Annotated in this window: 55 protein-coding genes and 3 pseudogenes (1 of these 58 running past the window's edge); 44 read left to right on the top strand and 14 right to left on the bottom strand. The window is 66.5% G+C overall.

The window, feature by feature from the left end:
- Positions 1-424, bottom strand: partial view of an LCP family protein gene (locus MHEC_RS18525; RefSeq protein ID WP_099869163.1) — the start only. It extends 1,064 nt beyond the left edge of the window; only the first 424 of its 1,488 coding nucleotides appear in the window; the start codon lies at positions 422-424; the stop codon falls past the left edge of the window.
- A gap of 66 nt (positions 425-490) precedes the next feature.
- On the opposite strand from MHEC_RS18525, the gene rfbD reads away from it, so the two are divergent.
- The 3 genes from rfbD (at position 491) to manB (ending at position 3,442) form a co-directional block, all read left to right on the top strand.
- Positions 491-1,348, top strand: coding sequence for a dTDP-4-dehydrorhamnose reductase (rfbD, locus tag MHEC_RS18520; RefSeq protein ID WP_048892922.1), 858 nt, complete (start codon positions 491-493; stop codon positions 1,346-1,348).
- Between the two features lie 130 nt (positions 1,349-1,478).
- Entirely contained in the window at positions 1,479-2,372 is an 894-nt protein-coding gene (locus MHEC_RS18510; protein ID WP_048892921.1) for a glycosyltransferase family 2 protein, read from the top strand.
- On the top strand, positions 2,369-3,442 hold the full coding sequence (gene manB / locus MHEC_RS18505) for a mannose-1-phosphate guanylyltransferase (RefSeq protein ID WP_048892920.1): 1,074 nt from the start codon (positions 2,369-2,371) through the stop codon (positions 3,440-3,442). The genes MHEC_RS18510 and manB overlap by 4 nt, the downstream gene beginning before the upstream one ends.
- A 23-nt stretch (positions 3,443-3,465) precedes the next feature.
- On the opposite strand, the gene MHEC_RS18500 is transcribed toward manB, so the two are convergent.
- Genes MHEC_RS18500 through cofD form a run of 3 tightly spaced genes read right to left on the bottom strand, consistent with a single transcriptional unit; the run spans position 3,466 to position 6,376 of the window.
- Positions 3,466-4,041 carry an NUDIX hydrolase gene (locus MHEC_RS18500; protein WP_048892919.1) on the bottom strand — a complete coding sequence of 192 codons (576 nt, stop codon included), beginning with the start codon at positions 4,039-4,041 and terminating at the stop codon, positions 3,466-3,468.
- Positions 4,038-5,390 carry a coenzyme F420-0:L-glutamate ligase gene (locus MHEC_RS18495; RefSeq protein ID WP_048892918.1) on the bottom strand — a complete coding sequence of 451 codons (1,353 nt, stop codon included), beginning with the start codon at positions 5,388-5,390 and terminating at the stop codon, positions 4,038-4,040. The genes MHEC_RS18500 and MHEC_RS18495 overlap by 4 nt, the downstream gene beginning before the upstream one ends.
- On the bottom strand, positions 5,387-6,376 hold the full coding sequence (gene cofD, locus MHEC_RS18490) for a 2-phospho-L-lactate transferase (RefSeq protein ID WP_048892937.1): 990 nt from the start codon (positions 6,374-6,376) through the stop codon (positions 5,387-5,389). Before cofD ends, MHEC_RS18495 begins: the two co-directional genes overlap by 4 nt.
- Positions 6,377-6,859: 483 nt before the next feature.
- Between cofD and MHEC_RS18485 the strand changes: the two genes are divergently transcribed.
- Positions 6,860-7,219 (top strand): WhiB family transcriptional regulator, encoded by a 360-nt coding sequence (locus tag MHEC_RS18485; protein WP_048892917.1) that lies wholly within the window; start codon positions 6,860-6,862, stop codon positions 7,217-7,219.
- Positions 7,220-7,243: 24 nt separating this feature from the next.
- Here MHEC_RS18485 and MHEC_RS18480 read toward each other — a convergent pair whose 3' ends face one another.
- Positions 7,244-7,666, bottom strand: a complete 423-nt coding sequence (locus tag MHEC_RS18480; RefSeq protein ID WP_048892916.1) for a metallopeptidase family protein — start codon at positions 7,664-7,666, stop codon at positions 7,244-7,246.
- Positions 7,667-7,827: 161 nt separating this feature from the next.
- Here MHEC_RS18480 and MHEC_RS18475 point away from each other — a divergent pair, with 161 nt between their 5' ends.
- The 5 genes from MHEC_RS18475 to MHEC_RS18455 all read left to right on the top strand — a co-directional run bounded on the left by MHEC_RS18475 (position 7,828) and on the right by MHEC_RS18455 (position 12,988).
- Positions 7,828-8,274 (top strand): DUF3499 domain-containing protein, encoded by a 447-nt coding sequence (locus MHEC_RS18475; protein ID WP_200902205.1) that lies wholly within the window; start codon positions 7,828-7,830, stop codon positions 8,272-8,274.
- Between the two features lie 89 nt (positions 8,275-8,363).
- A complete protein-coding gene (locus tag MHEC_RS18470) occupies positions 8,364-9,770 on the top strand; it encodes a phosphomannomutase/phosphoglucomutase (RefSeq protein ID WP_048892914.1) in 1,407 nt (468 codons plus the stop codon).
- Complete coding sequence (locus tag MHEC_RS18465) at positions 9,767-10,837, top strand: hypothetical protein (RefSeq protein ID WP_048892913.1); 1,071 nt, start codon at positions 9,767-9,769, stop codon at positions 10,835-10,837. Before MHEC_RS18470 ends, MHEC_RS18465 begins: the two co-directional genes overlap by 4 nt.
- Positions 10,838-10,844: 7 nt before the next feature.
- A complete protein-coding gene (gene manA, locus MHEC_RS18460; RefSeq protein WP_071700341.1) occupies positions 10,845-12,071 on the top strand; it encodes a mannose-6-phosphate isomerase, class I in 1,227 nt (408 codons plus the stop codon).
- Entirely contained in the window at positions 12,068-12,988 is a 921-nt protein-coding gene (locus MHEC_RS18455) for a cation diffusion facilitator family transporter (RefSeq protein ID WP_048892911.1), read from the top strand. Before manA ends, MHEC_RS18455 begins: the two co-directional genes overlap by 4 nt.
- Here the strand turns inward: MHEC_RS18455 and MHEC_RS18450 are convergent.
- On the bottom strand, positions 12,949-14,352 hold the full coding sequence (locus tag MHEC_RS18450; RefSeq protein WP_048892910.1) for an FAD-dependent oxidoreductase: 1,404 nt from the start codon (positions 14,350-14,352) through the stop codon (positions 12,949-12,951). The two genes, MHEC_RS18455 and MHEC_RS18450, sit on opposite strands and share 40 nt — an antisense overlap.
- Positions 14,353-14,383: 31 nt before the next feature.
- Here MHEC_RS18450 and MHEC_RS18445 point away from each other — a divergent pair, with 31 nt between their 5' ends.
- The 6 genes and pseudogenes from MHEC_RS18445 to ahcY all read left to right on the top strand — a co-directional run bounded on the left by MHEC_RS18445 (position 14,384) and on the right by ahcY (position 19,845).
- A complete protein-coding gene (locus MHEC_RS18445; RefSeq protein WP_048892909.1) occupies positions 14,384-15,892 on the top strand; it encodes an APC family permease in 1,509 nt (502 codons plus the stop codon).
- A gap of 94 nt (positions 15,893-15,986) precedes the next feature.
- Complete coding sequence (locus MHEC_RS18440; RefSeq protein ID WP_048892936.1) at positions 15,987-17,210, top strand: alkane 1-monooxygenase; 1,224 nt, start codon at positions 15,987-15,989, stop codon at positions 17,208-17,210.
- Positions 17,210-17,386: a rubredoxin gene (locus MHEC_RS18435; protein ID WP_048892935.1), complete on the top strand. Its 177-nt coding sequence runs from the start codon at positions 17,210-17,212 to the stop codon at positions 17,384-17,386. Before MHEC_RS18440 ends, MHEC_RS18435 begins: the two co-directional genes overlap by 1 nt.
- Positions 17,379-17,561, top strand: coding sequence for a rubredoxin (locus MHEC_RS18430; RefSeq protein WP_048892908.1), 183 nt, complete (start codon positions 17,379-17,381; stop codon positions 17,559-17,561). The genes MHEC_RS18435 and MHEC_RS18430 overlap by 8 nt, the downstream gene beginning before the upstream one ends.
- A gap of 65 nt (positions 17,562-17,626) precedes the next feature.
- Positions 17,627-18,289, top strand: coding sequence for a TetR family transcriptional regulator AlkX (gene alkX / locus MHEC_RS18425; protein ID WP_048892907.1), 663 nt, complete (start codon positions 17,627-17,629; stop codon positions 18,287-18,289).
- 81 nt (positions 18,290-18,370) lie between these two features.
- Positions 18,371-19,845, top strand: a pseudogene (gene ahcY / locus MHEC_RS18420) (adenosylhomocysteinase).
- A gap of 40 nt (positions 19,846-19,885) precedes the next feature.
- Here the strand turns inward: ahcY and sigC are convergent.
- Entirely contained in the window at positions 19,886-20,440 is a 555-nt protein-coding gene (gene sigC / locus MHEC_RS18415; RefSeq protein WP_048892934.1) for an RNA polymerase sigma factor SigC, read from the bottom strand.
- A gap of 57 nt (positions 20,441-20,497) precedes the next feature.
- Positions 20,498-21,238: a DUF2275 domain-containing protein gene (locus MHEC_RS18410; protein WP_142358662.1), complete on the bottom strand. Its 741-nt coding sequence runs from the start codon at positions 21,236-21,238 to the stop codon at positions 20,498-20,500.
- Positions 21,239-21,380: 142 nt separating this feature from the next.
- Between MHEC_RS18410 and MHEC_RS18405 the strand changes: the two genes are divergently transcribed.
- The 21 genes and pseudogenes from MHEC_RS18405 to MHEC_RS18305 all read left to right on the top strand — a co-directional run bounded on the left by MHEC_RS18405 (position 21,381) and on the right by MHEC_RS18305 (position 44,967).
- Entirely contained in the window at positions 21,381-22,964 is a 1,584-nt protein-coding gene (locus MHEC_RS18405; protein ID WP_048892904.1) for a PPE family protein, read from the top strand.
- A 22-nt stretch (positions 22,965-22,986) separates the two neighbouring features.
- Complete coding sequence (locus MHEC_RS18400) at positions 22,987-23,619, top strand: dTMP kinase (protein WP_048892903.1); 633 nt, start codon at positions 22,987-22,989, stop codon at positions 23,617-23,619.
- 56 nt (positions 23,620-23,675) lie between these two features.
- Positions 23,676-24,362, top strand: a complete 687-nt coding sequence (gene mtrA, locus MHEC_RS18395) for a two-component system response regulator MtrA (protein WP_039889815.1) — start codon at positions 23,676-23,678, stop codon at positions 24,360-24,362.
- 43 nt (positions 24,363-24,405) lie between these two features.
- Entirely contained in the window at positions 24,406-26,055 is a 1,650-nt protein-coding gene (gene mtrB / locus MHEC_RS18390; RefSeq protein ID WP_048892902.1) for an MtrAB system histidine kinase MtrB, read from the top strand.
- A complete protein-coding gene (lpqB, locus tag MHEC_RS18385) occupies positions 26,055-27,812 on the top strand; it encodes an MtrAB system accessory lipoprotein LpqB (protein WP_099869161.1) in 1,758 nt (585 codons plus the stop codon). Before mtrB ends, lpqB begins: the two co-directional genes overlap by 1 nt.
- Before the next feature lie 36 nt (positions 27,813-27,848).
- Positions 27,849-28,160: a WXG100 family type VII secretion target gene (locus tag MHEC_RS18380; protein WP_071700337.1), complete on the top strand. Its 312-nt coding sequence runs from the start codon at positions 27,849-27,851 to the stop codon at positions 28,158-28,160.
- Positions 28,153-28,444, top strand: a pseudogene (locus tag MHEC_RS18375) (WXG100 family type VII secretion target). Before MHEC_RS18380 ends, MHEC_RS18375 begins: the two are co-directional and overlap by 8 nt.
- A 4-nt stretch (positions 28,445-28,448) precedes the next feature.
- Entirely contained in the window at positions 28,449-31,139 is a 2,691-nt protein-coding gene (locus MHEC_RS18370) for a glycohydrolase toxin TNT-related protein (RefSeq protein ID WP_099869159.1), read from the top strand.
- A gap of 30 nt (positions 31,140-31,169) precedes the next feature.
- Positions 31,170-31,742 (top strand): hypothetical protein, encoded by a 573-nt coding sequence (locus MHEC_RS18365; RefSeq protein WP_048893835.1) that lies wholly within the window; start codon positions 31,170-31,172, stop codon positions 31,740-31,742.
- Positions 31,743-32,151: 409 nt separating this feature from the next.
- Positions 32,152-33,432 carry an ISL3 family transposase gene (locus MHEC_RS18360; RefSeq protein ID WP_201399612.1) on the top strand — a complete coding sequence of 427 codons (1,281 nt, stop codon included), beginning with the start codon at positions 32,152-32,154 and terminating at the stop codon, positions 33,430-33,432.
- A 53-nt stretch (positions 33,433-33,485) separates the two neighbouring features.
- Positions 33,486-33,702, top strand: a pseudogene (locus MHEC_RS18355) (ComF family protein); the annotation flags it as partial.
- A gap of 143 nt (positions 33,703-33,845) precedes the next feature.
- Positions 33,846-34,157: a WXG100 family type VII secretion target gene (locus MHEC_RS18350; RefSeq protein WP_099869155.1), complete on the top strand. Its 312-nt coding sequence runs from the start codon at positions 33,846-33,848 to the stop codon at positions 34,155-34,157.
- Positions 34,150-34,440, top strand: coding sequence for a WXG100 family type VII secretion target (locus tag MHEC_RS18345; RefSeq protein ID WP_071700336.1), 291 nt, complete (start codon positions 34,150-34,152; stop codon positions 34,438-34,440). The genes MHEC_RS18350 and MHEC_RS18345 overlap by 8 nt, the downstream gene beginning before the upstream one ends.
- A 4-nt stretch (positions 34,441-34,444) precedes the next feature.
- Positions 34,445-37,165: a TNT domain-containing protein gene (locus tag MHEC_RS18340; protein WP_099869153.1), complete on the top strand. Its 2,721-nt coding sequence runs from the start codon at positions 34,445-34,447 to the stop codon at positions 37,163-37,165.
- On the top strand, positions 37,162-37,692 hold the full coding sequence (locus MHEC_RS18335; protein ID WP_071700534.1) for an Imm61 family immunity protein: 531 nt from the start codon (positions 37,162-37,164) through the stop codon (positions 37,690-37,692). Before MHEC_RS18340 ends, MHEC_RS18335 begins: the two co-directional genes overlap by 4 nt.
- 255 nt (positions 37,693-37,947) lie before the next feature.
- Positions 37,948-38,586, top strand: a complete 639-nt coding sequence (locus MHEC_RS18330) for a ComF family protein (RefSeq protein ID WP_048891212.1) — start codon at positions 37,948-37,950, stop codon at positions 38,584-38,586.
- A gap of 278 nt (positions 38,587-38,864) precedes the next feature.
- A complete protein-coding gene (hpf, locus tag MHEC_RS18325) occupies positions 38,865-39,536 on the top strand; it encodes a ribosome hibernation-promoting factor, HPF/YfiA family (protein WP_048891213.1) in 672 nt (223 codons plus the stop codon).
- Between the two features lie 127 nt (positions 39,537-39,663).
- A complete protein-coding gene (gene secA / locus MHEC_RS18320) occupies positions 39,664-42,495 on the top strand; it encodes a preprotein translocase subunit SecA (RefSeq protein ID WP_048891214.1) in 2,832 nt (943 codons plus the stop codon).
- A 73-nt stretch (positions 42,496-42,568) separates the two neighbouring features.
- Complete coding sequence (locus MHEC_RS18315) at positions 42,569-43,318, top strand: hypothetical protein (RefSeq protein ID WP_071700532.1); 750 nt, start codon at positions 42,569-42,571, stop codon at positions 43,316-43,318.
- 4 nt (positions 43,319-43,322) lie between these two features.
- Positions 43,323-43,805: a cation:proton antiporter regulatory subunit gene (locus tag MHEC_RS18310; RefSeq protein ID WP_048891216.1), complete on the top strand. Its 483-nt coding sequence runs from the start codon at positions 43,323-43,325 to the stop codon at positions 43,803-43,805.
- Between the two features lie 4 nt (positions 43,806-43,809).
- Positions 43,810-44,967 (top strand): cation:proton antiporter, encoded by a 1,158-nt coding sequence (locus tag MHEC_RS18305; RefSeq protein ID WP_048891217.1) that lies wholly within the window; start codon positions 43,810-43,812, stop codon positions 44,965-44,967.
- Positions 44,968-44,975: 8 nt separating this feature from the next.
- Here MHEC_RS18305 and MHEC_RS24500 read toward each other — a convergent pair whose 3' ends face one another.
- The gene (locus MHEC_RS24500; protein WP_236591507.1) at positions 44,976-45,260 is read right to left on the bottom strand and encodes an Rv3235 family protein; all 285 of its coding nucleotides are present in this window, start codon (positions 45,258-45,260) and stop codon (positions 44,976-44,978) included.
- A 408-nt stretch (positions 45,261-45,668) separates the two neighbouring features.
- Between MHEC_RS24500 and MHEC_RS18295 the strand changes: the two genes are divergently transcribed.
- The 4 genes from MHEC_RS18295 to MHEC_RS18280 all read left to right on the top strand — a co-directional run bounded on the left by MHEC_RS18295 (position 45,669) and on the right by MHEC_RS18280 (position 50,373).
- Entirely contained in the window at positions 45,669-47,075 is a 1,407-nt protein-coding gene (locus tag MHEC_RS18295) for a WS/DGAT/MGAT family O-acyltransferase (RefSeq protein ID WP_048891219.1), read from the top strand.
- A gap of 152 nt (positions 47,076-47,227) precedes the next feature.
- Entirely contained in the window at positions 47,228-47,743 is a 516-nt protein-coding gene (locus MHEC_RS18290) for a DUF6912 family protein (RefSeq protein ID WP_099869175.1), read from the top strand.
- Between the two features lie 110 nt (positions 47,744-47,853).
- A complete protein-coding gene (locus tag MHEC_RS18285; RefSeq protein WP_048891221.1) occupies positions 47,854-48,999 on the top strand; it encodes a ferredoxin reductase in 1,146 nt (381 codons plus the stop codon).
- Positions 49,000-49,092: 93 nt separating this feature from the next.
- Entirely contained in the window at positions 49,093-50,373 is a 1,281-nt protein-coding gene (locus MHEC_RS18280) for a fatty acid desaturase family protein (protein WP_048891222.1), read from the top strand.
- 78 nt (positions 50,374-50,451) lie between these two features.
- On the opposite strand, the gene rsgA is transcribed toward MHEC_RS18280, so the two are convergent.
- A complete protein-coding gene (gene rsgA / locus MHEC_RS18275; RefSeq protein ID WP_048891223.1) occupies positions 50,452-51,426 on the bottom strand; it encodes a ribosome small subunit-dependent GTPase A in 975 nt (324 codons plus the stop codon).
- Complete coding sequence (gene aroA, locus MHEC_RS18270) at positions 51,423-52,721, bottom strand: 3-phosphoshikimate 1-carboxyvinyltransferase (protein WP_071700531.1); 1,299 nt, start codon at positions 52,719-52,721, stop codon at positions 51,423-51,425. Before aroA ends, rsgA begins: the two co-directional genes overlap by 4 nt.
- Positions 52,722-52,790: 69 nt before the next feature.
- Between aroA and MHEC_RS18265 the strand changes: the two genes are divergently transcribed.
- Positions 52,791-53,549, top strand: coding sequence for an SOS response-associated peptidase (locus MHEC_RS18265; RefSeq protein ID WP_048891300.1), 759 nt, complete (start codon positions 52,791-52,793; stop codon positions 53,547-53,549).
- A gap of 10 nt (positions 53,550-53,559) precedes the next feature.
- Here the strand turns inward: MHEC_RS18265 and MHEC_RS18260 are convergent, their stop codons facing one another.
- Positions 53,560-54,408 carry an SDR family oxidoreductase gene (locus MHEC_RS18260; protein WP_048891225.1) on the bottom strand — a complete coding sequence of 283 codons (849 nt, stop codon included), beginning with the start codon at positions 54,406-54,408 and terminating at the stop codon, positions 53,560-53,562.
- A 318-nt stretch (positions 54,409-54,726) separates the two neighbouring features.
- Between MHEC_RS18260 and MHEC_RS18255 the strand changes: the two genes are divergently transcribed.
- Both MHEC_RS18255 and rsrA read left to right on the top strand, forming a co-directional pair.
- Positions 54,727-55,395: a sigma-70 family RNA polymerase sigma factor gene (locus MHEC_RS18255; protein ID WP_162490218.1), complete on the top strand. Its 669-nt coding sequence runs from the start codon at positions 54,727-54,729 to the stop codon at positions 55,393-55,395.
- Between the two features lie 38 nt (positions 55,396-55,433).
- Positions 55,434-55,679 carry a mycothiol system anti-sigma-R factor gene (gene rsrA / locus MHEC_RS18250; RefSeq protein WP_099869173.1) on the top strand — a complete coding sequence of 82 codons (246 nt, stop codon included), beginning with the start codon at positions 55,434-55,436 and terminating at the stop codon, positions 55,677-55,679.
- Here rsrA and MHEC_RS25115 read toward each other — a convergent pair.
- On the bottom strand, positions 55,676-55,756 hold the full coding sequence (locus MHEC_RS25115) for a 50S ribosomal protein bL37 (RefSeq protein ID WP_099869149.1): 81 nt from the start codon (positions 55,754-55,756) through the stop codon (positions 55,676-55,678). The genes rsrA and MHEC_RS25115 overlap by 4 nt on opposite strands.
- Before the next feature lie 40 nt (positions 55,757-55,796).
- Entirely contained in the window at positions 55,797-56,318 is a 522-nt protein-coding gene (locus MHEC_RS18245; RefSeq protein WP_201399610.1) for a hypothetical protein, read from the bottom strand.
- Between the two features lie 264 nt (positions 56,319-56,582).
- On the opposite strand from MHEC_RS18245, the gene MHEC_RS18240 reads away from it, so the two are divergent.
- A complete protein-coding gene (locus tag MHEC_RS18240; protein ID WP_048891301.1) occupies positions 56,583-56,798 on the top strand; it encodes a biotin/lipoyl-binding carrier protein in 216 nt (71 codons plus the stop codon).
- Positions 56,799-56,832: the final 34 nt, after the last annotated feature.

Below are 56,832 nucleotides of genomic sequence, written 5' to 3'. Positions count from 1 at the left end.
CCAGGCTGACCCGCTTTTCTTCGCGGACCTGGCCGTAGACGCCGTTGATCTTGGTCTTGCCCAATCCCGGTGCCAAGACATACGAGTCGCGCGGGATCGAGATCGCGGTGGCTGACTTCCCGTTGTTGGGCACGCGGACCAAGATGATCGTGTCGGTATTGGTCGCCGTTTCGTCACCGGCCCGCAGTGTCGCCAATTCCTGCGCGGAGAGCGGGTTGCCATGCGCGTCGGTGCGACTGTCCATCCCGACCAGCAAAATATCGATCGCACCGTCGTCGCCGCCCCGGCCCAGGGAGGGCGCGAACATGTGGAAGATCCCGTCTTCGAACGATCGGACTCTGCTCCATGCCACGCCGGTCCCGAGAACGACGGCAACGGCCGCCACGGTGGCAACGGCGCGGACCACACGTTGCGCAGGCATCACTTCAGATTACTTCCGTAACAGCCGTAGAGGGGGATAGGTCTCCGCTCGGCGTGCCAGACTCAAAACATGTCGCGCAGGATCGTGATCACCGGTGCCGGTGGGCAGGTGGGCAGCTTTCTGGCGGCCGAGGCCATCCGCCAGGGGCGAAACGTGCTGGCGCTGACGTCGTCGCAATGGAATATCACCGACCCCGACGCTGCCCGGCGGATCATCGAGGGCGGCGACGTGGTGATCAACTGCGCGGCCTACACCGATGTCGACGGGGCGGAGAGCGACGAGGCGACTGCCCGCGCGGTCAACGTGGCCGGCCCGGAGTACATCGCACGGGCATGTGCCCACGCCGGTGCGGGCATGATCCATATTTCGACCGACTATGTGTTCAGCGGGGAGTTCGGCGGGTCGTCGCCGCGTCCATATGAGCCCGGCGACGAAACCGGTCCGCTCAGTGTGTACGGGCAAACCAAGCTGTCCGGTGAGCTGGCTGTGCTGGCGATGCTGCCGCAGGCCACTGTGGTGCGCACCGCCTGGGTCTACACCGGCGGCAGCGGCAAGGATTTCGTGGCCGTCATGCGCCGGCTGGCTGCCCGCGACGGCATCGTGGAAGTGGTCGACGACCAGACCGGGTCACCGACCTATGTCGCGGACTTGTGCGCGGCCCTGCTGGAGGTGGCCGACGGCAAGGTGCGCGCCCCGGTTGTGCATGCCGCCAACGACGGCGCGGTCACCCGGTATGAGCAAGCCCGCGCCGTGTTCGAAGAACTCGGCGCCGATCCCGATCGGGTGCGGCCGGTCAGCAGTGACCACAAGCCGCGCCCGGCGCGTCGGCCGGCGTATTCCGCGCTGTCAAACCGGCTGTCGGCCCGGGCAGGACTGACACCGCTGCGGGGATGGCGGGACGCGCTGGCCGCTGCCTTGAGCGCATAGGCCGACGGTCGGCGACCCGCTGCGCCCGGCTCCGCCGCGCTTGCGATCGCCTCCAGGGCCGACGGTCGGCGACCCGCCGCGCCCGGCTCCGCCGCGCTTGCGATCGCCTCCAGACCGTTACCCTCTACCCGTGAGTGACGTGCTGCAGGTCGTCACCGTGACCTACTCGCCGGGTCCGCACCTGGAGCGTTTCCTGGCCTCGCTGTCGTTGGCCACCGACCGGCCGGTGAGGGTGCTGATGGCCGACAACGGCTCCACCGACGGAGCACCGCAAGCCGCGGTCGAGCGTTACCCCAACGTGCGGCTGTTCGACACCGGCGGCAACCTCGGATATGGAACGGCGGTCAATCGCGCGATGGCCCGCCTCGCTGACGAAGGGGGGGCTGCCGACGAGTGGGTGGTGGTCGCCAACCCGGACGTGCAGTGGGGCCCCGGGAGCATCGACGCACTGCTGGAGGCCGCCGCCCGGTGGCCCAGGGCGGCCACGCTGGGCCCGCTCATCCGGGACCCCGACGGGGCGGTGTACCCGTCGGCGCGTCACCTGCCCAGTCTGTTTCGCGGCGGCATGCACGCCGTCGTCGGTCCTGTCTGGCGGAACAATCCCTGGTCGACGGCATACCGTCAGGAGCGGCTGGAACCCACCGAACGGCCCGTGGGCTGGCTGTCGGGGTCGTGCCTGCTGGTGCGCCGAGAGGCTTTCGAGCAGGTCGGCGGCTTCGACGAGCGGTACTTCATGTATTTCGAGGACGTCGATCTCGGCGACCGGCTGGCCAAAGCGGGCTGGCAAAACGTCTATGTGCCGACGGCCGAGGTGCTGCATCACCAAGGCCACGTCACCGGTACCGATCCGGCCAGCAGCCTTGCCGCCCACCACAAAAGCACCTATATATTCCTTGCCGATCGGCATTCTGGTTGGTGGCGGGCTCCGCTGCGATGGGCGATGCGGGCCGGGTTGGCGGCGCGCGAACGCGTATTGGTGCGCAGCTCGCGGCGGAGACTCGCAGAAGGGCGGCGGGCACGGTGACACACCCCGAAGTGGACGCGGTGGTCCTGGTCGGCGGCAAAGGCACCCGGCTGCGACCGTTGACGCTGTCGGCGCCCAAGCCGATGCTGCCGATCGCCGGGTTGCCGTTGTTGACCCACCTGTTGTCGCGGATCGCCGCGGCCGGGATCGAGCACGTCGTCCTGGGCACCTCCTACCAGCCCGCGGTGTTCGAGGCGGAGTTCGGCGACGGCTCCAAGCTGGGCCTGCAGATCGAATACGTCACCGAGGAACGCCCCCTGGGCACCGGCGGGGCCATCGCCAACGTCGCCGCGCAGCTGCGGCACGACACCGTGATGGTGTTCAACGGCGATGTGCTCGCCGGCGCCGACCTGCACCAGCTGCTGGAGTATCACCGCGCTAACCGAGCCGATGTGACCCTGCATCTGGTGCGGGTCTCCGATCCGCGAGCATTTGGCTGTGTTCCGACTGAAAACGGCAGGGTCACAGCATTTTTGGAGAAGACACAAGATCCGCCGACCGATCAGATCAACGCGGGCTGCTATGTCTTTGCCCGGGAGATCATCGACCGGATTCCGCGCGGCCGCGAAGTCTCCGTCGAGCGCGAGGTGTTCCCGGCCTTGCTTTCCGACGGGGTCAGGATCTGCGGCTATGTCGACGCCAGCTACTGGCGGGACATGGGCACGCCGGAAGACTTTGTGCGGGGCTCGGCGGACCTGGTGCGTGGTATCGCACCGTCACCGGCACTGCGCGGCCACCACGGTGAGCAGTTGGTGCACGACGGCGCCGCCGTGTCGCCGGGAGCGGTGCTGATCGGCGGCACTGTCGTGGGGCGGGGCGCCGAAATCGGCCCGGGCGCCCGGCTGGATGGCGCGGTGATTTTCGACGGTGTGCGGGTCGAGGCAGGCAGCGTGATCGAGCGGTCAATCATCGGTTTCGGTGCCCGCATCGGCCCGCGGGCACTGATCCGCGACGGGGTGATCGGCGACGGGGCCGACATTGGTGCACGGTGTGAGCTCTTGCGTGGTGCGCGGGTATGGCCCGGGGTGTTCATTCCCGACGGGGGGATTCGCTACTCCTCTGACGTTTGAGCATTTTGCTGCCGACTGGGTACTTATCTCGCGCCATCAGCGTCAGGTATAAGTTCACCTGCGGCGCGGTTCTGTGCGAATGAAACCAGCTGCGCCAGTGCGTAATCGGCATTTTCTGGTAGGGCGTCGACGGGCCACCATCGCAAGTCCAACGACTCCTCGCTGATCTCGATTTGCGCGCCCGCGGGTGCGCGGGCCACGAATTGCAGATCGAGGTGACGGGTTGGTACACCGAGCGAGCAGGTGACCGGGTGGACATGCACGGCCATGAGTTCGGGATGGATGCGCAGGCCGGCGATCCCGGATTCTTCGCTGGCTTCCCGCAGTGCCGCGTCGACGATGTCGTCGTCATCGTCGTCGCAATGCCCGCCAAGCTGTACCCAGCGGCCCAGCCGCGGGTGCAAGGTGAGCAGCGTCTGGCTCCCGGTGGCGTCGATCACCAGCGTCGATGCGGTGACATGGCCGGGCACACAGTCGCGGCTGCAGGCGTCGTCGCGGGCATGCACAAAAGCCAGCACCGCGTGGCGCAATGACTCCTGGGCCGGATCAGGGGCACGCCAGCCGGTGAGCAGCGAGATCGCGGAGTCGCGGACGCTCACTTGCGCACCAGCAAGCCGTCCAGCGGTGCTGGCGGCCGAGGGGATGTCGGCTCGGTCGGATAGCCAATAGCGATGGCGCCCAACGGTTCCCAGTCACCTGGCAGCTCCAGTTCAGCGCGCACGATGTCAGCAGCGAAGATGGTCGAGCCGATCCAGCAGCTGCCCACCCCACGCACCGCCAGCGCAACCAGCAGCGCCTGCACGGCCGCGCCGACCGCGACGGTGAACATGGTGTGCTCGGCGGCGGTGCGGGCAGCATCGGGATAACTGTGTGCACCGTCGGGCACCAGCATCGGAATGACGACTTCCGGTGCGTCATAGAGGATCTGGCCGCGCGCCACCCGCCGCGCAATGGCATCGGGGGATTTTCTGTCGCCAGCGAGGTCGGCCCACCACTTGTCGCGCATGCGGTCCAGCAGCCTCACGCGCAGCTCCGGGGTCTGCAGCCACACGAACCGCGCCGGCCGGGTGTGATGGGGGGCCGGCGCGGTCAGCGCTTCGGCGACCGCGTCTTCGATCAGGTGCGCGGGCACGGGCTGTTCGCTGAACCGACGCACGGAGCGGCGCAGCAGCTGGGCCTGCCGGCGGCCCTGTTCGAGCGCTTCGGCGGTGCCCAGCCAGAACAGGTCTTCGGTTCCCGCGCGGATCAGTCGCCGTGCCGTCGACCCGTCATCGGTGATGTGCAGTCCGCGCACCACGGCCACCGGTATCGCGGTGAGTTTGCCCTTGACCAGATCGGCTGCCGCGGCGATTTCGTCGGCAACGGCGATTTCCGTGACCACCAATTCGTTACCGTGCGGGTCGGTGATTCCGGCGTAACTGTGCAACACGGCCAGACCGGCTGAGCCCACGGCAGCGTCGGTCTGGCCGTTGCGCCATGCGCGGCCCATGGTGTCGGTGATTACCACCGCGACGGTGACCCCGAGCCGTTCACGCAGCCCGGCACGCAGGGTGCCGGCACTGACGTCCGGGTCGACAGGCAGCAGGGCCAGCTCGGCTGCACCGACATTGGAGCCGTCCACCCCGGCCGCGGCCTGCACCAGCCCGAGCCGGTTCTCGGTGATCAACGTACGGCCCTTGCGGGCCAGCACACGAACCGATTCTTCGTCGATCAGCTTGCGCCGCAGCTGGTCTCGCGCTTCGACATCTTCCGGTGCCGACACGATGCGGCCCTCGCATTTGGACACCACCTTGCTGGTGACCACCACGACGTCGCCGTCGTGCAGCCAGGGCGCAGCCTGGGCAATTGCCGCGGCCAGGTTGTCGCCGGGCCGGAATTCGGGGAGGCCGGTGACGGGGATGATCTCGACAGTCGACGCGGCACCGTGACCGGCCGTCACGCTGCTCATGCTGCCACACCTGCGAGTTCCAGCCCCGCGCTGACCATGTCGGCCGTTGCTTTAGGGTCACTCATCAGCAGCGGTATGGGTCGAACTGCGACGCCGTCGATTTCGGCGCGATCGCTCTCGTGGACCAACCAGCAGTCGAGAATCCCCGTCGCCCGGCGAGCCCCGTAATGTTGGCCCACGGCCTCTGCGCTGCATTTAACACCGATCACGGTGAGGCATTCATATGCCATGCCGCGTAACGGCTTTCCGTCGATGATGGGCGAATAGCCGACGACCGGAGCCGACGTCGAGCGCAGCGCGGCCCGGATGCCGGGGATGGCCAGTATGGCGCCGATGCTCACGACCGGGTTCGAGGGTGCCAGCATGATTATGTCGGCCTGGGTGATCGCCTCGACGACTTCGGGTGCGGCGCTGGCGTTTTCGGCGCCAACGAAAGCGAAGCTGTGGGTCGGCACTTGGGCACGATGACGCACCCACCATTCCTGGAAGTGGATCGCACGTCGGTTTCCGTCAGCGGGATCGGTGATGACCGCGTGGGTTTCGCAGCGATCGTCGCTGACGGGCAGCAGGCGCGCCCCGGGCTGCCAGCGGTCGCACAGCGCCGCAGTGACCTGCGAGAGCGGGTAGCCGGCTCGCAGCATCTGGCTGCGCACCAAGTGGGTGGCCAGGTCGCGATCGCCCAGCTGGAACCAGTCAGGCTGAACCCCGTAGCGCGCGAGTTCCTCTTTGGCGTGCCAGGTTTCGTCGCGGCGGCCCCAGCCGCGCTGCGGGTCGACCGCGCCGCCCAGGGTGTACATGCAGGTGTCGAGGTCTGGGCAGACGCGCAGGCCATGGATCCAGGCGTCGTCGCCGATGTTTACCACCGCGGTGAGTTCGTGCTCGGCCGGACCGTGATCGGAAGCGAATTGGCCCAGGCCGAGCAAGTGCTGGACACCCAGCAGGAAGCGGGCGCCGCCGACACCGCCGACCAGAACCGTGATCTTCACATCGCACGACAGTACGCCCGGTGACGATGCGGTCTGCGCAGCGGACCGGGGAGGAGGCGGGCAGTCGGGTTGGGCCCGGTGACGATGCGGTCTGCGCAGCGGACCGGGGAGGAGGCGGGCAGTCGGGTTGGGCCCGGTGACGATGCGGTCTGCGCAGCGGACCGGGGAGGAGGCGGGCAGTCGGGTTGGGCCCGGTGACGATGCGGTCTGCGCAGCGGACCGGGGTTGCCGTCCGACACGCCGGGGCGCAGATCGGCACAATGCCGCTGAAATTTGGTCACGACATGGTATGGAATTTGGTTCCAGCGCTTGACCACGGCAAGTTACCCGTGTGTAATCACATCAGTGTCATTTCCCGGTTGGCCGGCCGGTTGCGGTGTCGCAGACCGAGATTCGATCACTTGTTCGAAAAGAGAAGGCCGCATAACACACCAGAACAGTGGCGACATTCACGATCAGCGAATCCAGGTGAGGAGGCGGAGCATGTCCTATGAGCACCTGCGGGGCGTAGTGGGAGGGACACCGCACACCAATACCGGCTCGGCGGCAACGGGTCCGGCGCGGCGGCCCCGTTTGAGTCTGGTTTCCGACGCGGCCAACATTTTTCCGCTGGCGCCCGTGACCCGCGACCAATGGCAAGACCGTGCGCTGTGCGCGCAAACCGACCCCGAGGCGTTCTTTCCCGAGAAGGGCGGCTCCACTCGCGAGGCGAAAAAGATTTGCCTGGGCTGTGAGGTGCGCGCTGAGTGCCTGGAGTACGCCCTGGCACACGACGAGCGCTTTGGCATCTGGGGTGGCTTGTCCGAGCGGGAACGCCGCCGCCTCAAGCGCGGCATCATCTGACCCGGCCGGGCCAGTCGAGGGGTTTCAGTCGTCGTCGATCGTGGGGTCGATGACCGAGGGGTCGACGTCCAGATACGTCGCCACCTGAGCCACCAGAATCTCATGCAGCAATTCGCCAAGTTCGATGGTGTCTTTCGCGCGTCGCTCGATCGGCTTGCGGAACAAAACAATTCGTGCACGTGTGGTGTTGCCGCGGACATCGACACCGGCGGGGATCAACCGCGCCAGCGCGATCGGTCCGTCGGCGACGACCTCAGGCGGCCACTGCACGCTGTCAGGATCCTTGGGACACATGCGCGGGATCTCGTCAACCGCCACGTCAAGCCCCGAAACCCGATCCTGCCAGCGGCGCTCGATGGGCTCATAGGCCTCCAGCACCGCCATGTCGAACCGCTCGGCCCGGCTGCGCCAGCCTGGCACCGTCGGCGGCAGCAGCGGCCCACGCATCTCGCGTCCTCGCCGCGCTGCCGAGCGTCGGGCAGACCGACCGCCTCGCCGAGAGCCGCGAGAATCGCTCACGCGCCGATGGTAACGGTTGCACATCGCGGCCCAGCCCAATGCGCGTGTCCGGCCCCGCGGCGTCGTTTGCGCACGATAGCCTCTCGACCGTGAATGCTCCGCGTCGCTGTTGCCGGCCCGGGTGTCCGCACCACGCGGTGGCGACGTTGACGTTCGTCTACTCGGATTCGACGGCGGTGATCGGTCCGCTGGCCACGGCACGAGAGCCGCACTCATGGGATCTTTGCGTCGGCCATGCCGGCCGGATCACCGCGCCGCGCGGGTGGGAACTTGTTCGTCACCCCGGCCCTTTGCCGAACCCGGATGAGGACGACCTGGTGGCCCTCGCTGACGCGGTGCGCGAAGGCCGCGGCGGGCTGGTGAATCGCCCGCCGGTCAACGGCTTCTGCGATCCTGGCGGCGCCTCATCCGGGGCACCGGCCAGCGTCCCGGGCACCGGTGCGCTGGCTTCCCCAGCGCATCAACCCGGCGGAACCGGACGGCGTCGCGGGCATCTGCGCGTGTTGCCTGACCCGCCGAGCGAACCGGGGGACTAGGCGGCGACGGGCGCGCTAGCGTACCTACAGCGAGGCCGACCGCAATGGTTAGGCTGGCGACCAAGAGTCCCTTCGTCAGGAGCCCTGTCATGTCTCGGCCCGCCGCGGCTGTCCATCGTGTGATCAAGGCGTACGACGTGCGTGGGTTGGTGGGGGACGAAATCGACGAGTCCCTCGCCGTCGACGTCGGCGCGGCTTTCGCGAGGTTGATGCGTGCCGAAGGGGCCCACCGAGTCGTGATCGGCCGCGACATGCGCGAAAGTTCGCCGCCACTGGCGGCTGCCTTTGCCGCCGGCGTGACCGGTCAGGGTCTTGACGTGGTCCGCATCGGCTTGTCCTCGACCGACCAGCTCTATTTCGCGTCCGGCATGCTCGACTGTCCCGGCGCAATGTTCACCGCCAGCCACAACCCGGCGGCCTATAACGGCATCAAGATGTGCCGCGCGGGTGCCAAGCCGGTTGGCGCGGACACCGGGCTGGCCACCATCCGCGACGAACTCATCGCCGGTGTTCCCGGCTACGACGGACCACTGGGCAGCATCACCGATCGTGATGTGCTAGCCGACTACGGCGCCTTCCTGCGCTCGCTGGTCAACTTGTCAGACCTGCGTCCACTGCGGGTGGCGGTGGACGCCAGCAACGGCATGGCCGGCCACACCGCGCCGGCCGTGTTGGGTCCGGTCAATTCAATCACGCTGCTGCCACTGTATTTCGAGCTCGACGGTTCCTTTCCCCATCATGAGGCTAACCCGCTGGACCCGGCTAACCTGGTCGACCTGCAACAGTTTGTCGTTGCCGAGGGTGCTGATATAGGGCTGGCCTTCGACGGCGACGCCGACCGCTGCTTCGTGGTCGACGAGCGCGGCCGGCCGGTGTCGCCGTCGACGGTGACCGCGTTGGTAGCCGCGCGTGAACTCGACCGGGAAATCGGCGCAACCGTGATTTATAACCTGATCACCTCGCGTGCGGTGCCGGAATTGGTGATCGAACGCGGCGGCACGCCGGTGCGCTCCCGCGTGGGACACTCCTACATCAAGGCGCTGATGGCCGACACCGGGGCCATTTTTGGCGGCGAACACTCGGCGCATTACTACTTCCGCGATTTTTGGGGTGCCGACTCGGGGATGCTGGCCGCGCTGTATGTCCTTGCCGCACTTGGCGAACAACAGCGGCCACTGTCGGAGCTCACCGCTGACTACCAACGCTACGCATCCTCCGGCGAGATCAACTTCACCCTAAAAGGTTCAGCCGATGCGGCGTCGGCAACCGAGGCTGTGCTGAAGTCGTTCGGCACCCGGATCCACTCCATCGATCACCTGGACGGGGTGACGGTGGACCTGGGCAACGGCAGCTGGTTCAACCTGCGCAGCTCCAACACCGAGCCACTGCTTCGGCTCAACGTCGAGGGCCGCTGCGCCGAAGACGTCGAGGCGGTGGTCGCGCAGATCACCGACGAGATCGCGCAATTCGCGGGTCAGCCGGAGGCCGTGACGTGAACGCGATCGGCGCCGCGATCGATATCGATGACACCGAAGCCCTGATCGCCGCCGACCGGGAGGGTCTATTGCGGGCCGCATCGATGGCGGGCGCGCAGGTGCGCGCCACCGCGGCCGCATTCGACGAAGGAGCGCTGGACTCGATCCGCGGGGGCGATCGTCCCCGCACCCTGGTCTGGGTAGCCGGCCGCGGTACCGCCGCGAGCGCCGGCGCGATGCTGGCCGCGGCGGTCGGCGGTTCGTCGGGCGAGCCGATTGTCGTTACCGCCGGGGCGCCGCCATGGATCGGCGCGCTGGACGTGCTGGTCGTGGCCGGCGACGACCCGGGCGATCCCGCACTGGTGGGGGCCGCGGCGACCGGGGTGCGCCGGGGCGCGCGGGTGGTCGTCGTGGCGCCCTACGAGGGCCCGCTGCGTGATACAACCGCGGGGCGGGTCGCGGTGCTGGAACCGCGGTTGCCGGTGCCCGACGAGTTCGTGGTGTGTCGGTATCTGGCCGCCGGGCTGGCCGTGCTCGCCAGCGTCGACCCGGGTCTGCGGGTCGACCTGGCGCGGCTGGCCGACGAGCTCGACAGCGAAGCGCTGCGCAACAGCGCGGGGCGCGAACTATTCACCAATCCGGCTAAGGCGCTGGCCGAGCGCATGTCAGGTCGTCGTGTCGTGCTGGCCGGTGACTGCGCTGCCACCCTGGCCCTGGCCCGGCACGGGGGTTCGGTTCTGCTGCGGATCGCCCACCAGGTGGTCGCCGCCACCGGGCTGGCGGACGCGGTCGTGGCGCTACGGGCCGGGTTCGGCGATGCGGCCGACGCTCTTTTCCACGACGAACAGATTGACGGGCCCCGGCCCGAACGGCCGCGGGTGTTGGCGCTGACCCTGGCCGCCGAGCGCACTGTGGTGGTCGCCCGGGTCAGCGGGCTTGACGTCGATATCGTCACCGCCGAGGATGTCCCGGATCTGTCCGATGCTTCCACCGAAGCGGTGGCGGGCCTCGGTACCGAACAGCAGCTGGCAATATTGGCCGTCCGGTTGGAGATGGCCGCGGTTTATCTGCGACTGGTGCGGGGATAAATAGACAGTGGAATTGCTACGCGGGGCGATACGGACGTACGCGTGGGGATCGCGGACCGCGATCGCCGAATTCACTGGGCGGCCGGTGCCGGCTGCCCACCCAGAGGCCGAACTCTGGCTCGGCGCGCATCCAGGTGACCCGGCTTGGCTGGAGACCGACGACGGTGAGATCTCGCTGCTCGATGCGCTGATCGCCGACCCCGAGGGACAACTGGGGTCGTCGGCGCGCACCAGGTTCGGCGACGTACTGCCGTTCCTGGTCAAGGTGCTGGCCGCCGACGAGCCGCTGTCGCTGCAAGCCCATCCGAGTGCTGAGCAGGCGATCGAAGGCTACCTCCGCGAGGAGCGGCTCGGGATCCCGGTTTCCTCACCGATCCGCAACTACCGCGACAACCGTCACAAACCCGAGCTGCTGGTGGCGTTGCAGCCGTTCGAAGCGCTGGCTGGGTTCCGTCCGGCGGGCCGCACCGTCGAGTTGTTGCGGGCGTTGGCGGTCTCAGACCTCGACCCCTACATCGAGTTGCTCAACGACCAATCCGACGCTGACGGCCTGCGGGCGTTGTTCACGACCTGGATCACCGCTCCGCAGCCCGACATCGACGTGTTGATACCGGCCGTCCTCGAGGGCGCGATTCACTATGTCACCTCCGGCGCAACGGAATTCGCTGCTGAGGCCAAGACTGTGCTGGAGCTCGGCGAGCAGTATCCCGGCGACGCTGGGGTCCTGGCGGCCTTGCTGCTCAACCGGATCAGCCTTGCTCCTGGAGAGGCGATCTTCTTGCCGGCCGGCAATCTGCACACGTATCTGCGTGGTGTCGCGGTCGAGGTGATGGCCAACTCCGACAACGTTTTACGGGGAGGGCTGACGCCCAAGCACGTCGACGTACCGGAGTTGCTGCGGGTGCTCGACTTCACCCCGACCACCGAGGCGCAGCTGCGGCCGCCGGTGCATCGGGACGGACTTGAGCTCATCTACGACACCCCGGCAGCCGAGTTCGCGGTGTCGGTGCTGACTCTCGCCGACGAACACCTCGGCCACGAGGTCGACGCGCCGTCACGTCACGACGGACCGCAGATCCTGCTGTGCACCGAAGGGGCGACGGCCATCCACGGCAAATCCCGGGCACTGACGCTCAACCGGGGCATGGCGGCATGGGTGGCCGCCGACGACGGGCCGATCCGGCTGGTCGCGCGCGAGCCCAGCAAGCTGTTTCGGGCCACCGTGGGTCTGTGACGTCAACCAGCAGCGTCCGCGCGATCCTGGCAGCCTTGGCCGCCAACGTGGGCATCGCCGCGGCGAAGTTCGTCGGCTTCCTGGTCACGGGCAGTTCGTCGATGCTGGCCGAGTCGGTGCACTCGGTGGCCGATACCTCGAACCAGGCTCTCCTGCTGCTCGGCCAGCGCGCAGCCCGCAAACAGGCCGACGCATTGCACCCGTTCGGCTACGGCCGCAGCCGCTACTTCTGGTCGTTTGTCGTGGCCCTCGTCCTGTTCACGCTCGGGTCGGTGTTTGCTCTCTACGACGGCTACCACAAGATCACCCATCCGGCAGAGCTCAGCTCGCCAGCGGTGGCTTTAGTCATCCTGTCGGTGGCAATCGTCTTGGAAGCCTTCAGCTTTCGTACGGCGATGGTCGAGTCTCGGCCGCTGAAAGGCAACAGCAGCTGGTGGCGGTTCATCCGTACTTCGCGCAACCCCGAGCTGCCCGTGGTGCTGCTGGAAGACACCGGCGCGCTCATCGGCTTGGTGTTCGCACTGGCCGGGGTCGGGCTCACCGCCACCACTGGTGACCCGGTGTGGGACGGCATCGGCACGCTGGGCATCGGCGTGCTGCTCGGCCTGATCGCGATCGTGCTGATGGTCGAGATGCACAGCCTGCTGATCGGCGAGGGCGCCACCAGTGCCCAGACTCAGGCCATCCGAGCGGCGCTGGAATCCACCGAGCATGTTGAGCGGTTAATCCACCTGCGCACCCAGTACCTTGGCCCGGAGGAGATGCTGGTGGCCGCCAAGATCGCGGTGGCCCCACAGGTCCAGCTGGCCACGATTGCCGCCACCATCGACGCCGCGGAGGCCAACGTGCGCGCCGCGGTGCCGGCCGCGCGGGTAATTTACCTCGAGCCTGACCTGGATCGCGCGCTTCCCCGGTAGCGCTCGCGCCAGAGCTGCCGGCGCTCGGCCAGCCACAGCCGCATGTTGTGACCGATGGCGCGAGCGATCAGCGTCGGCGACGGCACCATGTAGAGGCTGTCCAGCAGCGAAAACCGGCGCAAAAACCATTCGGCGAGAACAGGATCGGTCTCCGCGGCGCCGAGGAACTGGTCGAACAGCTCACCCACCGGGCGATACCACCACGGGGCGTGGCCGCTGGCGTGGTGGAACGTGAGATCACCGATCGCGTTCATCAGCCACACCGGGTAGGTCGTCTTGGCGGTGGCGCGGTTGAGTTGGTGAGCCAGCTTGCGGGTAGGGGACCGCAACGCCCGCCGTAGATGACCGGCCTGCAGCGACGTCATCGTCATGCCCTGGCCGAACGTCGGATCGAAGCTGGCCACCGCGTCCCCCAGCGGTACGATCCCCGCCGGGAAACGGTCCAGCTTGTCGTAGCGGCGCCATCTGCTGGTGGGGAAGCGATGCGACGCCACCTCCCCGATCGGCTCGGCCCGCTCAAGTGCAGCGGTAAAGTGCGCCGGCAGCAGCTTCTCTGCGAGCACCAACATCTCAGAAAAGCTCTGCGGTGGTTCAACTTTGGCGACGCCGAAGGTGGTGAGAACCCAAGTGCCGTCCTCGTAGGCCAACATGCCCAGTCCCAGCGGCTGGTTCCGAGACGCGCCCGCGACGATCACCTTTTCCCGGATCACGCCCTCCGGCATACGGAACTGGTGCGACGAGTAGCCGATGCCGACGTCGACGACGTCCTCGCGCGGCGGCGGGAAACCCCACTGCCGCAGCCACACGGGTAGTCGGCTGCCCCGGCCGGTGGCGTCGACGACCAGATCAGCGGCGACGAACTCGGGTTCGCCCGCCGAATCCAGCAGCACCCCGGTCACCCGCTGCGCGGCGGTGTCGAAACGCGGCTGCGCGACCGGGCGCCGCTGGATCTCGACGTTGCTGATGCCGCTGACCCGGCGCCGGATCTGCCACTCCAAATGCGGCCGGCTGGGCACGTAGGCGGTGAACTCCCTACGCAGGGTGTGCCCGGTCCCCAGTACGTGGCCGGCTGCGCCGAAGTAGATGCAATCCGGGCGGTTCTCCAGCATGGGCACGCCCGCGGCGACCATGTCCGCGAGCAGACCGGGAAATAAGTCCTCGAATTCCCGGGCGCCGCGGGCCATCAGCAGGTGCAGGTGCCGGCCCTGAGGGACCGCGGTGCGGTTGGCCGGGCCGGATGGCAGATTGTCGCGTTCGAACACCGTCACCCGGTGGTAGAAATCCGAGAGCACTCGCGCGGCCGACAGCCCCGCGATACTGGCCCCGATGACGACAGCGTGTCCGCGTGTGCTTTCGCCGCGCATCCTCGGAGACTAGTCGGTACTGTCGCGGTGCATGGCCGGTCGATGGCGTACCAAGTCAGTCGAGCAGTCGATCGCCGACACCGACGAGCCGACAACCCAGCTGCGCAAAAGTCTGTCCTGGTGGGATCTCGTGGTGTTCGGCGTGTCGGTGGTGATCGGGGCGGGCATCTTCACCGTCACCGCGTCGACCGCCGGCGACATCACCGGCCCGGCGATCTGGCTGTCGTTTCTGATCGCGGCGGCCACCTGCGGGCTGGCCGCGTTGTGCTATGCCGAATTCGCCTCGATGCTGCCGGTGGCCGGCAGCGCGTATACCTTCTCCTACGCCACCTTCGGTGAATTTTTGGCGTGGATTATCGGCTGGAACTTGGTCCTGGAGTTGGCGATCGGCGCGGCCGTGGTGGCCAAGGGCTGGTCAAGCTATTTCGGGACCGTGTTCGGCTTTGCCGGGCAGACAACCAACGTGGGCGCCTACAGTCTCGACTGGGGAGCGCTGCTGATCGTCGGATTGGTGGCGACGCTGCTCGCACTGGGCACCAAGTTGTCGGCGCACTTTTCCGCCGTCGTCACCGCGATCAAGATCGCGGTGGTGTTGTTGGTGGTGATCGTCGGTGCGTTCTACATCAAGGCCGCGAACTACTCGCCGTTTATCCCCCCGCCCGAATCCGAGCATGGCGGCACCGGCGTCGACCAGTCGGTGTTGTCGCTGCTGACCGGCGCGCAAACCAGCCACTACGGGTGGTATGGCGTGTTGGCCGGCGCCTCGATTGTGTTCTTCGCGTTCATCGGGTTCGACATCGTGGCAACCATGGCCGAGGAGACCAAACACCCGCACCGCGACATTCCACGCGGGATCCTGGCCACGCTGGCCATCGTCACCGTGCTCTACGTCGCGGTCTCTGTGGTGCTGTCGGGGATGGTCCGATACACCCAACTGCAGGACGCCCCGACCGGCCGTCACGCGAACCTGGCCACGGCCTTCGCGGCCAACGGCGTGCACTGGGCGTCCCGGGTCATCTCGGTGGGGGCGTTGGCCGGACTGACCACCGTGGTGATGGTGCTCATGCTCGGCCAGTGCCGGGTGTTGTTCGCGATGTCCCGGGACGGATTGTTGCCGCGGCAGCTGGCAACCACCGGCGCACGCGGCACGCCGGTCCGTATCACCGTGCTGGTGGCGCTGCTGATTGCGGTTGCGGCCTCGGTGTTCCCGATGGCCAAGCTCGAGGAGATGGTCAACGTTGGAACGTTGTTCGCGTTCGTGCTGGTCTCGGCCGGAATCGTGGTGCTGCGCCGGACCCGCCCCGAGCTGCACCGGGGATTCCGCGTCCCGTGGGCGCCGCTACTGCCGATCATGTCGGTGTGCGCATGCCTGTGGCTGATGCTCAACCTCACCGGCCTGACCTGGATCCGGTTCGGGGTCTGGATGGTCGTCGGCGTCGCGATCTACGCCGGCTATGGCCGACGGCACTCGGTGCTGGCTAATCGGCCGCCGAGGGGCGAGGCCAGCCCCGAGCCCGAGCCGGCGCCGGTGCTGCCCTAGTGGTTTACAAATTAGCTATTTGTGTCTAGACAACAGACACAGATCCATGTATTGTCAACCGCACGTGGTGTGGCTCAGTGGGAGGTTGGACGACATGGCCGGTGACGGTGCCAAGCTCGTCGCCGCCGACGCGGTGATGTGGCACGACAAGAAGCGCTACCTGTGGCTGCTCGGACTCGTTGCCCCGACCATGTTGCTGGTGATCCTGCCGATCGTCTGGGCGATGAATCAGGCGGGGTGGCACGGTGCCGCCCAGGCGCTGTTTTGGGTCGGCCCGATCCTGCTCTACATCGTGCTGCCTGCCCTGGACCTGCGCGTCGGGCCCGACGGGCAGAACCCACCTGACGAGGTCATGGAGCGGTTGGAGAACGACCGCTACTACCGCTACTGCATTTACCTGTACATCCCGTTCCAATACGCCAGCGTCGTCCTGGGTGCCTACCTATTCACGGCATCCAACGTGACTTGGCTCGGCTTCGAGGGGTCGCTGGGCTGGCCGGCGAAAATCGGGCTGGCTTTGTCGGTGGGCACGCTGGCTGGTGTCGGGATCAACACCGCGCACGAGCTGGGTCACAAGAAGGAGTCGCTGGAGCGGTGGCTGTCCAAAATCACGCTGGCCCAGTCCTGCTACGGCCACTTCTACATCGAGCACAACCGCGGCCACCACGTCCGAGTGGCCACGCCGGAAGACCCGGCGTCCTCCCGGTTCGGCGAGACGTTCTGGGAGTTCTTGCCGCGCAGCGTTTTCGGGAGCCTCCGCTCGGCGTGGCGGCTGGAGACGCAGCGGCTGCGCCGGCTGAACAAAAGCCCATGGCATCCGTCCAACGATGTACTTAACGCCTGGGCGATGTCGGTCGTGCTGTGGGGGGTGCTGATCGCAGTGTTCGGTTCCGCCCTAATCCCGTTCGTGATCATCCAGGCGGTGTACGGCTTTTCCCTCCTGGAAGCGGTGAACTACCTCGAGCACTACGGACTGTTGCGGCAGAAGACGGCCAACGGCCGCTACGAGCGCTGCACCCCGAAGCACAGCTGGAACTCCGATCACCTCGTGACAAACCTGTTCCTCTATCACCTGCAGCGGCACAGCGACCATCACGCCAACCCGACGCGGCGCTACCAGACGCTGCGCAGCTTCGCCGACGCCCCGAGCCTGCCCAGTGGTTACGCATCGATGATCGCGCTGACCTATGTCCCGCCGCTGTGGCGCAAGGTCATGGACCAGCGGGTGCTGGCCCACTACGGCGGCGACCTCAGCCGCGTCAACGTGCACCCGCGCCGCCGCCAGAGGCTGCTGGCCCGATACGGGGCGCCGGCATGATGGCCGCCTACCGCTGCCCGGTGTGCGACTACGTCTATGACGAAGCCAAAGGGGCTGTGCGCGAAGGCTTTCCGGCCGGCACACCGTGGAATGAGGTTCCCGACGACTGGTGCTGCCCAGACTGCGGAGTGCGGGAAAAGATCGACTTCGAACCGATGGGAGCCAATCATGGGTGACTACAAGTTGTTTCGCTGCCTGCAGTGTGGCTTCGAATACGACGAGGCGCTGGGCTGGCCGGAGGACGGTATCGTGCCCGGCACCCGCTGGGACGACATTGCCGAGGACTGGAGCTGCCCAGACTGCGGCGCGGCCAAATCCGACTTCGAGATGGTGGAAATCGCGCGTTTCTGACCCGCCGGCGACGATGCAGACCGACGTGACGAGCAGGAGCGGCGCTTACGGCCGGGTTGGCGACGATGCAGACCGACGTGACGAGCAGGAGCGGCGCCGTAATAGGGGCTAGTGTCGCGGATGTGAAACGGGTCCCCTACGCCGAGGCGTCGCGGGCGCTGTTGCGTGATTCGGTGCTTGACGCGATGCGGGAGCTGTTGCTGGCCCGCGACTGGTCGGATATCACCGTTGCCGACGTGGCGCGCGCCGCCGGCATCAGCCGGCAGACCATCTACAACGAGTTCGGGTCGCGGCAGGGTCTGGCTCAGGGTTATGCACTGCGGTTCGCGGATCGATTGGTCGACCTAGTGGAATCGGCGATCCATGACAACGTCGGTGACATCTATGCCGCGCTGCTGCAAGGGTTTCGGGCGTTTTTCGCCCAGTCCGCATCCGATCCGCTGGTGATCTCCTTGCTGACCGGGGTGGCCAAACCGGATTTGTTGCAGCTCATCACCACCGACAGCGGGCCCATCATCACCCACTGCTCGCAGCGCCTGACATCGTCGTTCATGCATAGTTGGGTGCAAGCCGGCGAGCAGGATGCTGGCATTCTGGCGCGCGCCATCGTGCGGCTGGCAATGAGTTATGTGTCGATGCCGCCGGAAGCCGACCACGACGTCGCCGCAGATTTGGCCCGGCTGTTTACCCCCGCCGCTGAGCGCTACGGGATGATCGAAGCGCCATGACCCGGCGTCACGGGCTCGCCGGATCGCGACTAATGTATAAGCAAGCTAAGTAGTTGACTCGACGAGGATTGGGTGCACACCATGACGACCACGGAAAACGCGCTGAGCACCGACGTTCGCAACGGCATCGAGTACAAGGTCGCCGACCTGTCGTTGGCCGACTTCGGCCGCAAGGAGATCGAGCTCGCCGAGCATGAGATGCCCGGATTGATGTCGCTGCGGCGCGAGTACGCGGACGTCAAGCCGCTCAAGGGTGCCCGCATCTCGGGATCGCTGCACATGACGGTGCAAACCGCGGTCCTGATCGAGACGTTGACCGCGCTCGGCGCCGACGTCCGGTGGGCGTCGTGCAACATCTTCTCCACCCAGGACCACGCCGCGGCCGCAGTCGTCGTCGGCCCGCACGGCACCCCCCGAGGAGCCCAAGGGCGTGTCGGTGTTCGCGTGGAAGGGCGAGACGCTGGAGGAGTACTGGTGGGCCTGTGAGCAGGCGCTGACCTGGCCCGGCGAGCCCGCGAACATGATCCTCGACGACGGCGGGGACGCCACCATGCTGGTGCTGCGCGGCATGCAGTACGAGAAGGCCGGGGTCGTGCCGCCCGCCGAGGAGGACGACTCGACCGAGCACAAGGTGTTCTTGAACCTGCTGCGGCGTCGTTTCGAGACCGACAAGACCAAGTGGACGAAGATCGCCGAGTCGGTGAAAGGTGTCACCGAGGAGACCACCACCGGCGTGCTGCGGCTCTACCAATACGCCGCGGCGGGCGATCTGGCGTTTCCGGCGATCAACGTCAACGACTCGGTAACCAAGTCCAAGTTCGACAACAAATACGGCTGCCGGCACTCGCTGATCGACGGCATCAACCGCGGCACCGACGTGCTGATCGGCGGCAAGAACGTGCTGATCTGCGGCTACGGCGACGTCGGCAAGGGCTGCGCGGAGTCGATGAAGGGCCAGGGGGGCGCGGGTCACCGTCACCGAGATCGACCCGATCAACGCGCTGCAGGCGCTGATGGAGGGTTTCGACGTCAAGACCGTCGAGGACGTCATCGGCGAGGCCGACATCGTCGTCACGGCGACCGGTAACAAGGACATCATCACGCTCGAGCACATGCGGGCGATGAAGGACAAGGCGATCCTGGGCAATATCGGCCACTTCGACAACGAAATCCAGATGGCCGCGCTGGAGCGTTCCGGGGCCAGGAAGACCAACATCAAGCCGCAGGTCGACCTGTGGACGTTCCCGGACACCGGCCGCTCGATCATCGTGCTCTCCGAAGGTCGACTGCTCAACCTCGGCAACGCCACCGGTCACCCGTCGTTTGTGATGAGCAACAGCTTCTCCAACCAGGTGATCGCCCAGATCGAGTTGTGGACCAAGCACGACGAATACGACAACGAGGTCTATCGGCTGCCCAAGCACCTCGACGAGAAGGTGGCCCGCATCCATGTCGAGGCGCTCGGCGGGCGTCTGACCAAGCTGACCAAGGAGCAGGCCGAGTACATCGGCGTCGACGTCGACGGTCCGTACAAGCCCGACCACTACCGCTACTGACCGGCGAGCCGACGCCAAAGCTCCCGAACGGGTCTTTTCCTTACCCGGTCAGGTCGTCGACTTCCAGGCCGGCCAGCAGGGCGTCGCGGGCGCGGGCGACGCGGGAGCGGATGGTGCCGACCGGGCAGCCGCACACCACTGCGGCGTCCGCGTAGGACAATCCCAGCAGCTGGGTGAGCAGCAGCGCCTCCCGTTGGTCGGCGGAGAGGTCGGCGATCATCGTCGTCACCTCCACCACGTCTTCGAATCCCCGGGCAGGGCGGTCGCGGTGAAGCAGGTGTTCGGGGTCGGTGTGATGTCCGCGGCGGGGTCGCGAGCGCGCATGGCGGACGTGATCGGCGACCACGCGACGCGCGATCGACAGGAGCCAGGTGCGGGCGCTGGAGCGTCCGGAGAACCGACGGATCGCGCTGATCGCCCGCAGAAAGGTTTCCTGGGTGAGATCGTCGGCGCTGTTGGCGTCGGAGAGGTAGGCGACAAACCGCCACACGTCGTGCTGGGTGGCTTTGATGAGCGCTTCGAGCGCCCGGCGGTTTCCACGGCCGGCCGCCAAAGCGAGTGCGGTGACGGCCTCGTCGTCGCTACGCGCGGTCATGACCATTCACCTTAAACCGAACCGCGTGGTTCTACGACGGATTGTCGTAGAACCGGGCTAAGCGGCGGAGCGGTTGATCGGCCAAAGATGTCCGCGGCGTCGACCGCGCGGGACGGTGACGGCAGGCATGGGGCCGACGGTTCGACCGTCGTCGGCGGTGTGTCGCGGTTGTTCCCCGGCACGTTCGCCCGCCACCAGCCAGGCGAACAACACGCCGAGCAGCAGCGGCAGATGGCTGGCGATACGCGCCGCGGTGACTTCGCCGTGGTAGGCATCGATGGCGACATACGTCAGCAGCGCCGCGGTAAACGCGGTGGCAATCGCGGCAACGCCGGCCGCCGCGGCGGTCCAGACGCCGGCGGCAATCATCGCCAGTCCCAACGCCAGCAACCAGGCCGTGGACTCGTGCAACAGGTGCATCCCGGTCGCGGCACCATGCTCGCGGGCGGACACCAGACCGAAGTCGACGCCGGCGATTTGCGCCAACGCGACCGCAACCTGAAATAGACCCGCGGCGATCAGCGCCCAGCGCCGATAGCCCGAACTGAGCCGGCGCAGCCAGCGGCGATGTGACGGTGTCGCAGCGATGCCCGCAGTCGCCATGATCTTTTCGACCAGGTCCGGGCCGTGGCCCGCCTCGACCGCGGCCAGCCGGCGTGTCTGCATGGCGACCCCGATCAGCCAGGCGCGGCAACCCGGACACGATCCCAGGTGGGCATCGACACGCTGTGCCGACACCTCGTGAGGCTCACCGTCCAGGCGCGCCGACAGCGCTTCACGCGCCACTTCACACCGCATCACTGCATCCTCGCGCACAGGTGTGCGTGCGCACAAAGGCAGACCTGACCGGAACTCAACCGCGCCGCAAAGCGACCACTGTCGGTATGCGACGCCAGATTCGTGGGAGGGTTGTTGTGTCGGTGCGAGAGCTGGTCGGGCGATGACGGCGCCGGTGTGGATGGCGTTGCCGCCCGAAGTGCACTCGGCGTTGCTGAGCAGCGGACCAGGGCCCGAGGCCTTGCTGGCAGCCTCGGGCGCGTGGTCATCGTTGAGCGCCGAATATGCTTCGGCGGCAGAGGAACTCGGTGCCTTGCTGGGTGCGGTTCAAACGGGGGCCTGGCAGGGGCCCAGCGCGGAGCGGTATGTGGCCGCCCACGGCCCTTACCTGGCCTGGCTGGTTGATAGCGCCGCGAAGAGCACGGTCGCTGCGACGATGCACCAGACGGCGGCCGCCGCCTACACTTCCGCGCTGGCCGTCATGCCCACGCTGGCTGAACTTGCTGCCAATCACGCCATGCACGCGGTGCTGGTGGCCACGAACTTCTTCGGCATCAACACGATTCCGATCGCGCTGAACGAAGCCGACTACGCGCGGATGTGGGTGCAAGCCGCCGAGACGATGAGCACCTACCACGTGGTCGCCGGAGCGGCGCTTGCATCGGTGCCGGTCACCGCGCCCGCGCCGCACATCGTCGTCCCGGGCGGGGAGACCACCGCCGGCACCGCACAGGCGACCGCCGTGGCCCCGGCCGCACAATCCGGTGCCCATCTTGATAACGCGGATGCCTCGGCCACCGCGCAGCAGGCCAGCGAGGCCTCGTCGTGGCAGGACCAGCTGGCGGCGTGGCTATCCGACTACACCCAGAACTTCGCGTGGCCGCTGGGCAAGCTGATTTACCCCAACGGCTGGCCCATTCCCGCAGTCCCGTTCGCCAACGCGGTGAGCTCGCTGCTCATGCAGATCCCGGGGATGTCGCCGACCCTTGCCACCGCGCTCGCCTGGGCAATCTTTCACACGCTGATGTTGGTGTGGCCCGCCGTACAGGTGGCGCCGTTGGCTGTCCCGGCAATGCTGGCCGCTGTTGTATCGGCCGGCGTGGCGGGGACGGCGGGCCTGGCAGGATTGGCGGGGCTGTCGGTGGCGCCCTGCGCCGACACGTCGGCACCCGCTGTCTCACCCGCGCCCACACCCACGAGCACGTCGCCGACTGCTGCGCAGGCGGGGGCCGTCCCGGCCGGCACCACCGGCGCTTCGACCGTGCCGAGCCCGGCCGCGCCGGGCCCGGTCATGCCGGCCGACGCCGGCGCGGCCGGCGGTGGCCCCGACGCCGGCGCCGGCCCGTCCACATCGGCCACGGCCGCGGGACTCTACGCGGTGGGCACAACCAATGCGTCGGTGCAAAGCAGCACGACCAGTCGTCGGGCTCGCAGCAAGGATCAGCAGTCGGCGTTGGACAGCGAGGCCGCGGCGGAGCCGGCCCCGTCGGCCCGCGAACAGGCGCGGGCCCGTCGGCGCCGCGCCAGGGAGAAAGACCGCGGCCATCGATACGAGTACATGGATCCGCTGCCGTCGACGATGGTGTCGGATCAGGGCGCGGGACCGCTCGGCTTTGCCGGCACCATGCCCCGGGGCGCCACGCCAACCGCGGCCGGATTGGTGACGTTGCCCGGTGAGCGGTTCGGCGATGCGCCTCGTTTTCCGATGGTGCCGGGCAGCTGGGACGCCGGGCCGGAATCGAGCTGAGCCGGCGCGTTAGGCTCGCGCCGTGTTGATCGCCATCGAAGGGGTCGACGGCGCGGGCAAGCGGACACTTTCGCGGGGCCTCCAAGCGGCCTTCGAGGCCCGCGGAAAGTCGGTGGCCAGCCTGGCTTTCCCACGCTATGGGCAGTCGGTGACCGCCGATGTGGCCGGTGAAGCGCTGCGGGGTCAGCACGGGGACCTCGCGTCGAGTGCGTATGCGATGGCGCTGTTGTTCGCGTTGGACCGCGCCGGTGCGGCAGCCGAGATCGAAAAGCTCCGCGGTGACTACGACGTGGTGATCCTGGACCGCTACGTGGCCTCCAACGCCGCCTACAGCGCGGCCCGCCTGCGCCAGGACGCCACCGGTGAGGTGGTGGCCTGGGTCTATGACGTCGAGTACCGCCGGCTGCACCTGCCCATGCCGGATTACCAAGTGTTGCTTGATGTCTCGACTGAACTTGCCGGGCAGCGAGCGCGCAGCAGGGCCGTGCAAGAGGCGGGCCGGGACCGTGATGCCTACGAACGCGACGACTTGCTTCAGCAACGCACCGGTGTGGTGTATGCCGGGCTGGCCGCGGCAGGCTGGGGCGGCCGTTGGCAGGTGGTTGGCGCCGACGTCGATCCCGGCAAGCTGGCCGCCTTGCTGCTAGCCGAGTGAGCTGCGAGAAGAAACGCGGGTCTGATAGCCCAGTTTTGTCGCGAACTGGTGACACCATGGACACCATGAGGCAAAGGATTCTCGTCGTCGATGACGACGCTTCGCTGGCCGAGATGCTCACCATCGTGTTGCGCGGCGAGGGTTTCGATACCGCGGTCATCGGTGACGGCAGCCAGGCACTCACCGCGGTGCGTGAGTGGCGCCCCGACCTGGTGTTGCTGGACCTGATGCTGCCCGGCATGAACGGCATCGACGTCTGCCGGGTGTTGCGCGCCGACTCCGGGGTGCCGATCGTGATGCTGACCGCCAAGACCGACACCGTGGATGTGGTGCTGGGCCTGGAGTCGGGCGCCGACGACTACATCATGAAGCCGTTCAAGCCCAAGGAGCTGGTGGCGCGGGTTCGGGCCCGGCTGCGGCGCTACGACGACGAGCCGGCCGAGATGCTCTCGATCGCCGACGTCGACATCGACGTGCCGGCACACAAAGTCACCCGCAACGGTGAGCAAATCTCGCTGACCCCGCTGGAGTTCGATCTGCTGGTCGCGCTGGCACGCAAACCGCGCCAGGTGTTTACTCGTGATGTGCTGCTCGAACAGGTGTGGGGATACCGTCACCCGGCGGACACCCGCTTGGTGAACGTGCACGTCCAGCGTCTGCGGGCCAAGGTGGAGAAAGACCCGGAAAACCCGCAAGTTGTCCTGACCGTTCGAGGAGTGGGTTACAAGGCCGGACCTCCGTGACGGCCAACCCTGCACAGCGTCGCGGCGAGGAGGAGCGGCGCTTGTGATGTGGGCCTCTCGGCGACGCATACACCGGCGTTCGGCACCTCTGATGCGCGGGATGGGTGCGTTGAGTCGAGCCCTGGGCGTGGCCTGGCGGCGCTCGCTGCAGTTGCGGGTGGTGGTGCTGACTCTCGGACTGTCATTCGCCGTGATCGTCGCGCTGGGCTTCGTACTGACCAGCCAGGTCACCAACCGCGTGCTCGACGTGAAAGTTCACGCCGCCATCGAACAAATCGAGCGGGCACGCAACACCGTCAGTGGGATCGTCAGCGGCGAAGAAGCACGATCGCTGGACAGCAGCCTTCAACTTGCCCGCAACACCTTGACGTCGAAAACCGAAACGTCGTCGGGTGCCGGGTTGGCCGGTGCGTTCGACGCGGCGCTGCTGGTCCCGGGCGACGGTCCGCGAGCCGCGACCACCGCAGGGCCGATCGATCAGGTGCCAAGCCCACTGCGCGATTTCGTCAAGGCGGGCCAGGTGGCCTACCAGTACGCCACCGTGCACACCGAGGGTTTCTCCGGGCCAGCGCTGATTATCGGCACCCCGACGCCGTCGCGGGTGACCAATCTTGAGCTCTACCTGATCTTTCCGCTGGCCAACGAGGCGAGCACGATATCGCTGGTGCGCGGCACGATGACCACCGGGGGCATCGTGCTGCTGGTGTTGCTCGCTGGGATCGCGTGGCTGGTCTCGCGTCAGGTTGTGGTTCCGGTGCGGTCGGCCTCGCGGATCGCAGAACGATTCGCCGAGGGCCATCTCTCCGAGCGGATGCCGGTGCGTGGTGAAGACGATATGGCACGGCTGGCCATGTCGTTCAACGACATGGCCGAAAGCCTGTCGCGGCAGATCACCCAGCTTGAGGAGTTCGGCAACCTGCAGCGCCGGTTCACCTCGGACGTCAGCCACGAACTGCGCACGCCGCTGACCACGGTGCGGATGGCCGCCGACCTGATCTACGACCACAGCGCCAACCTCGACCCGGCGCTGCGGCGCTCCACCGAATTGATGGTCAGCGAGCTGGACCGGTTCGAAACACTGCTCAACGACCTGCTCGAGATCTCGCGGCACGACGCGGGGGTGGCCGAGTTGTCGGTCGAGTCGGTCGATTTACGTGCGACCGTCAACAGTGCGCTGGCCAGCGTGGGCCATTTGGCCGAAGATGCCGGCGTCAAGTTGATCGTGGATCTGCCGCCCAACGAGGTGATCGCCGAGGTTGATACCCGGCGGGTGGAACGCATTCTGCGCAACCTGATCGCCAACGCCATCGACCATGCCGAGCACAAGCCGGTGCGAATCCGGATGGCCGCCGACGAGGACACCGTCGCGGTCACGGTGCGCGACTATGGGGTGGGACTGCGACCGGGCGAGGAGAAGTTGGTGTTCAGCCGCTTTTGGCGATCGGACCCGTCACGGGTGCGACGGTCCGGCGGCACCGGGCTGGGTCTGGCGATCAGCGTCGAGGATGCGCGGCTGCACCAGGGCCGCCTGGAGGCCTGGGGCGAACCTGGCAAGGGCGCCTGTTTCCGGCTGACCCTTCCGCTGGTGCGCGGTCATAAGGTGACCACTAGTCCGTTGCCGATCAAACCGATTGCGGCCGAACGCAAAGAGCGTTCAACCCGCCAGCGAGAGCACGCCGAGAGGAGCGTGTGATGCGGCCGTTGGCTGCGCTGCTGATTTCGGCTCTGATACTTGCCGGATGTGCGTCCGTGCCGAGTTCGTCGGCGCCGCAAGCCATCGGCACCGTCGCGCGACCGGCGCCGTCGAACCTGCCCAAACCGACCCCCGGGATGGATCCCGACGTGCTGCTGCGGGAATTCCTCAAGGCCACAGCCGATCCGGCTAACCGCCATCTGGCAGCACGGCAGTTTCTCACCCAGTCTGCGTCTAATGCCTGGGACGACGCTGGTAGCGCGCTGCTGATAGATCACGTGGTGTTCGTGGAAACCCGTACCGCCGAACGGGTTTCGGTGACTATGCGAGCTGACATCCTGGGCTCGCTATCGGACATGGGGGTGTTTGAGACCGCCGAGGGCGTGTTGCCGGACCCCGGCCCGATCGAGCTGGTCAAAACGTCCGGAGGCTGGCGAATCGACCGGCTGCCCAACGGTGTGTTCTTGGACTGGCAGCAGTTCCAGGCGACCTACAAGCGCAATGTGCTGTATTTCGCTGACCCGACCGGCAAGACGGTGGTGCCCGATCCGCGCTACGTCGCCGTCTCTGATCCCGATCAGCTGGCCACCGAGCTGGTCTCGAAACTGATCGCCGGACCGCGTCCGGAGATGTCCAGGGCGGTGCGCAATCTGCTAGCCCCACCGTTGCGGCTGCGTGGACCGGTGACCCGGGCCGACGGCGGCAAAACCGGCGTGGGTCGCGGCTATGGCGGGGCGCGCATTGACCTGGATAGCCTGTCGGCCACCGACCCGCACAGCCGTCAACTGCTTGCGGCACAGATCATTTGGACCCTCGCGCGGGCCGATATCAGAGGGCCGTATGTGATCAACGCCGAGGGTGCCGCGTTGGAGGATAGGTTCGCCGACGGGTGGACCACCTCCGATGTCGCTTCCACCGACCCTGGTGTCGCCGACGGCGCGAGTGCGGGAGTGCATGCCTTGGTGGGTGGCTCGCTGGCGTTGCTGGATGGCCAGCGAGCGGCCCCGGTGCCCGGCGCGTTCGGCCAGCTGCCCGACCAGACTGCGGCCACGCTGTCCCGCAGCGGCCGCCGGGTGGCGTCGGTGGTGACGCAGCGGCCCGGTGCACCGGACATGGCGGCGGCACTGTGGATCGGCGACCTCGGCGGTGAAGCGGTGCAGTCCGCCGATGGGCACAGCATGTCGCGGCCAAGCTGGTCGCTCGACGACGCCGTGTGGGTGGTGGTAGACGGCAACAACGTGCTGCGGGCCATTCAGGAACCGGCATCGGGTCAGCCCGCGCGCATTCCGGTGGATTCAGCCGCGGTGTCCAGCCGCTTTCCGGGTCCGATCAGCGAGCTGCAGCTGTCTCGGGATGGCACCCGGGCGGCGATGGTTATTGCGGGTCAGGTGATCCTGGCCAGTGTGGAGCAGCCGCAGGCCGGTCAGTTCGCGTTGACGTATCCGCGGCGGTTGGGCTTCGGGTTGGGGTCGTCGGTGGTGTCGGTGTCCTGGCGAACCGGCGATGACATCGCGGTGAGCCGCACCGACGCACAACACCCGGTCTCCTATGTCAACCTCGACGGGGTGAACTCCGATGCGCCCAGCAAGGGGTTGCAGACCCCGGTGGGGCTGATCGCGGCTAACCCGTCGGCGGTGTATGTGGCCGATCCGCGTGGGGTGGTTCAGCTTTCGGGGTCGGCCGCTGAGAACGAACAGGTGTGGTCGGAGGTTTCGGGGTTCATGGTGCCGGGGGCGGTTCCGGTGTTGCCGGGCTGAGTTGTGGCGGCTGGGGTGGATCGTTAGTTTTGCGGCGTGGATCCTGGTGAGGGGCTGCGGGTAGATCCCGAGGCGATGGCCGGTTGTGCCCAGGCGTTGGGTGGTGCTGCCGAGGCTTTGCGGGCCAGGTTGGCCGAACTCGACGGCCAGGTTGGGCAGATGTTGGGCGGTTGGCGGGGAACGTCTGGGCGTGCTTATGCCTCGGCGTGGGACTTGTGGCGTCGGGGAGCCGGTGAGGTGATGCTGGGGTTGTCGATTTTGGCTGACGCGGTCGGTAAAGCCGGTTTGTCGTTTCAGCAAAATGAGTCGGCCTCCGCGGAGGTGTTGCGGGGTGTGCGCGGTGGGTGAGGCATTTCGTGTGGATCCTGAGGCGTTGGCCGAAGCGGTGGAGCGCATGGCTGAGTTCGAGCGTTATGCCGAAAGCATGCTTGCTGAAATTGATTCGCTGGTCAGCAATCTGCATGCGGGCTGGTCGGGTGAGGCGGCGGCGGCGCATGTCGAGGCGCACCGGCATTGGACCCCGGGGTGAGGCGATGATGCGGGAAGCGTTGCGCCAGTTGCAGGGTGCTGCCAGCACTGCGCACGCCAATTACACCGGCGCAATGTCGAAGAATCTGTCCATGTGGTCGTGAGCTGATGGCGCCGCTGGCGGTCGATCCCGCTGCGTTAGACGGCGCCGGGTCGGCGGTGATTACGGTCGGTGAGGGGCTGGGGTCGGTGATCTCGACACTGACCGGCGCGCTGTCGGGATGTTCGGGCATGGCCGGTAGTGATCCGGCTGGCGCGGCATTGGGCCGCAGTTACGACAGTGCAGTGTCGAAGCTGCTGGAGGCGATGGCTTCCACGCGAAATGGGTTGTGCCGCATCGGAGATGGTGTGCGGATGTCGGCGCACAACTATTCGGTGGCTGAGGCCATGTCGGACGTTTCCGGCCGATGGGATTCACTTCCGACGCCGCCGTCGACCGGGCCTGTCACGGCGGGCTCGTCGCCGTCGGCGGTCGGAGCTGGTACTGGCGCGCCTGCAGGCTGGGGCTGGGTAGCCCCCTATATCGGGATGATCTGGCCGAATGGGGATTCGGCTAAGTTGCGCGTTGCCGCGGCGGCCTGGAATGCCGCTGGCATGGAATTCTGTGTTGGCGAGAAGTTCGGACTGGCGGGGCCGTTGGGAACCGTTCGAGCTCAACAGATTCCCGAGGCTGAGGCCATTGCCAATGCACTCACCGACTCCGATCGCAGCTGCGCAGCGATCAAACAGCAGTGCTCGGCAATCGCCGACCAGCTCAACGCGTACGCGGCCAGGATCGACCAGGTTCACGCGGCAATTCTGGATCTGCTCTCCCGCATCTGTGATCCCATGACCGGGATCAAAGAGGTGTGGGACATCCTCACCGACAAAGACGAAGACGAGATCAAAAAGATCGCCAACGATATCCGCACGATCGTCAACCAATTCACCTCTGAAGTCGACGCACTGCGCCAGCAGATCACGGCTGCGGCTTCCGAAGCGACGACCGTGATCAGCACAATGGGCCGCTACGCCGCCAAGGAGTGGGATCAGTTTTTGCACGGCACCGACGTGGGACGGGCTCTCAACCAGGTTGGGCAGTTCGGCAAGGGTTTTGGCGAGGAGGCCGGTGGGCTTCTCAAGGACACCTGGACCTACGGAACTGTGCGCGCGCTCGTCGACCCGAAAGGCTGGCACCAGTCGTGGGAGCAGATGGTCGACGGTATGGCGCCTCTGGTCGGTCTAGGTGGTGAAGGTGCCCCTGGGGTCGGACAAGCGTGGAAAGACCTGGGCAAGGCCGTCATCCACTGGGATGAGTGGAGCAAAAACCCTGCCGAGGCCGCCGGCAAAACCACATTCGACATTGCAACACTGGCTGCTTCAGGCGGGCCGCTGTCCAAGGCCGGCAAGGGTCTCGTGGATGCAGCGAAAGGGTTCAGGAAGCCGCCGGTTTCCGAAGCACCTCGACTGCCGTATGTTGAGCCGCCCAAGCCGCCCGCTATTCACAAGCTGGCACCTCCAACTGAGCCGGGCCGGCCGGCACCTGCTGATCGGCCGCCGACGCCGCCCGACAAGCCTGCCGCACCAGCGCCGGGCAAGCCGGGCTCCCCACCAACGGGTGCTTCGTTGCCGCACAGCCCGACCGAATCCAGGGCGCCAGTAACGGAAAAGCCCGCCGGTGAGGCGCCGAGATCGCCGGTCTCGCCGGACCAGCACCCAGCAAACACCCCGGGTATGCCGGGTGAGAGAGTGCCGTCAACGCACCCGCAACCGCTAGAACCCGCCGCCGCTCGGCCGCCGGGGCCACAAGTTGGCAACCCGGCCGAACCGGCGATGGCCGCCGCGCCTGCGGCGCAATCCGCGCCGGCGGGGTCTGCGCCTCACCTGCCGATGCCAGAATCTTCCCCGCCAAACGCTCACCCGCCGACGCCACCACACGACGGCGGTTTCCCGAGCGGTCACGGTAACCACCAGGGTCCTGCTGACGGTAGTAGCCCGCACAGGCCCGGCGAGGGCGCTGACTCGGATGGCTCGCACCCGCCCGGTGATGGCTCACCGACCGAACCCGGCCATCCGCATGGTCACGATGGTCCGCATGGAGCGCAGCCTCCCGGCGAAGGGGCGGGCCCGCATGCCCCTGGTGACGGCACACCGCCGGAACACGGAACTCCGCGTGACGGCAACGGCAGCAGTGTTGAGCCTCATGCAGCCGACGCCGGGCATGCAGCGCCTGCGCCTGAGCCGAAGGTCCCAGGTGTCGACTACCCGTATCCGCCTAGCGATGCTTTGGCTGCCCTCGACCATCACCCCGGAGGAGAGGTTGGACGCCTGGCTGAAGGCGGAGTGCCTCGTAAGCTACTGGATGGCTACGACCCGTTGGCTGGTAGAAGTCCCGAGGAGTTCGTGAAGGAGTTTACGGTGCCCGGCACGGATGGCGAGCCGCGCTGGGACTGGGAACACCAGGCTCCCCATAACGGATTCGCGGGAGTCCCCGAAGAGACTAATCACATACCGCATGGTCTTCGCCTCGACCGTGTCGGGCCAAACGGGGGAGCATTTATGTCACCTGAGGGAACGCCGTTAGCAGAGCGTGCCACACCACCAGGTCTGGCCGCGCAATACCACGTATTCGAAGGGACCGGCCGATCAATCCCTGCAGGTAGGGATTGGACCGTTTTGCACGGCCCAGCTAAGGACGCATTCGGGCAGCCCGGCGGCGGCGAACAATGGGTCGTGATCGACAATTCGACCAAACGTGAAGTTTCGGTCCAAGAGCTTATAAGAGCTCGAATGCTAAGAGAGGTAAATTGGTCTAAATGATAACTAGTTGTTGATGAAAGGAGTTGCAGGGTGGGTTTGGACCGAAACGATCCAGATGTCGTCGAGCTGGTCGACCATTACAATAAGTGGCGTCGGATCTATGGCTACGCGGGAAAATCGGCGCCCGATGAAGTGGACTGGGAGGACGAGCGGCTTTATTTCCGCTACGGCTACCCGTACCCGGATTGGTGGGCCTACATCGTCGAAGCCACTGCGGACGGAAACTTTCGTTGCCTCCGGGCATCCACTGAACGACGGGCAACCCCCATAGAGTCCACAGAGGGGACCTTCGCACGGCTCCAGGATGCGGGAAAGTACACGGTCTACGAAGTCGCAGAGACGCTTCGAATCGACTGCCGGATGGAGCCAATAAGTTGGAAATGGGATGATGCTGGACTCGATCCAGAAGTGGATGCACATGTTCAAAGCGACCAGGTCGTCAAGTATGTGCTACGGAGCAATCCCCAAGCATTCTTCATCATGACTCGTGGTGATATGCCTTACAGTCACATCCTTCCGCTCTCATATGACGAATTAGACGCTATCCTTCTTGACGGTTTTCCCGAAGACGTCACTTCAAAACTGGCAGCGGAGGCGAGTTAGCGACGGCTAGCCCAAGTCGCGATGGTACACGGGTACACGGGAGTCGGAAACTCCTGAATATTAGGGACAAGGAAAGTGGTCGAAGACTTTCCAGAAAGTGCAGTCTGTTGTGGGGAATCACTTTCCTCTAGCTTGACTTCCGGTTGGTTGAAACCGAAGCCAATCACATATTAGCAGATTCTCCCCCCGTATCGGGCCGAATGGTGGCGCGTTCATATCACCGGAACGACCCCTTGGCGAACGCGCACGCGACCCGGGCTTGCAGTTTAGTGGGTCTTCGCAATGAAGCTTGGTAGCGGTCGGGTGACACGGTTGTCTGCCTGACCTGGGGATGGGCCTGGGGCCTCATGATTCGTGGTGTTAGTGAACACGAATGGAAAGGCCCCAGGTGAATAACAACAGTAGTGCGATGGTGATGCTTGGACTGGAAGGCATGGCCGTGCTGGCGGTGTCCGAGCACGATGGTGAATTGGAGTGCGCGATTGAGACAACCGCGGCGATCGGCTGGTGTCCGGTATGCGGGGCGATCGCGCGGTTGCATGATCGCCGCCCGACGTGGGTGCGTGATTTGCCGGCCGGGGATCGACCGGTGACGCTGGTGTGGGTTAAACGCATCTGGCGGTGCGTGCATCCCCAATGTGAGCAGCAGACCTGGACCGAAACGCATCCGGCGATCGCGCCGCGCGCGTCATGGACCGAGCGGGCCCGCGCCCACGCCTGTCGGCGGGTGGGTCGTGACGGGCATGCGGTGGCCGCGGTGGCCCGCGAGTTCGGCGTCGGCTGGGCCACCGTGATGGCTGCGGTGCGCGACCATGGCGAGCCGTTGTTGCAGCGGGCATGCCCTGGCGCGGCGGCTACCGCGATCGGGGTGGATGAAACCGCGTTCACCCGAGCCAATGCGGTCCGTGGCACTGCGTTCGCCACGGGCATTGTTGACCTACATCGTGTCCGGCTGATTGATGTGGTACCTGGTCGGAGCCGGAAGGTGTTGGCGGACTGGCTTTCTGAACAGCCGGATGTGTGGGCCAGCGCAGTTACAGTGGCGGCATTGGATCCGTTCCGCGGCTATGGCGCCGCCCTGTCGGCCGGGCTGCCCAATGCGGTGCGGGTCCTTGATCCGTTCCACGTGGTGCGCCTGGGCTTTGCGGCCGTCGATGATGTGCGTCGCCGGGTGCAACAAGAAACGTGCGGGCATCGGGGCCGCCGCGGCGACCCGCTGTATGGGATTCGGCGAGTACTGCGCCGCGGCGCCGACAATCTCACCAAGCACGCCTGGGCGCGGCTGCTGTCTGGCATCGAAGCCGGCGACGATGATGGCCAGGTCGCCAAAGCGTGGGTGGCCGCCCAGGAGCTGCACGCGATCTACGGCTGCCGTGACGGCGACCATGCGGCCAACCGCCTCTATGACTGGACGGTCTTGTGCATCGACTCCGGCGTTGCTGAACTCGCCCGCCTGGCGCGCACCATCACCACTTGGCGCGAGGAGTTCCTGGCCTACTTCAGCGCCGGTCGGATCAGCAACGGACCCACCGAAGCAGTCAACCTGCTCATCAAGAAGGTCAAGCGCGTTGGCCACGGATTTCGAAACTTCAGCAACTATCGGCTGCGCCTACGACTGCACTGCGGAATCAGATGGAACCATCAAATCCCGACACCACTGCGAGGTCGTCTACCACGCTTGGCTGCGTAGAGCCGCATTAGTTCCGGCACCCACTTGTCACCCCTGGTCGTCACACTGCACGCATGTTCGATCTCGTCCTCCCGCTGGAGTGCGGCGGCTGCGGTGCGCCGGCGACGCGCTGGTGTGAAACCTGCGCCAAGGAGCTCGATGTGGCGCCCGACGCGCCGCACGTGGTGAGCCCGCATCGACCCGCAGGTACCGGTGTTCGCGCCGGGCCGCTACGCCGGTGCCCGGCGACAGGCGATCATGGCGATTAAGGAGCATGGCCGCACCGACCTCCGCGTGGGGTGGTTCAGCTTTCGGGGTCGGCCGCTGAGAACGAACAGGTGTGGTCGGAGGTTTCGGGGTTCATGGTGCCGGGGGCGGTTCCGGTGTTGCCGGGCTGAGTTGTGGCGGCTGGGGTGGATCGTTAGTTTTGCGGCGTGGATCCTGGTGAGGGGCTGCGGGTAGATCCCGAGGCGATGGCCGGTTGTGCCCAGGCGTTGGGTGGTGCTGCCGAGGCTTTGCGGGCCAGGTTGGCCGAACTCGACGGCCAGGTTGGGCAGATGTTGGGCGGTTGGCGGGGAACGTCTGGGCGTGCTTATGCCTCGGCGTGGGACTTGTGGCGTCGGGGAGCCGGTGAGGTGATGCTGGGGTTGTCGATTTTGGCTGACGCGGTCGGTAAAGCCGGTTTGTCGTTTCGGCAAAATGAGTCGGCCTCCGCGGAGGTGTTGCGGGGTGTGCGCGGTGGGTGAGGCATTTCGTGTGGATCCTGAGGCGTTGGCCGAAGCGGTGGAGCGCATGGCTGAGTTCGAGCGTTATGCCGAAAGCATGCTTGCTGAAATTGATTCGCTGGTCACTAATCTGCATGCGGGCTGGTCGGGTGAGGCGGCGGCGGCGCATGTCGAGGCGCACCGGCATTGGACCCGGGGTGAGGCGATGATGCGGGAAGCGTTGCGCCAGTTACAGGGTGCTGCCAGCACTGCGCACGCCAATTACACCGGCGCAATGTCGAAGAATCTGTCCATGTGGTCGTGAGCTGATGGCGCCGCTGGCGGTCGATCCCGCTGCGTTAGACGGCGCCGGGTCGGCGGTGATTACGGTCGGTGAGGGGCTGGCTGCTGCAGTGGGCGCATTGACAACCGGATATGGGGCGAATACAGGCCAGGACGCTGCTGGCGAGGTATTCGGGCTGGAGTATCAAAGCGCCGCAGAGTCGACGCTACAGGCGGCGGCAGCGGCGATTAACGCTTGCCGCACCGTCGGATTCAAGGTGCGCCTTGGGGCGTCGAATTATTCCAAGGCCGAGGCGGCCTCGACGCTGGGTGGCGGTGCCGATGTGTTGCCGCCACCGGCACAACCGAGCGAGTTTGCCGCCCCTGGAGCACCGGGGACGTTGGGTCCGGGGGTGCCTGAGCCGCTGTTGTGGGCGGTGGTGGAGTCGTTTGTCGGCGATTTGTGGCCGAATGGAAATGCGGCGCAGATCCACGCCGCGGCGGGCTGTTGGCGGACATTCGGTGCGGCACTGCACGGCGCGAAAGACGCGCTGGCTGAGCCGAATTCGGTGGTCGGCGCACAGCAGATGCCTGAGAGCGGGTTGATTCAGCAGGCGGTTTCCAAGCTCGGCGATGACGTGGCCGCTATCGGCGCGGAATGCGACAAACTGGCCAAGAGTCTTGACGATTTCGCCAACCAGGTGCAGCAAACCCAAGATGCGATCCGTGATTTGTTGCACCGGTTGGGCTCGGTCTCGGGGCTTTTCCACGAGGTGGTGGAAGTCTTCAAGGGGCATGGCCTCGACGAGGTCAAAAAAATCGCGAACGACATCAAGGCAGTGCTGCGCAATTTGATGCGTGAGTCCCAGGCCCGCGAGCAGGAGCTAAGCCAGGGAATGCAGACGCTCGACGGTTTGGTGCAAGGTCTGCAGATCTACATGCGCGGCGAGATCATCCATTTTGTCGGTGAGGACGTAGGCAATCCGCTGGCAACGGCCTTTGACGTCGATACCAACGTGGGCGAGGGCCTTGTCAAAGACGTTTTTGGAGTCCCCCAAGGTATTCAGGCGCTCAACCCGCTGCGGTTTGGCTACGACCCCAAGGGCGCGGCGGCAACCTGGAAGGGCTTAGCCGAAATGGTGGCATTAGGGGATCCAATGACGGCTCCCGTAGTGGATGCGCTCGATCCGCAGGCGCGCCCGAACCTCGCCAAGGGGCTGCTGCACACCGAAGATTGGCGCGCGGATCGGCCGGGTTTGGGCGCCGGGGAAAACCTCGGCGATCTTTTGATGCTGGGCATTCCCGGGGCCGGCGAAGCTGGCGCGGCGGCTCGGGGCACCGAGGCGGCCGGCGCCGCTGCCAGGACCGCTGAAGAAGCCGACGCCGCCGCCGCGGCTGCTGGCCGCGGCGGGCACGCGCTCGGCGAGGCTGGGGAGCTCGGTCGTGCCACCGGCGCTTTGGGTGATATCAGCAAGACCTCCGGTGCTTTAACGAAAGATCTTCAAAACGTCGGTGGCAATCTGCCCAAGACCGACCCGCCAGCTGGTGGGCGCCCGTTGCCGCCGCCGGGGCCTGGTGAACCGCCGGTTGGGCCGACACCTCGCCCTGGCGAACCTGCGCCCGTCCCTAGGGCAGAGCCGCCCACCGCGACGCGCCCGCAGGAGCCGGCGCCCGCAACGCCGGGCGGGGCCGAGCCGCCCAGCGGCCCCCACGAACCTGCGACCGTGGGCGAACCGCCGGCACCGGGCGGTACGCATGAACCGGTGCCGGCTCCTGCGGGCCAGCATTCGGCGCCCGCAGCCGCTGTGCCTGCTGAACAGCTGCCCGCACCCGCACACGTAGAGTCCCCGCCGCAGACGCCGATCACGTCCGAGACCTCCCCGGGCCAACCGACCCTAGCGGGCGCGCAGACACCACAATCCGCGCCGATGTCAGCCACCCACGAGCCGATTCCAGACTCGCATCCTGTTGGGGGGCGGCCATCAGAGCCGCCACCCGAACCAGTTGGAAGCGGCGGTCCTGGTGGCGGCGATAGCCACGGTGATGGCGGTGATCGCCGCGGCGGCGGAGAAGGTGCGGGCGGCAGTGGCGAAGATAGCCACAGTGGAGGCAGTGCCCCTAGTCGCGCAGATGATCCGCTGCATTCCCACGAGCCCTCGGGCGACGGGTGGGAGCGGTTGCCTGACAGAGATGATATTGACCCGCACTACGGTAAGCCCCGAGACGAGCACTGGGACTTCGACCACAGCCCGGCAGACCCGCGCCGGATAAAACCTGACGTCGCCGAAATCATGAAAGACCCAGACGCTCCGTTCGGCCGCGACCCAGACGGGCACCCGTATACCCAACAGCAATACGCCCAGCGGTTCAATCAGCTGGGGCCGAAAGGCGAGCACTGGTACAACTTCCCCGGCAACGACGGCGCGGTACCGCACACGAAGGTCGCGTTCAGCAACATCGACCAATACAAGAAATGCTTCGGCGACCAGGTGGACCGCATCGGAGAGGACGATGGCGCATACCTGGCGGTGATGAAAGACGGGGTGCCAGCGTCCTGGGAGGAACGCGCTATGCACGTCGATTCACTCGGCGACCCGCGCAACGCCTACCGCCTCGACCACCTTCCCGACGGTTGGCGCATCGAAGTGTCCGAGGTTGCGCCGGGATTGGGCCAGCCTGGGGGTGCTACACAAGTGCGAATACTCAACGCCGACGATGAGCCGGTGAGCGTGAGAGACCTGAGAAAGAAATGGGGGGTATTGCGATGACGAAGCGGATCGAGGTTTCTACGCGGCTGGCGGACTGGGCACGCAGCGGCGGTTGGCGGCTGTCCGAGGCTGAAGACGGGCGCCCGATGTTCTGGAAAGAAGGCGGCCAGCTTCGCTATTTAATCGGCGCCAACGACGACGGCTGGCTCGTCATTACCCACTCAGACCGCAGCGGACCCGAGCATCTCGTCTTAGCGGCGCCCTCGATGGAGACCATCGAGAGGTACTTGTTCGGGGACATCGGCTCATCCGTCAGGGAGCATCGCGGACTGCCGGACGTCCGCGAGCCTCTGTCACGGGACGAGATAGCGCCCGGGTTCACCCTCGGTACACGCGCGTTTGAGGGGGTCGAGGACCGGATGGCCTTGATCGATTCTGGCGGCGCGCTGGTAGCGGTCTCCAGCCGAGACCCCTGGACAGGAACAGACCGACTGGTGAGGCTGTCGGTGTATATCACCGCGAACACGGACGACATAGTCGCGTCGTTTCTTGACCCGGAAGGAAAGCCGTTGTTTAGCCTGCGGTAGCCCGACCTACCGCGACTCGCCCGCGAGGAAGTTGGGCAGTCTGGCCCCATGGGCCGGGCCCTCAAACGCAGCGCCCAGGTGTTACGCCGGCACCTGGTGCGAGTACGTCGCCGTCTAGAGGCGTCACCGGATAGAGGCGCACGGCCAGCCCAACCTGGAGATCCGCGCTTGGTGTTCAAAATGTTCAGCGATAGTGCATGCGCGTGCCTTGGGCGCCGGCCGTGCCTTGTCACCCCTGCTCGCCACACTGCACACATGCTCGATCTCGTCCTCCCGCTGGAATGCGGCGGCTGCGGTGCGCCGGGAACTCGCTGGTGCGAAACCTGCGCGAAGGAACTGGAGGTAGCACCCGACGCGCCGCACGTCATAACACCCCGCGTCGACCCGCAGGCGCCGGTGTTCGCGCTCGGCCGCTACGCCGGCGCCCGCCGGCAGGCGATCGTGGCGATGAAGGAACACGGCCGCACCGACCTTGCGCAACCGATGGCGCACGCGCTCGCTATCGGCGTGCATCGGCTGCTCACCTGGGGCATGGTCGAGACGCCATTAACGATCGTGCCCGCGCCGACCCGACGCTCGGCGGCGCGTCGGCGCGGCGGCGATCCCGTCGCCCGCATGGCAAGCATCGCCGTCGCCGGACATCCTGACATCACGGTGATGCAGGCACTGCGGATGAAGGAATTCGCCCGCGACTCGGCCGGCCTGGGCACCAGCGCGCGTGAGCGCAATATCGCGGGCCGGGTGCTGCTACGGCGTCGGCGACTGCCGCCCGGCGTCGACGTGCTGCTGATCGACGATATCGTCACCACCGGCACCACCGCGCGCGAGTCGGTGCGAGTCCTGCAAACGGTGGGCGCAAGCGTAGCGGGTGTGCTGGCCCTCGCGGCCGCCTAATCGTGAACAACTCGAAACAGCTCGACGAAAGCACTGGCACTGCGAGGTGAACACGGGCTACCGTCGGGGTCAAGCACCCGTGAACACCTCACGACGGCGCCTGCGCAACATCGAGGCGCCCGCTTCGCCAACGACGGTAGGAGGTGAGTTCCCGATACCCTTGCACCGGCGGGCGGCCTGCATCAGAACTCGATCACCTCGTCGGTGCGCACACAAGCCGGGCACGTGAATGCGTGCGACGCGAGAGAAACGAGTTGTCAAGAATGTCAAGGCAAACCGTGGATTCCGACCAGGTTCTTGTTGACCCAGACGAGCAGGCCGAACCGACACCTCGCGCCGAGGTTGTCGTCAAGGGCCGCAACGTCGAGATCCCCGATCATTACCGCGTCTACGTTTCGCAGAAACTCGCCCGCCTGGAGCGGTTCGATCGCTCGATCTATCTATTCGACGTCGAACTCAAACACGCACCCAACCGGCGCCAGCGCAAATCGTGTCAGCGGGTCGAAATCACCGCCCGCGGGCGCGGGCCGGTCAGGCGTGCCGAGGCCTGCGCGAACAGCTTCTACGCCGCCTTCGAGACCGCGGTCGACAAGCTGGAGAACAGGCTGCGGCGCGTGAAAGATCGCCGCAAAGTCCATTACGGCGACAAAACCCCTGTCTCCTTGGGTGAGGCCGCCGCCGCTCCGCCGGCGCCGGAAACCGCGTTCGGCACCGCCGAGGCCCAGGACACGGCGCCGCACGTCCACGACGGTGCGGTCACCGGCCGCGAGCCGGGCCGCATCGTGCGCGTCAAGGAGCACCCAGCCCGGCCGATGTCGGTGGACGACGCGCTCTACGAGATGGAACTGGTCGGCCACGACTTCTTCTTGTTCCACGACAAGGAGACGGACAAGCCGTCGGTCGTCTACCGTCGCCATGGCTACGACTACGGTCTGATCCGGCTGGCCTGAGGATCATAGGGCGGCGACCCGCTGTGCCCGGCTGCGCCGCGCTTGCGATCGCCGCCAGGGACACCGCCACTTCGTCCCCTACCATGGAGGACGCCGAAGACTCCGTCTACCCACAGGGGACCTGGCTGTGCTGTCGAAGTTGCTGCGCCTTGGTGAAGGTCGCATGGTCAAACGCCTCGCAAAGGTGGCCGACTACGTCGACACGTTGTCCGATGACGTCGCCGAGCTGACCGATGCCGAGCTGCGGGCCAAGACCGACGAGTTCAAGAAGCGCCACGCCGACGGGGAAAGCCTCGACGACCTGCTGCCCGAGGCGTTCGCGGTGGCCCGCGAGGCAGCCTGGCGAGTACTCGACCAGCGCCCCTTCCACGTGCAGGTGATGGGCGCCGCCGCGCTGCACTTCGGCAATGTCGCCGAGATGAAGACCGGTGAAGGCAAGACGCTCACCTCGGTGCTGCCCGCCTACCTCAACGCGATCGGCGGCAAGGGCGTACACATCGTCACCGTCAACGACTACCTGGCCAAACGCGACAGCGAGTGGATGGGTCGCGTGCACCGTTTCCTGGGCCTCGACGTCGGCGTGATCCTGGCACAGATGTCGCCTGACGAACGTCGCGCGGCTTACGCCGCCGACATCACCTACGGCACCAACAACGAGTTCGGTTTCGACTACCTGCGCGACAACATGGCGCATTCTCTGGAGGAGTGCGTCCAGCGCGGGCACCACTACGCCATCGTCGACGAGGTCGACTCGATCCTGATCGACGAGGCGCGCACCCCGTTGATCATTTCCGGCCCGGCCGAAGGCGGCACCAACTGGTATACCGAGTTCGCCCGCATCGCGCCGCTGATGGAAAAAGACGTGCACTACGAAGTCGACCTGCGCAAGCGCACGGTCGGGGTGCATGAGCTCGGCGTGGAATTCGTCGAAGATCAGCTGGGCATCGACAACCTGTACGAGGCGGCCAACTCGCCGCTGGTCAGCTACCTCAACAATGCCCTGAAAGCCAAGGAGCTCTTCCACCGCGACAAGGACTACATCGTCCGCAACGGCGAAGTGCTGATCGTCGACGAGTTCACCGGACGCGTACTGTACGGCCGCCGCTACAACGAGGGCATGCACCAGGCCATCGAGGCCAAGGAACACGTCGAGATCAAGGCGGAAAACCAGACACTGGCCACGATCACGCTGCAGAACTACTTCCGGCTCTACGACAAGCTCGCCGGCATGACCGGCACCGCCCAGACCGAGGCGGCCGAGCTGCACGAGATCTACAAACTCGGGGTGGTCAGCATCCCGACGAATAAGCCGATGATCCGCACCGACTGCTCCGACCTGATCTACAAGACCGAGGAAGCCAAATATCTCGCGGTCGTCGACGACGTCGCTGAGCGCTACGAGAAGGGCCAGCCGGTGCTGATCGGCACCACCAGCGTCGAGAAATCCGAGTATTTGTCCCGGTTGCTGACCAAGCGGGGCATACCGCACAACGTGCTCAACGCCAAATATCACGAGCAGGAGGCGGGCATCATCGCCGAGGCCGGCCGGCGCGGTGCGGTGACCGTCGCCACCAACATGGCCGGCCGCGGCACCGACATCGTGCTGGGCGGCAACGTCGACTTCCTCACCGACAAGCGGCTGCGCGAGCGCGGCCTCGACCCCGTGGAGACCCCTGATGAATACGAGGCCGCCTGGCACGAGGAGCTGCCCATCGTCAAGGCCGAAGCTGCCGCAGAAGCCAAGGAAGTGATCGAGGCCGGTGGGCTGTATGTGCTGGGCACCGAGCGCCACGAGGCGCGGCGCATCGACAACCAGCTGCGCGGACGCTCGGGCCGCCAGGGTGATCCCGGCGAGTCGCGGTTCTACCTGTCGCTGGGCGACGAGCTCATGCGTCGCTTCAACGGCGCAGCGCTGGAATCGCTGCTGAACCGGCTCAACCTGCCCGACGACGTGCCGATCGAAGCCAAGATGGTGACCCGCGCGATCAAGAGCGCGCAAACCCAGGTTGAGCAGCAGAACTTCGAGATCCGCAAGAACGTTCTTAAATACGACGAGGTGATGAACCAGCAGCGCAAGGTCATCTACGAGGAGCGCCGCCGCATTCTCGAAGGGGAAAACCTTAAGGACCAGGCGCTTTCGATGGTGCGCGACGTGGTCACCGCCTACGTCAACGGCGCGACGGCCGAGGGCTATGCCGAAGACTGGGATCTAGACAAGCTGTGGGATGCGCTAAAGACGCTCTACCCGGTCGGCATCGATCACAGGGATCTGTTCAACCCCGACGCGGTCGGCGAACCCGGTGAGCTCACCCGCGAAGAGCTGCTCGAGGCGTTGCTCAAGGACGCCGAAAGAGCTTATGCCGCAAGGGAAGCCGAGATCGAGGCGCTTGCCGGCGACGGCGCGATGCGCGAGCTGGAACGCAGCGTGTTGCTCAACGTCCTCGACCGCAAGTGGCGCGAACATCTCTACGAGATGGACTATCTCAAAGAAGGCATCGGCTTGCGCGCGATGGCGCAACGCGATCCGCTGGTGGAATACCAGCGCGAGGGCTACGACATGTTCGTTGCGATGCTTGACGGCCTCAAAGAGGAGTCGGTGGGTTTCTTGTTCAACGTCGCCGTGGAGCCGGTGCCGGCTCCCGAGACTGCGCCGGCGGCGAGCGAGGACGAGCTGGCAGACTTGGCGACCGCCGCCGCGGCCAGCGCGCAGCAGCGGGTGGGCGCCGGGGTTCGTCAATCAGCACCAAATGCTCTGCGCGCCAAAGGCATCGAGAACGAGTCGCGTGCGCTGACCTATTCCGGCCCAGCCGAAGACGGGTCCGCTCAGGTGCAACGCAACGGTGGCGCACAAAAGACGCCGGCCGGAGTGCCCGTCGGCGCCAGCCGACGCGAGCGGCGCGAAGCCGCGCGCCGGCAAGGTCGCGGGCCCAAGCCGCCGAAATCGGCGAAGAAGCGCTAACGGCGCTTCGCGCCAAGAATTTGAGGCAAACGCCTCATGTACACACCGGCAGTGCTGCCGCAGCATCGTGGGCATGACTTTGCACCGCACGAGCAGGGAGCCGTCGGAATTCGCCCGGCGCGCCGAGGACCGTCCAACACTGCCCGCCGCGACCTGCGAGCGGGTTTCCGGTTACGGAGTAATGGGTTTGCCTTTCCGTTCCGGGCACGTGCTTGGTTTGCGCCGATGGACCGCATCCTCGGTAGGCGCGCCCTTCACGTCGATCTGGCATCGATATCCGGACGGCAGCTGGACGTTCTATGAATCGGCGCCGAGCGAGGTCGCCTGTAGCCGCTATTTCGGTGCCGACGTGCAACGCACCCGGGTCACGCCGATCGGGCTTGACTGGCAGGGGCCGCGGCGGCTGCGGATTCACACCCGTGACTCCGCGGTGGACTGGACGATCGACCTTGGCTCCACGCCGGTGACTCGGGCCATGAGTCTGGTCGGTTCGCTGATGCCCACCCCGCTATGGCGGTCCCGTCGCGTCCTTTCGCTGATGGGGCCCCTGGCGGGGCGGCTTCTGGCGGTCGGAAAGGTCGGACTGAGCGGCCAGACGTCCAATGGCCAGCACTTCGATGCCAATCCGCTGCGAATCTGGTATGTCACCGCCAGCTGCGCGGTCGTCGAAGGCGAAGACCTCGGCCCGATCGGGCCGCTCACCGAGCAGGCGCACATGGCGGACTTCTACTTCCCGCAGCGGGGGATCTTCGCGGTTGGTCGCGTGTTCGTGAAACCGCCAACCGAAATCGCGGCGTCGCCCCGATTTTTCGTCAAGTATTGACGGCATGGATGTCAAGGAGGTGCTGCTGCCCGGGGTGGGCCTGCGCTACGAGTTCGCAAGCCACGAAGGTGACCGGATCGGGATCATCGCCCGGCGCAGCGGCGACTTCGAGATCGTCTTATACGGCCCCGAGGACCCGGACCAGGCCAGGCCCGTTTTCCGTCTCACCGACGAAGAAGCCGACACGGTCGCCCAGATCCTCGGCGCACCGCGGATCGCCGAACGGTTCACCGAACTGACCCGGGAAATCCCCGGCCTGGAAACCGGTCAGATACGGATCCGGCCGGAAAGCCCGTTCGTCGGCCGGCCGCTTGGCGACACCCGCGCCCGCACTCGCACCGGCGCGTCGATCGTGGCGATCGTGCGTAACGAGCAGGTCCTGGCATCGCCGGGGCCCTCGGAAATCCTGCGCGCTGACGACGTCTTGATTGTCATCGGCACCGAGGACGGCATCGCCGGGGTCCAGCAGATCGTCGACAAGGGCTGAGCCCGTGCAGATTCCGGTGCCGCTGCTATTGCAACTCGGCGCCCTGCTCACTGCGCTCGCTTTGCTGGGAGCGCTGGCGCGTCGATACGCGCTCTCACCGATTCCGGTGTACCTGCTTGCCGGCTTGGCGCTTGGGAACGGCGGGTTCGCTCCGGTGCCGGCAGCCGGCCAGTTCATCAGCACGGGCGCGCCGATCGGGGTGGTGCTGCTGCTGCTCACCCTGGGGCTGGAGTTCTCGGCGGTGGAATTCGCCAGCAGCCTGCGACGCCACCTACCGTCCGCCGCGGTCGACGCCGTTCTCAACGCCACCCCCGGCGCGCTGACCGGCTGGGCGCTCGGACTCGACGGCATCGGGATTCTCGCCATGGCCGGCGTCACGTACGTGTCCTCGTCCGGCGTCATCGCCCGGCTGCTGGAGGATTTGCACCGGATCGGCAACCGCGAAACCCCGGCCGTGCTGGCGGTGCTGGTTCTGGAGGACTTCGCGATGGCGGGGTATCTGCCGTTGTTCGCGGTTCTGGCCTCCGGCGGCCGGTGGTTTCACGCGCTCGCTGGCATGGTCGCCGCGATCGCCGCCTTGACTGTGGCGTTCACCGCGTCGTACCGCTGGGGGCACCATTTCGGGCGGCTGGTGACCCATCCCGATTCCGAGCAACTGGTGCTGCGGGTTCTCGGGATCACCCTGATGGTGGCGGCATTGGCCGAATCGGTGCACGCGTCGGCCGCGGTCGGCGCATTCCTGGTCGGCCTCACCTTGACGGGTGAGACCGCCGACCGGGCTCGCAAGGTGCTGACACCGCTGCGAGACCTGTTCGCCGCCATCTTCTTTCTCGGAATCGGCCTGTCCATCGACCCCCAGCAGCTCGTGCCGATGCTTCCCGTCGCGGTGGCTTTGGCCGTCGTCACCTCGGCGACCAAGGTGGCAACCGGGATGTTCGCGGCCCGGCGCGAAGGGGTGGCCCGGCGCGGGCAATTGCGTGCCGGTACCGCGCTCATCGCCCGCGGTGAGTTTTCGTTGATCATCATCGGACTTGTCGGCTCGTCGATCCTCGGTGCCGCCGCGCTGGCGACGTCGTACGTGTTCGTCGTGGCCATCATGGGCCCGGTGGTGGCGCGTTTGACGGGCGGCCCGGTGCCGGTGGGCGCTGCCACGTCGAAATAGCCTGCCGGTCAACCGATATGCAACGAGACCACCTGCCACTGGCTGCCATCGGCACCAGCCAGTTGTTCCACCCGGCAGGCGATGGCGTGTACCCGCCGGCCCCGGCTGAAAGTGCCGAACACTTCGGCCGCCCTCGGCGGGTTGTGAAGTCCGGCGGCTTGCAACCGCAATCGGCGCAGCACCGCCGCCTCGCGGCGACTTGCCGCTGCAGCGTCCCGCGCGAGCACCGAGTCGACGAGCCCGGCTGTTAGCAGCGGCCGCAATTGGGCCACGGGCCGCCGTCGGTCGATCACCTCGAGCACCCGGCGCAGCGCCGCGTCGGCGAAATCGGCGGCGGATTGCAGTGCCGGGGAGATGGCCGGTTTGCGGTGATGGCCGGCTGCTCGGCGGGGGGATTCGCGCGCTGGGACGCCGCAGCGCCGTCTTGGAGACCGGCCTACAGTACTGGACGTCGCGCGGCGGCGGCTCGTAGTCGATGACGGGCACGACGGCAACGCAGTGGTTCAGGTCGACCCTCAAGAGTGCACCCCCCAGCAATAAGGCGGACAGGAGAAAGGCCTGCTGGAGAGTGGCAGACAGCTGCGGTCATCCTCGCACAACCGGCGTTTCCGCGCACCCGCGCTCCACAGCGCCTGAGCTCGCGGTTACGGTGAGCGACAACCGGTAAGCGAAATGCACGAAACACCAAGGGGGGGCGGGCCGTGACGCGATTGTCCACCACGGACGCGTCCTTCTACCGGCTGGAGAACACCGCCACGCCGATGTATGTGGGCTCCCTGTCGATCCTGCGCCAGCCCCGCGGCGGGCTGAGCTATGAGACGCTGCTGGAAACCGTCGAGCAGCGGCTGCCGCAGATACCGCGCTACCGCCAAAAAGTCCGCGAAGTGACGATGAACCTGGCCAGGCCGGTATGGGTCGACGACCGCGACTTCGACATCACCTACCACGTCCGGCGCTCGGCGCTGCCGTCGCCGGGCAGTGACGAACAGCTGCACGAGCTGATCGCGCGGCTGGCCGCGCGACCGTTGGACAAGTCACGACCGCTGTGGGAGATGTACCTGGTCGAGGGGCTGGCCAAAAACCGCGTCGCGCTCTACACCAAGTCGCACCAGGCGCTGATCAACGGCATGAACGCACTCGAGATCGGCCACGTCATCGTTGACCGGACGCGGCATCCGCCGCCGTTGCCCGAGGACTTTTGGGTGCCCGGCCCCGAACCCGGCACCACCCGTCTGCTCTTCGGCGCCATCGGGGACTGGTTATCTCGTCCCGGGGTTCAGCTGCAGGCCGTCACCTCCGGTGTTGCGGAGGCGATCACCAATTCGGGATTGCTGATCGACATTGGCCGGCGAATGCTCAACTTCGCGCTCACGGTCGCGCGCGGCACCGCGCCCAACAGCCCGCTTAACGCCCCGGTTTCGCGCAGCCGACGGTTCACGGTCGCTCGGGGACGACTCGAGGACTACCGCGCGGTGCGGGCGCGCTACGACTGCGACGTCAACGATGTGGTGTTAGCCGTGATCGCCGGCGCATTGCGGAACTGGCTGCTGTCTCGCGGTGAGGTGGTGGCGCCGACCGCAACCATCCGCGCGATGGCGCCGATGCCGGTCTACCCCGAGGACAAATTCGACGCCGCCGGTCCCGGACAGGCGATCGGCGAGGTGACGCCGTTTCTGATCGACTTGCCGGTGGGCGAGGGCAACGCCGTCGTGCGGCTGTCGCAGATCGCCCATGCCACCGAGTCGCACCCGACCGCCGCGAGCCTGGTCGATGCCCGCAGCATCGTCACGTTATCGGGCTTCGCGCCACCTACCTTGCACGGTATGGGTATCCGGGTCGCCACCAGTTTGCCGGCGCGGGTGTTCAACCTGCTGATCACCAACGCGCCCGGCGCGCAGTCGCAGATGTATGTCGCCGGGTCCAAGCTGCTGGAGACCTACGCGGTTCCGCCGCTGCTGAGCAACCAGGTCCTGGCCATCGGTGTGACCTCCTACAACGGCATGCTTTATTTCGGGATCAACGCCGACCGCGAGGCGATGAGCGATGTCGACGTGCTGCCGACATTGCTGACCGAGTCGCTCGAAGAATTGCTGGAAGCCGCGAAGTAGCCGTGTCGCGCACGCCTGGCAGCTGCTGGTTGTGAGCACACAGCATCACCGCACAGTTGTGACACTTGTGGCATCCCCGCGACCTGTCAACCGGTGTAGACGATTGCGCGGCAACGTTGCCCGGTGAGCGCGAGCGGTCCCGTTACCCTCAGCTGATGCGGGTGTATGTCCCGGCGACGCTGGCGATGCTGCAGCGACTGATCGCCGACGGCTCGATGTGGCCGGTCAACGGCACCGCGTTTGCGGTGACGCCGGCGCTGCGCGAATCCTATGCCGAGGGCGACGACGAGGAACTCGGTGAGGTGGCGTTGCGCGAGGCCGCCTTGGCGTCGCTGCGGCTGCTGGCTGCCGGTGACGAGCGCCGCGGAGAGCTGCCGCCGCGGCGGGCGGTCGTGGTCGCCGATGTCGAGGAGGCGGAGGCGGTGACGCCTCGGCCGGATCTTGACGACGCCGTGGTGCGGCTTCGCGGGCCGGTTGCTCTCCACGATGTCGTCGCGGTGTTTGTCGACAACGCCGCCGCGGAGGCGGCGGTGACCGCCGCGATCGCGGCCATCGACGCGGCCGACCTCGGCGATGAGGATGCCGAACTGATCGTCGGTGACGCGCAGGACCACGATCTGGCCTGGTATGCCACCCAGGAGTTGCCGTTCCTGCTGGACCTGCTCTGAGTCCTTGTCAGGTGTGCACCGGCCGTGGCTACAGCACCGTAGGTTACGGTACCGTAGGTTTTAACCGGTGAGCGGGAAGCCGCATAGCGCACGGTGAGCAGGAGCTTCCTATGGAATCAGCGAGCAAGAACTACGCAAAGATCACCGCCGACGTCGTCGACACCCAGGAGCCGACCATTGTCGGCGCCGACAAGCATCCGGTCTGGAATATGCTGCGCCGAATCGCCACCCGCATCACGACGCCGCTGTTGCCCGACGACTACTTGCAACTGGCCAATCCGCTGTGGTCGGCACGGGAGTTGCGGGGGCGGGTCGTGGAGGTTCGCCGCGAGACGCGCGACGCCGCAACGCTGGTCATCAAACCGGGCTGGGGTTTTCGCTTCGACTATCAGCCCGGTCAGTACATCGGCATTGGATTGCTCGTGGACGGGCGATGGCGGTGGCGGTCGTACTCGCTGACGTCAAGCCCGGTCACGGCGTCGTGCACGGTGACGATCACCGTCAAAGCGATGCCGGAGGGCTTCCTGTCCACCCACCTGGTTGAGGGTGTCAGGCCCGGCACGATCGTGCGGCTGGCCGAGCCGCAGGGAAATTTCGTGCTGCCCGACCCCGCGCCGCCCGCCATCCTGTTTTTGACCGCAGGCACCGGGATCACACCGGTGATGTCGATGCTGCGCACCCTGGTGCGCCGCAACCAGGTCACCGACGTCATGCATCTGCATTCGGCGCCAACGGCGGCGGAGGTGATGTTCGCGGCGGAACTGGCCGAGCTAGAACGCCAACATGACGGTTACCACCTGCGGTTGCGCACGACCCGCACACAGGGGCGGCTCGACCTTGCCCGCCTCGACGAGGACGTGCCCGACTGGCGCGAACGGCGGACCTGGGCGTGCGGGCCCGAAGGCATGCTCACTGCGGCCGAGAAGGTCTGGTCGGCGGCGGGTATAGGCGAGCGGCTGCACCTGGAGCGGTTCGCGGTGTCTCGGTCCGCGCCCGCGGGGGTTGGCGGGACGGTCACGTTTGCGCGCAGCGGTCGGACCGCGGCGGCCGATGCGGCGACCTCGTTGATGGACGCCGGAGAGCAGGCTGGGGTGCGGATGCCGTTCGGCTGCCGGATGGGCATCTGCCGGTCGTGCGTGGTACCGCTGCTCGACGGCCATGTTCGCGACCTGCGAACCGGGGTTGAACACGAGCCCGGCACCCGGATCCAGACCTGCGTTTCGGCCCCCTCCGGTGACTGCGTGCTCGATATTTAACCGATTCTCAGGCGCTACTCGTTGGTAACCTACGGTTTCGTAGCCTACGATAGCGTAGGTCAACGCGGGCACGACTTTGTAGAAAGGCGGGGCATGGCCATCACCGACATCAAGGTATTCGCCCATCTCACCGATGCCGATATCGAAAACCTGGCCGTCGAACTTGATGCCATCCGCACCGACATAGAAGACTCGCGCGGCGAACGGGACGCCCGCTACATCCGCCGCACCATTGCCGCGCAGCGCGCGCTGGAAGTGGCCGGGCGCGTGCTGCTGGCGGCAAGTTCGCGACGCACGGCGTGGTGGGCGGGCGCGGTGACGCTGGGCGTGGCCAAGATCGTCGAGAACATGGAGATCGGCCACAACGTCATGCACGGGCAGTGGGATTGGATGAACGATCCCGAGATTCATTCCTCGACTTGGGAGTGGGACAACCTGGGCGCGTCCAAGCACTGGCGCTACAACCACAACTTCGTACACCACAAATACGCAAACATTCTCGGGATGGACGACGACGTCGGCTACGGCATGCTGCGGGTCACCCGAGACCAGCGCTGGAAACGGCACAACCTGTTCAACCTGCTGTTCAACACGATTCTGGCGATCGGCTTTGAATGGGGAGTCGGCTTGCAGCACGTGGAGATCGGCAAGATCTTCAAGGGTCGCGCAGCCCCGGAAGAGACCCGGCGCCGGATACGCGAGTTCGGGCGCAAAGCCGCACGACAGCTCGTCAAGGACTATGTCGCGTTCCCGGCGCTGACCTCGCTGTCGCCCGGCGCGACCTATATGTCCACGCTGAAAGCCAACGCAACAGCCAACGTGATCCGCAACCTGTGGTCCAACGCGGTGATCTTCTGCGGCCATTTCCCGGACGGGGCCGAGAAATTCAGCAAGACCGACATGATCGGCGAATCGAAAGGCCACTGGTATCTGCGGCAGCTGCTGGGCAGCGCCAACTTCGACGCCGGACCCGTGATGCGGTTCATGAGCGGCAACCTGTGCCACCAGATCGAACACCACCTGTATCCGGACCTGCCCAGCAACCGGCTCGCCGAGATTTCGGTGCGGGTGCGCGAGGTCTGCGACAAATACGACCTGCCCTATACGACCGGCCCGTTCCTGCTGCAATACGCCAAGGCGTGGCGGACCATCGCCAAGCTGTCGCTGCCGGACCGCTACCTGCGCGACAGCGCCGACGATGCTCCCGAGACCCGTAGCGAGCGGATGTTCGCCGGTCTCAAGGGCTTCAGCGGTGTCGACCCGGCCACTGGTCGCCGGCGCGGGCTGAAGAGCGCGATCGCGACCGTGCGTGGTTGGCGGCGCAAGAATCGCGGCAACCCTGCGACGGCACGGCGCGACGAGTTGGCGGCCTGACCGGGACGATGCGCGAGCGGGCGCGGTTGTGCGCGGTTGGCGGCGTGCCGGTGGACGAACACGCCCGCTCGGCCTTGCTCAGGGCAGGATAGCCAGCAGCCGCCGCGCGGCGCGGACACGCCGCGCGGCCGGTCCGGTCAGAGAGTCCAGCGCGCATTCCGGGTCAGCGGGCGGGCCCATGTGCCCACAGCTGCGCGGACAGTTTCGGATCGTCTCGGCCAGGTCGGAAAACGCCAGCAGCACATCGTCGGGCTCGATGTGGGCCAGGCCGAACGAGCGGATTCCCGGCGTGTCGATCACCCAGCCGCCGCCGGGTAACGGCAGCGCCACCGACTGTGTCGAGGTGTGCCGACCCTTGCCGACGTGAGTCACCTCGGCGACAGCCCGATTCGCTTCTGGCACAAGGCGATTGACGAGAGTCGACTTGCCGACCCCGGAGTGGCCGAGCAGCACGGTGAGCTTTCCGGCGAGCAGATCCACCGTCGCATCCAGCGGATCGGCACGGCCAGCGGCGACCACGGTCAGCTCGAGGTCGGCGAATTGTTGGGCGAACGGCTCGGCGGGCGCGAGGTCGGTCTTGGTCAGGCACAGGATCGGCGTGAGCCCGCCGGCGTAGGCGGCGATGAGAGCCCGGTCAACCAGCCCGGTTCGCGGCGGCGGGTCAGCCAGCGACACCACGATCATTAACTGGTCAGCGTTGGCGACGACCACCCGCTCGGTCGGATCGGTGTCATCGGCGGTGCGCCGCAACACCGTTCGGCGCGGCCCGCGGCGAACGATGCGTGCCAAGGTGTCCGGGCGTCCGGACAGATCGCCGACCACGTCGACGTCGTCGCCCACCACGATCGGGGTGCGGCCCAATTCCCGGGCCCGCATGGCGGTGACCCGACGGCCGGGGTCGCCGTCGAGCACACATCGCCAGCGGCCGCGGTCGACGCCGACGACCATGGCCTGACGTGCGTCGGCATGCTCGGGGCGGATTTTGGTGCGCGGCCGCGAACCCCGTCCGGAGCGGACCTTGACGTCGGACTCGTCGAAGTCCCCTGGCCTCAAGCGCCAGACCCCTGCTCGGCCAGCATGTCAGCCCACAGCCGCGGAAAGTCGGGCAACGTCTTGGCCGTGGTGGCGATGTCGTCGACCTCGACTCCGGCCACCCGCAGACCCACGATCGCGCCAGCCGTTGCCATCCGGTGGTCGGCATACGAGCGCCAGATACCCGGCCGCAGCGGGGTCGCGGTGATCACCAGACCGTGAGGGGTCTGTCGGCAGTTTCCGCCCAGGCGATTGATTTCGGTGCTCAGCGCCGCGAGCCGGTCGGTCTCGTGGCCGCGCAGATGCGCGATGCCGCTCAGCCTGGACACCGACCCTGGTGCGGCCAGCGCCGCGAGCACCGCCACCGCCGGCGTCAACTCGCCAACGTCTGCCAAGTCGACGTCAAATCCGCCGTACACCCGCGGCCCGCGCACCTCGAGATACGAAGCAGTTTGGGTGGCAATGGCGTTCACGTGGCGCAAGACGTCGAGGATGATGTCGGCGGGCTGGATGCTGGCGGCCGGCCAGCCGGAAATTCGCACCGTGCCGCCGGTCACCACGGCCGCCGCGAGGAACGCAAACGCATTGGACAGATCCGGTTCGATGTCCCAGCGGAGGGCTTCCACCCGTCCCGGCCGCACCTGCCAACGGTTCGGTGCCGCATCGTCGACGTCGACCCCGGCCTGTCGCAGCATCGCCACCGTCATGGCGATGTGCGGCGCCGACGGCAGCGTCGGACCGGTGTGCCGCACGGTCAGCCCTGCGGTGAACGCGGGCGCGCACAGCAGTAGGCCCGAAACAAACTGCGACGACGCCGAGGCATCGATCGACACCGCGCCGCCGGTGACCGATCCCGTGCCCCGCACCCGAAACGGCAAGCCAGTGCCCTCGACGCCGACACCTAACCCCCGCAGCGCGTCCAGCAGCGGTGCGATGGGCCGTGCCCGGGCTTGTTCGTCGCCGTCGAATGTGACCGTCGCGTCGGTCAGCGCGGCCAGCGGCGGCACGAACCGCAGCACCGTACCGGCCAGGCCGCAATCGATCCGCGCGTTCGGCACCGGGGAAAGCCGGCCACCGACGGTCAGCGTGTCGCCGGGCCCCTCGATGTGCAGGCCAAGGGCGGTCAGTGCGCCGATCATCAGGTCGGTGTCACGGCTGCGCAGCGCTCCGCGGATGGTTGAGGCCCCCTGACCTGTCGCCGCGGCCAGCGCCGAGAGCACCAGGGCGCGGTTGGTCTGCGATTTCGAGCCCGGCACGGTCACAGTCGCATACACCGGTCGGGGTGGGCACGGTGCCGTCCATAGCTGGGTGGTCACAGGTCCATCATGGCTTCTCGACGGCAGCGCTGGGCACCAGCCAGGAAGTATGCAGGCAGTATGGAAGCCATGTGCGGACGATTCGCGGTGACGACCGACCCGGCAAAGCTTGCTGAGAAGATCAAGGCGATCGACGAGGCCACCGGGTCTCCGGACCGCCGCGCCGCACCGAACTACAACGTGGCGCCGACCACGGCGATCGCGACCGTGGTGCGTCGTCACGACGAACCCGACGACGAACCCACGCGGCGGGTGCGCCTGATGCGGTGGGGGCTGATCCCGCCCTGGGTCAAGGCGGGGCCCGACGGCGCGCCCGACTCCAAGGGTCCGCTGCTGATCAACGCCCGTGCCGACAAGGTCACCACCTCGCCGGCGTTTCGCGCCGCCGCGAAATCCAGGCGATGCCTCGTCCCCATGGACGGCTTTTACGAATGGCACGTGAGCCGCGACTCGGGCAAAAGGGCCCGCAAAACGCCGTATTACGTCTATCGCGAAGACGGGGAGCCGTTGTTCATGGCCGGCCTGTGGTCGGTGTGGAAGCCGGAAAAGGACGGGGCACCGCTGCTAACCTGCGCGATCATCACCACCGAGGCGGTCGGCGAGCTCGCCGAGATCCATGACCGCATGCCGCTGGTGGTACCCGAACGCGACTGGGACCACTGGCTTGATCCGGACACCCCGCCGGACCCGCAGCTGTTGGCGCGTCCGCCGGACGTGCGGGGTATCCGGATGCGCCGGGTATCGACGTTGGTCAACAACGTCGCCAACAACGGACCTGAGCTGATCGAGCCGGTCGAGGCGCAGCCCGAGCAGGCCACCCTGCTGTGACGGCTGCCCCTTACGGCGCGCGGTATCCGGGCGGGTTGGGGCTTTCCACCCACAGGTCGACCCCGAGCTCGCCGCCCGGTGTGCAGTCATACACCGACAGGTCGGTCACCCCGGAGTCGACCAAGACGTCCTCGCACAGCAGCGTGTTGCCGGTGAACTCGGCGGCGGGTTTGTTGAGGATGACATAGGCAGCGTCGGCGTAGACCTCTGGTTTGCGCGCTCGCGCCATCGCCGCCTCACCGCCGAGCAGGTTGCGCACCGCGGCGGTGGCCACCAGCGTGCGCGGCCACAGCGTGTTGGAGGCGATGCCGTCGTCGCGCAGCTCCTGGGCGATGCCCAGCGCGCACAGCGTCATCCCGAACTTGGCCATCATGTACGGCGTTGGCTTGAGCCATTTCGGCTCGAGCAGGATCGGCGGCGACAGCGTCAAGATGTGCGGGTTCTGCCGGCCCCGCATGTGCGGGATACAGGCTTGCGATACCGCGTAGGTGCCGCGCACCTGGATGCCGTTCATCAAGTCGAAGCGCTTCAGCGGCACCTCGGTGATGGACCCCAGGTTGATGGCCGAGGCGTTGTTGACGCAGATGTCGATGCCGCCGAACTGCTCAACGGTCTGCGCCACCGCCGAGGCCACCGCGTCGCCGTCGCGGATGTCGCCGACGATCGGCAGCGCGTTGCCGCCGGCGTCCTCGATCTCTTTGGCTGCGGTGTAGATGGTGCCCGGTAGCTTGGGGTGCGGCTCAGCCGTCTTGGCTATCAGCGCGATGTTGGCGCCGTCGCGCGCGACCCGCTTGGCGATGGCCAGGCCAATTCCGCGGCTGGCGCCGGAGATGAACATGGTCTTGCCGGAGAGAGACATGGCGCCACACTAACGTCGCGCGGATTGCCTTCGGCCAGCGGTCGGGATTTGCGCGATTCCGGCCAATTTCGGCACCGGAAATAGCGGAATGCTCAATGCTGTTGACTGGTGAGGTCGATCTGCGGCGCGGTTCGCGCCCGCGCGCGATCAACCGGAGAACAATCTGTCGGTCACAACCTCTAGATTGGGGAGGGGCGTCGGGTGTCAGCGGCGATCAGCCTGCTGGAAAACGAGCAGTCGGCTCGCTGCCTCGAGCGTCAGGTGTCGCTGTGGGGGCTCTTCGGCGACACCGCGACAGAAGGGACTGTGCTAACGAAGATGGCCGACAGCGACGACACGACCGGGCAAGACATCGCGGAGGTCGGCAGACCCGCTGGGCCGGCCCGATCCGACGAAACCGACGAAGAGTTGACGACGCGTTTTGAACGCGACGCGATTCCCTTGCTGGACCAGCTCTACGGCGGCGCGTTACGCCTGACCCGCAATCCTGCCGATGCCGAGGATCTGCTCCAGGAGACCATGGTCAAGGCCTACGCCGGATTCCGGTCGTTCCGCGAGGGCACGAATCTCAAGGCCTGGCTTTATCGCATCCTCACGAACACCTACATCAACAACTACCGCCGGAAGCAGCGGCAGCCCTCGCAGTACCCGACCGAGGAAATCACCGACTGGCAACTTGCCGCCAACGCCGAGCATTCCTCGACTGGCCTGCGCTCAGCGGAGGTCGAAGCTCTCGAGGCGCTACCCGACACCGAGATCAAGGAAGCGCTGCAGGCGTTGCCTGAAGAATTCCGGATGGCGGTGTACTTGGCCGACGTCGAGGGTTTCCCGTATAAGGAGATCGCCGAGATCATGGATACGCCGATCGGGACGGTGATGTCGCGGCTGCACCGCGGCAGGCGTCAGCTGCGCGGGCTGCTGGCCAACGTGGCCAAGGAGCGCGGGTTTATTCGCGGCGATCAGACAGCTGAGGAGGTGTCGTCGTGAGCGACTTCTCCTGCTCCGGCGGAGGCAGCGATCCGGACATGTACGCCGACTGCCGGCAAGTGATTGCCGAGATTTGGACCCTGCTTGACGGTGAATGCACCCCGGACGCGAAAAGGAAGCTGCGCCGGCACCTCGAGGTTTGCCCCGAATGTCTACGGCATTACGGGCTCGAAGAGCGGATCAAAGCGCTGATCGCCAAGAAGTGCAAAGGCGAAAAGGCTCCGGAGCATCTTCGCGAGCGACTGCGCCTGGAGATCAGCCGGACCACGATCATCCGCGGCTAACTGCCCGCGTTGGGCCGCTTGCCGTGATTGGCCTTGCTGTGCTTGCGGTCGCGCCTCTTGCGGCCACGTTTGGCCATCGATGAACCTCCTTGCGGGTGTGCCTTGTGCCCTAGTTTTTCACGGCGTCGGTCCCGGTCGTAGCCGGGCTATACCACCGGGCTGGTCTGCGCCGGGGAGAGCGGGCCGGTTTGTGGCGGCGCGGTAGGGGCCTGCGCCGGGGATAGCGGGCCGGGGTAGGTGCCGACGCCCGGCGACGGCATGCCGGGGTAGGTGCCGACGCCCGGCGACAGGGGGCTGGGGTAGGTGCCGGTGCCTGGCGACAGGGGGCTGGCGGGGAGGTGCCGACGCCTGGCGACAGGGGGCTGGCGGGGAGGTTTCGGGCACCAGCGAACCGGCGCCGGGCAGCACCGAATTCAACAAAGAATTGAGGACCCCGAAGATCGCGTTGGCGGCGTTGACCGCAGCGGTTGGGTCGGGCGCGGGAGCGGGAGCCGGGTCGTCGACGAGCATAGGCGGGGGAGAGGCGGCGGCGACCCCACTGCCGAACGCGATCACCCCGGCAGTGGCCAGCACCAGGCCTGCCCCGGCCGCGACGCGGCCCGCCCGGGTCCGCGGGTTCGTAGACGTGTTCAGGGACATCCGGAAACTCCTCACTCCTCAGGCACGGAATGTGCTTCGGACACAGAAATCACTTTGGTAACGATTCTGCTCAAGAATCACAGTTGGAACACGACACGATCACGGATCGAACTCTATAGATTTGCTTATTAACCTTCGGAATTGCTTACCCCTGGCGGTGCCGTCGGCGCGCGGCCCACTCAGCGCTCCAACCGCGACCGAGTGTGGTTCGATGGAGCGGCAAGATTGCGCAAACCGTCGGCTAAGTGGCGAAACGGGGTGATGATGGCCGAGGACGTCCGAGCGGAGATCGTCGCCAGCGTGCTGGAAGTCATGGTCAACGAGGGCGATCGAATCGGCGAGGGGGACACTCTGGTACTGCTGGAGTCGATGAAGATGGAGATTCCGGTCCTGGCCGAAGTGGCCGGCACGGTCAGCAAAGTCAGCGTGGCGGTGGGCGACGTCATCCAGGCCGGAGACCTCATCGCGGTGATCAGTTAAGCGTTGACGCCGCCGTACTTGGTGCCGGGAATTA

It is taken from the genome of Mycobacterium heckeshornense, assembly GCF_016592155.1.
GTDB lineage: Bacteria > Actinomycetota > Actinomycetes > Mycobacteriales > Mycobacteriaceae > Mycobacterium > Mycobacterium heckeshornense.
Note: the sequence above shows the minus strand (reverse complement) of the source record. Positions and strands in the feature narration are given on the sequence as shown.

Excerpts from the sequence above, each read along its gene's own strand:
- rfbD (WP_048892922.1), top strand. The coding sequence starts at position 491 with ATGTCGCGCAGGATCGTGATCACCGGTGCCGGTGGGCAGGTGGGCAGC.
- MHEC_RS18495 (WP_048892918.1), bottom strand. The coding sequence starts at position 5,390 with ATGAGCAGCGTGACGGCCGGTCACGGTGCCGCGTCGACTGTCGAGATC.
- MHEC_RS18485 (WP_048892917.1), top strand. The coding sequence starts at position 6,860 with ATGTCCTATGAGCACCTGCGGGGCGTAGTGGGAGGGACACCGCACACC.
- MHEC_RS18480 (WP_048892916.1), bottom strand. The coding sequence starts at position 7,666 with ATGCGTGGGCCGCTGCTGCCGCCGACGGTGCCAGGCTGGCGCAGCCGG.
- MHEC_RS18470 (WP_048892914.1), top strand. The coding sequence starts at position 8,364 with ATGTCTCGGCCCGCCGCGGCTGTCCATCGTGTGATCAAGGCGTACGAC.
- MHEC_RS18450 (WP_048892910.1), bottom strand. The coding sequence starts at position 14,352 with ATGCGCGGCGAAAGCACACGCGGACACGCTGTCGTCATCGGGGCCAGT.
- MHEC_RS18445 (WP_048892909.1), top strand. The coding sequence starts at position 14,384 with ATGGCCGGTCGATGGCGTACCAAGTCAGTCGAGCAGTCGATCGCCGAC.
- MHEC_RS18440 (WP_048892936.1), top strand. The coding sequence starts at position 15,987 with ATGGCCGGTGACGGTGCCAAGCTCGTCGCCGCCGACGCGGTGATGTGG.
- MHEC_RS18435 (WP_048892935.1), top strand. The coding sequence starts at position 17,210 with ATGGCCGCCTACCGCTGCCCGGTGTGCGACTACGTCTATGACGAAGCC.
- MHEC_RS18430 (WP_048892908.1), top strand. The coding sequence starts at position 17,379 with ATGGGTGACTACAAGTTGTTTCGCTGCCTGCAGTGTGGCTTCGAATAC.
- alkX (WP_048892907.1), top strand. The coding sequence starts at position 17,627 with ATGCAGACCGACGTGACGAGCAGGAGCGGCGCCGTAATAGGGGCTAGT.
- sigC (WP_048892934.1), bottom strand. The coding sequence starts at position 20,440 with ATGACCGCGCGTAGCGACGACGAGGCCGTCACCGCACTCGCTTTGGCG.
- MHEC_RS18410 (WP_142358662.1), bottom strand. The coding sequence starts at position 21,238 with ATGCGGTGTGAAGTGGCGCGTGAAGCGCTGTCGGCGCGCCTGGACGGT.
- MHEC_RS18405 (WP_048892904.1), top strand. The coding sequence starts at position 21,381 with ATGACGGCGCCGGTGTGGATGGCGTTGCCGCCCGAAGTGCACTCGGCG.
- mtrA (WP_039889815.1), top strand. The coding sequence starts at position 23,676 with ATGGACACCATGAGGCAAAGGATTCTCGTCGTCGATGACGACGCTTCG.
- lpqB (WP_099869161.1), top strand. The coding sequence starts at position 26,055 with ATGCGGCCGTTGGCTGCGCTGCTGATTTCGGCTCTGATACTTGCCGGA.
- MHEC_RS18370 (WP_099869159.1), top strand. The coding sequence starts at position 28,449 with ATGGCGCCGCTGGCGGTCGATCCCGCTGCGTTAGACGGCGCCGGGTCG.
- MHEC_RS18360 (WP_201399612.1), top strand. The coding sequence starts at position 32,152 with ATGGTGATGCTTGGACTGGAAGGCATGGCCGTGCTGGCGGTGTCCGAG.
- MHEC_RS18340 (WP_099869153.1), top strand. The coding sequence starts at position 34,445 with ATGGCGCCGCTGGCGGTCGATCCCGCTGCGTTAGACGGCGCCGGGTCG.
- MHEC_RS18335 (WP_071700534.1), top strand. The coding sequence starts at position 37,162 with ATGACGAAGCGGATCGAGGTTTCTACGCGGCTGGCGGACTGGGCACGC.
- MHEC_RS18330 (WP_048891212.1), top strand. The coding sequence starts at position 37,948 with ATGCTCGATCTCGTCCTCCCGCTGGAATGCGGCGGCTGCGGTGCGCCG.
- MHEC_RS18315 (WP_071700532.1), top strand. The coding sequence starts at position 42,569 with ATGACTTTGCACCGCACGAGCAGGGAGCCGTCGGAATTCGCCCGGCGC.
- MHEC_RS18310 (WP_048891216.1), top strand. The coding sequence starts at position 43,323 with ATGGATGTCAAGGAGGTGCTGCTGCCCGGGGTGGGCCTGCGCTACGAG.
- MHEC_RS18285 (WP_048891221.1), top strand. The coding sequence starts at position 47,854 with ATGGAATCAGCGAGCAAGAACTACGCAAAGATCACCGCCGACGTCGTC.
- MHEC_RS18280 (WP_048891222.1), top strand. The coding sequence starts at position 49,093 with ATGGCCATCACCGACATCAAGGTATTCGCCCATCTCACCGATGCCGAT.
- MHEC_RS18265 (WP_048891300.1), top strand. The coding sequence starts at position 52,791 with ATGTGCGGACGATTCGCGGTGACGACCGACCCGGCAAAGCTTGCTGAG.
- MHEC_RS18260 (WP_048891225.1), bottom strand. The coding sequence starts at position 54,408 with ATGTCTCTCTCCGGCAAGACCATGTTCATCTCCGGCGCCAGCCGCGGA.
- MHEC_RS18255 (WP_162490218.1), top strand. The coding sequence starts at position 54,727 with ATGGCCGACAGCGACGACACGACCGGGCAAGACATCGCGGAGGTCGGC.
- rsrA (WP_099869173.1), top strand. The coding sequence starts at position 55,434 with ATGTACGCCGACTGCCGGCAAGTGATTGCCGAGATTTGGACCCTGCTT.
- MHEC_RS25115 (WP_099869149.1), bottom strand. The coding sequence starts at position 55,756 with ATGGCCAAACGTGGCCGCAAGAGGCGCGACCGCAAGCACAGCAAGGCC.
- MHEC_RS18245 (WP_201399610.1), bottom strand. The coding sequence starts at position 56,318 with ATGTCCCTGAACACGTCTACGAACCCGCGGACCCGGGCGGGCCGCGTC.
- MHEC_RS18240 (WP_048891301.1), top strand. The coding sequence starts at position 56,583 with ATGGCCGAGGACGTCCGAGCGGAGATCGTCGCCAGCGTGCTGGAAGTC.